The organism is Streptomyces sp. NPDC002446 (assembly GCF_053595675.1).
In genome coordinates this window covers 1-57,671 of the sequence record NZ_JBSFYC010000034.1, presented here as the reverse complement: position 1 = coordinate 57,671, position 57,671 = coordinate 1, and the positions used below count along the sequence as shown (strand labels likewise).

Genomic DNA, 57,671 nt, shown 5'->3' with positions numbered 1-57,671 from the left:
CCGCAGGCCGGCCGGGGACTCGTCGGCGATCTCGGCCGGCGAGACCACCAGCGTGGCGTCGTACTCCAGGCCCTTGGCCTCCAGGGAGCCCAGCGCCACCACCCGGTCGCCCAGCGGGGCCAGCCAGCGGCGGGCCTGTTCGCGGCGGTTCATCGCCACCACGACGCCGACCGTGCCGTCCACCTCGCCCAGCAGCCGCTCGGCCTCCGCCACCGTGGCGCGGGCCAGCGCCCCGTCGGCGTCGGCGCGGCCCCGCCCGCCCCCGTCCGCGGCGACCGCGAAGCGGGGGGTCAGGCCCGTGGAGCGGACCGCCTTCGGCGACTGCATACCGGGCATCGCCAGCGCCAGTACCCTGCCGGCCAGTTCGGCGATCTCCGCGGGGTTGCGGTAGTTCACGGTGAGCGTGAAGCGGCGGCGCGGGCGGGTGCCGAGCGCCTCGCCGCGCGCGAGGGCGGCCTCGTCCGGGTCGGACCACGACGACTGCGCCGGGTCGCCGACGACGGTCCAGGTGGCGTGCCGGCCCCGGCGGCCGACCATCCGCCACTGCATCGGCGTCAGGTCCTGCGCCTCGTCGACGATGACATGGGCGTAGTCGGTGCGCTCCTCCTCCAGCCGTTCGCGGCGGCCGCGGCCGCCGCCGTTGCGGTCCGCGTACGTCGTCAGCTCCTCCAGGCCGGTCAGGTGGTCCAGCGGGTCGGCCTCGCGCGGGCGGGGCGGGCGCATCGGCGCGCCCAGGACCAGCTGCAGCTCGTCCAGCAGCGCGACGTCGTGCACCGACAGCGGGCCCTGGCCCTTCTCGCCCAACCTCCGCAGGGAGCGGGCCAGTTGGCGCACCTCGCGGGGGTTGAGGAGCCGGCGGGCCCAGCGGCCCAGCAGCCGCTCGTCGGCCATCGCCGCCAGTACTCCGCGCGGGGTCAGCTCGGGCCACCAGGCGTCCAGGAACTCCTGGAAGTCCGGCTCGGTGGTGATGTCCTCGTCGAAGCCCGCACGGGCCTCGGCGGCCAGTTCGGGGTCCGTGTAGCGGCGTCCTGCGCCCGACTTGGCCCACAGGGCGTCCAGGATCAGCCGGCGGGCGCGCGGGCGCAGCAGATTGACCGGGGCGGTGCCGCCGAGGGCCGACTGCCGGATGCTGCGCAGCTCGTCGGCCTCCAGCTCGATACGGGTGCCGAAGGCGACGACCCGCAGCCGGGTGGTGTCCCGTGCCGGCTCCGCGGTCGCCGGCGGCGGCAGCTCCAGCGCCCCGCGGGCCGCCTTGCGCAGCAGCTTCTGCATCCGCGAGGAGCCCTTGACGCGGGCGACGGCCGGCGGGTCGTACGCGGTCGCCTCGGCGCCGTCCACGAGCGAGCCGAGCGCGCGGATGGCGACCTGGCCCTCCTCGCCGAGGGACGGCAGCACGCCTTCGGTGTAGGCGACGAGCAGCGGGGTCGGGGAGACGATCAGGATGCCGCCCGCGTAGCGGCGGCGGTCCTGGTAGAGGAGGTAGGCGGCGCGGTGCAGGGCGACGGCGGTCTTGCCGGTGCCGGGCCCGCCCTCGACCTCGGTGACGGAGGCGGCGGGGGCGCGGATGACCATGTCCTGCTCGGCCTGGATGGAGGCGACGATGTCCCGCATGGTGTGGCTGCGGGCCCGGCCGAGCGCCGCCATCAGCGCGCCGTCGCCGATCGCGGGCAGCTCCTCGCCGTCCAGCGTCGCTGTGACCTCGGGGCGCATCAGGTCGTCCTCGACGCCGAGGACCCGGCGGCCCTTGGAGCGGATCACCCGTCGCCGGACGACCCGGCCGGGGGCGACCGGGGTGGCGCGGTAGAAGGGCGCGGCGGCCGGCGCCCGCCAGTCGATGACCAGCGGGGAGTAGTCCGCGTCGAGCACTCCGAGGCGGCCGATGTGCAGCGTCTCGGCGATCGCGGCGCGGTTGTCCTCGATGGCGCCGTCGGCGGGCTCGACGGAGGTGTAGGCGCCGTCCGGGCCCTTCTTGCCGTCCTTGCCGAGGAGCAGGTCGATCCGGCCGAAGAGGAAGTCCTCGTACTCGGAGTTGAGGCGGTGGAGATGGACGCCTGCCTGGAAGACCTGGGCGTCGCGCTCGGCGAACGCGCCGGGCGTGCCGACCTGGCCGCGCTTGGCGGCGTCGTCCATCAGGAACTCTGCCTCGTGGATCTTCTCCTCAAGGCGCCGGTAGACGCGGTCCAGGTGCGTCTGCTCGGCTTCGATCTCGCGGTCGCGAACGGAATCCGATGCGTGATCCGGTGCGTGCGTGGCGTTGTGCGCGGCCACCCAGGCCCCCTTCTGCTGTGCGTAGGGCAGCCGTCAACCGTACGCGAACCGGGGACCGTGCGCACCTGCCTAAAGGAACAAATTCGGGCAGTTTCGGTCGGATGTTGATTCAGACCTTCACTTCGGGCGTCTCAGGCCTTCACGGTGGCCAGCCGCTTGCCCTCCAGCGTGTTGATCTCGAAGTGGTCGATGTCGCCGCGGTTGAGGGCCGCGCCGCCCGCCGCGTAGAGGGGCTCGCGGTTCCACTTCGCGGTGCTGCCCGGGATGCCGTAGCCGCCCTCGGGGACCGCCCAGGTGGTGACGGTCTGCCGCCGGCCGTCCTTGCCGACCGCGACCAGGTCGCAGCTGAGCGGCCCCTTGACGTTGGCGAGTTCGAGGACGATCTGGGTGCCCCAGGTGCGGGGCGCCATGGACACGCCCGCCGAGACCTTGGTGACCGGGTCGACGGAGCGGACCTGCTCGCCCTCGGCGTACTGGGCCCGGACGGCACTGGCCAGCGGCGGCGCCGGCTTCTCGGGGTCGCCGCCCTTGAGGGAGAGCGCGGCGAGCGGTCCGCCGACGATCAGCACGACGGACGCGGCGACCAGGAACAGCCGGCGCCGGACACGGCCGCGGCGGGTCGCCGTGACCTCGTCGAGCAGCCCGTCCAGGAGCCCCGGGCCGGGCACCGCGGTGATCGTCTCCGGTGTGGGCGCGGACTCCTTGAACTCGGCCAGCACCGGCGGCAGGCCCATCAGCTCCTCCAGTTCGGCGGCGCACCGGTCACAGCCGGCCAGATGCACCTCGAACCGTTCCGCGTCGGCGGCGTCCAGGACGCCCAGCGCGTAGGCGCCGACGTCGGTGTGCCGGTCCGGCTGCGTGGGCGGGATCACTCCGTCACTCCTCGTTCCTCGAGCGAGAGCCTCAGGGAGCGCAGCGCGTAGAAGACCCGGGACCGCACGGTCCCGGCCGGTACGCGCAGCACCTGTGCTGCCTCGTTGACCGTACGCTCCTTGAAGTACGTCTCGACGAGGGCCTCTCGGTGGGCCTGGCTCAGATCGCTCAGCGCCTCGGAGATCGTCATCAGGCGCAGCGCCCGGTCGATCACATCGGCGGCGGGCATCGTCTCCAGCGGTGTCGCGTCGACCTCTTGGGGCCGGGCCTTGCGGCTGCGGTGCCCGTCGATCACGATCCGCCGGGCGACGGTCACGAGCCAGGGCCGGATCGAGCCGGTGGCACGCTGCAGCTGGTCGGCGTTGCGCCAGGCGCGCACCAGCGTCTCCTGCACCACGTCCTCCGCGCGGTGCCGGTCGCCCGCCACCAGTCGCAGGACGAAGGCGAGGAGCGGGCCCGCGTGCTCGTCATAGAGAGCTCGCATGAGCTCCTCGTCAGGTGTCGTCCTGTCTGCCACGACGGCATCCTTGCGCACTCCAACTCCCGGGTCGATAGCGCGAATCCCTCAAGGTCGCCGGGGACCTGGCCATGAATCGGACTTGCGGTGAGGAGTACGGACGGGACGGGCGGGGCGTTCAGCGGCCGGGCGGAAAATTTTCCGCGGCGGGGGCGGTGGGGGCGGGAGCGGCGGCGACGGGGGGAGCCGGCGCGGCGGTGGCGGGCGGGGCGGCGGGGGTGGGCGGCGCGGCGGTGGGTGCGGCGGCGGCCTGGGCCGGGGCGGCGGCCTCGGGCCCGTCGCGGCGCACCATCGTGCGCCGCCGGTGCCGCGCCACCCGCTCCCGGTTGCCGCACACCTCGCTGGAGCACCAGCGGCGGCGCCGGCCGCGGGAGGTGTCCAGGTAGACCAGTGAGCAGCTCTCGCCCGCGCACTGGCGCAGCTGCCCCCGCGCCACCGCGTCGGTCAGCAGCCCGATCGCGTCGCGGGCCACCGCGGCCAGCAGTCCGGCGCAGTCGGGCGGGCCGGAGAGCCCGCGGACCAGCGCGCCGTCGGCGGTGCGCACCGCGCGCGGGGCGGGCGGCCGCCCGGACGCGGCCGCGGAGTTGAGCCGCGCCAGGTCGCCGTCCGCCGCCCGGCCCCTCAGCTCGTCGTGCACCACCCGGCGCAGCAGCTCGCGCAGCGCCCGGAAGCGGGCGACCCAGCGGCCGTCGACGCCGTCCAGCGCGGTGCCGGGCGGCACCAGCCCCGAGCCGACCAGCCAGGCCGCCAACTGCTCGGGGCCGGTGAGGCGTTCGGCCGGCGCCTCGCCGGCGGTGGCCACCAGGTCCAGGCAGATCCGCCCGCAGTCGAACCGCAGATCGCAAGGCGCCGCCATGTGCCTGTCACTCCTTAGGGCCTGTCCAGTGGCCGACGCCCAGGGTCGGACAGACCCTGGGAACCCGACGTGTGTGCTCCCAGAGTGCCCGGCGCACTCCCCGGCCGGAACCCTCCGGGAGCGGGCGCCGCACACCCGCCCACCGCGGCACCGCACCGGCGGACCGTAGGGAGACACGGGAGTAGACACAGGAAGTAGACATAGGGAGTAGACCCTGAGCGTATACACCTGATGTATAGTCCGCGGCACGGCGGTCCGCGGGCCACCCGCCGCATCGGCCCGCCACCGCCGCATCGCCCTTTAGCCCCTCCAGGACGAAGGTCTCCATGTCGCGCAAGTCCCTGCTCACGAACCGCGCCGGCCTGACCCACAAGATCGGCTACGCGGTCCGCCACCCGGCCCGCATCACCCCGTACGTCAAGCGCACCGCCCGCGACACCTGGCTGCGCCTCAAGCACCCCGACCACGTGGCGTACTACCGGGCGGTGATGGCCTCCGACACCGGGCGCAACCCGGAGGCCGCGGTGGGCAGCCGCAGCCATGAACGGTGGCTGGCGCTGGGCGAGATGCAGTTCGACTACCTGGCCGAGCACGGGCTCAAGCCGGACCACCGGATGCTGGACATCGGCTGCGGCAATCTGCGGGCCGGCTGGCGCTTCATCGCCTATCTGGACACCGGCAACTACTACGGCATCGACATCTCGCCGGACATCCTGATCTCCGCCAAGCGGACCCTGACGGCCTACGAACTCCAGGACAAGCTGCCGCACCTGACGATCACCCAGGACCTGAAGCTGGACTTCCTGCCGGCCGCGCACTTCGACGTCGTCCACGCGCACAGCGTCTTCTCGCACTCGCCGATCGAGGTGATCGACGAATGCCTCGCCCACGTCGGCCGGATCCTGGCCCCGGGCGGCTTCTTCGACTTCACCTTCGACCGCACCGAGACCACCGAGCACCACGTACTGCGCGAGGACTTCTACTACCGCACCGAGACCCTGCTGCGACTGGCCCGCACACACGGGCTGGAGGCGCGCTTCATGGACGACTGGGAGACCCGGCCACACGGCCAGTCCAAGATCCGGGTGAGCAATCCGGGGCAGGGGGGCTGAGCCCCAAGGCCTACGCCCCGCCGTACTTGTCCGTGTCCGCGTGTGGGTCGAGCGACAGCCGGTAGCCGCGCTTGACGACCGTCTGGATGAGCTTGGGTGCGCCCAGCGCCACCCGCAGCCGGGCCATCGCGGTCTCCACGGCATGCTCGTCGCGGCCCGCGCCCGGCAGCACGCGCAGCAGCTCGGCGCGCGGTACGACCCAGCCGGGGCGGCGGGCCAGGGCGCGCAGCAGGGCCATCCCGGCCGGCGGCACCGGCCGCAGGTCGCCGTCCACGACGACGGCCCGCCCGCGGATCTCCAGCCGGCGCCCGGCCACCGGCAGCGGCCGTACCCGGCCGGGCAGTTCCCGGCACAGCAGCTGCACCAGCGGCCCGAGCCGGAACCGCTCGGGCTGGAGCGTGGGGACGTCGGCCGCCTGCAGCGGCAGCGCGGTCACCGGCCCCACGCACACCGGCAGCACCTCCTGCCGCAGCGCCGTCAGCACGTCCTCCTCGATGCCGCGCTCGGCGGCGCGGCGCAGCAGCGAGGCGGCGGCCGGTGCGCTGGTGAAGGTCACCGCGTCCAGGGCGCCGGAGACCACCGCGTCCAGCAGCCGGTCGACCGGACCGATGTCCTCCGGCGGCATCCAGCGGTACACGGGCACGCCGACGACCTCCGCGCCGCCCTCCCGCAGCGCCTCGACGAACCCCGGCAGCGGCTCCCCGTGCAGCTGCAGGGCCACCCGGCGCCCGGCCACGCCCTCCGCCAGCAGCCGGTCCAGCACCTCGGCCATCGACTCGGAGGCCGGTGACCACTTCTCGGTCAGCCCGGCGGCCCGGATCGCACCGCGCACCTTGGGTCCGCGCGCCAGCAGCTCCACCCCGGCCAGCCGCCCCAGCAGTTCCTCGCCCAGGCCCCAGCCCTCCGCGGCCTCGATCCAGCCGCGGAAGCCGATGGCGGTGGTCGCCACGACGATGTCCGGCGCGTTGCCGATCAGGTCCCGGGTCGTGGCGAGCAGCTCGGTGTCGTCCGGCAGCGGGACGATGCGCAGCGCCGGTGCGTGCAGCACCTGCGCCCCGCGCCGCTCCAGCAGCACGCCCAGCTCCTCGGCGCGCCGGGCCGCGGTCACCCCGACCGTGAACCCGTCCAGTGGCCGTACGGCCGTGCCCGTCTGCGGCTCGGTCCGCTCCCGTTCCGTGTGTGTGCGCTGCTGATCGTGCATGGCCCGCTCCGCCCAGAGTGGTTGTGCTTCGTGCCGCGCCCCGGCCGCCGCGGCTCGGGCGGCACGGAGTGCCAAGGCGCCAAGGCTGCCAACGGCACGTGACAGGCCCGGTCCTCCAGTATTTCCCCGCGGTTACGGCGCGGCGCGCGGCGCCCCCCTCGGACGCCGCGCGCCGGGGCCCGGCCCGGCGGGCTGGATACGGCCGCCGGGCCGGCCCGGCCGCCTCACACCTCCGCGTAGACCGGGCGACGCTCGCCCTCCGCGACCGCCGCGGCGGCCCCCTCCGGCGCCGTACGCCGCGCGCGGGCCACCGGGCGCAGATACACCGCCCAGGTCACCGCGCCGCACACCACGTAGCAGAACAGAAACGAGACGAACGCCGGCGTGCCCGAGCCGGTGGCCGCGAACGACTGCCGGAAGGCGAGGTTGATGCCCAGTCCGCCCAGCGCGCCCACCGCGCCGATCAGCCCCATCGCCGCGCCCGACAGCCGCCGCCCGTAGGCCTCGGCCGCCTCGCCCGCCAGCCCGCGCCGCAGCGCCTGGCCCTGGAAGATCCCCGGGATCATCTTGTACGTGGAGCCGTTGCCGAGGCCCGTCAGCACGAACAGCGCGATGAACCCGACGAGGAACACCGGCAGCGACCGCACCGCCGAGGCGTAGATCACCACGCCGGTGGCCAGTCCCATCGCCGCGAAGTTGCCCAGCGTGATCCGGGCGCCGCCCAACCGGTCCGCCAGCCGCCCGCCGACCGGCCGGATCAGCGACCCCAGCAGCGGCCCGATGAACGTCAGCGACGCCGCCTGCAGGGGGGTGCGCGCGAACTGGTTCTGCAGCACCAGGCCGAAGGCGAAGCTGTAGCCGATGAACGACCCGAACGTGCCGATGTACAGCAGCGACATCACCCAGGTGTGCGGCTGCCTGGCGGCGTCCCGGGCCGCTCCGGTGTCGTTCGTCACCGGCGCGAGGTTGTCCATGTACCGCGCCGCGAGCACCGCCGCGAGCACGATCAGCGGCACATAGACGGCGAGCACGATCCGCGGCCGGCCGGCCCCGGCCGTTCCGATCACCAGCAGCCCCAGCAGCTGGATCACCGGCACACCGATGTTGCCGCCGCCGGCGTTCAGGCCCAGTGCCCACCCCTTCTTGCGCAGCGGGAAGAAGGAGTTGATGTTCGTCATGGACGAGGCGAAGTTCCCGCCGCCGACCCCCGCCAGCATCGCGACCAGCATGAACGTGGTGTACGAGGTGCCCGGGTGCATGACCGCCGCGGTCGCCGCGGTGGGCACCAGCAGCAGCGCCGCGCTGATCACCGTCCAGTTGCGGCCGCCGAACAGCGCCACCGCGAAGGTGTAGGGCACCCGCAGCACCGCGCCCACCAGCGTCGGCATCGCCACCAGGAAGAACTTCCCGGCCGGATCGATGCCGTACTCCGGCCCCATGAACAGGACCATCACCGACCACACGCTCCAGATGGAGAACCCGATGTGCTCGGAGAGCACGGAGAACACCAGGTTCCGCCGGGCGACCCGCTCCCCGGTCTCCCGCCAGAAGCCCTCGTCCTCCGGTTCCCAGCGCTCGATCCACCGCCCGCCCCGCCGGGTGCGATCGGTACGGCTCTCGTCAGGACTGTCGCTACGGGTGCCCGCGGCCTCGGCCGTCATCACGCCTCCCAGGGAGTCGGGTCGTCTGCCCCCGAAGGTAGGGACGGCGGATTTCGGTGCCGTGGCGGTAGGTGACCTCCGCGAAACCTTGCGCTCACGCGGCGCGCGGCCGGTCCGTGAGCGATCGGCGGATGCTCCGGCGTGTGCGCCGGGACGGGGCCGCGCCGCTGTGCCTCACACGCCCCCGGCATCACCCGTTCGAGGCAATGTCAGATTGACGTGGACACTGTCAGCATTTCCTGGCGAATGCGCTGCGTAATTGTCTCGGCACGGATCGTGGCCGAAAAGTATGTGGCGCCCCGATGAGAAGGGAGTGCGCGATGCAGGAAGCACAGGACGTCCAGGGCACGGCCGACGCCGAGTACGAGGCGCCCGAACTGGTCGAGGTGGGGGACTTCAGCGAGCTGACGCTCGGGTTCGCGGGGCTCCAGTTCGACGGCCTGGGCGGGTTCTTCTTCTGACGGTCCGCTGACGGGACCGGCCCCGCCGGGGTGCACCGCTCCGGCAGGGCCGCCCCTCGGCCCACCGGCAGATTCCGGCCGATTCCGGCCGCCCCGGCGCCCGGCCCCGCCGTCCCGCCCGTCCTCTCTCCGCCACCGCCACTGCCACCGCCACCGCCACCGCCACCGACTGGAGCGCTCCCCCACCGTGGATTTCCTCGTCCTGCCCGACCACCCCGCCACCGACGCGCTCAGCCGCTGCCTGCCCGAGAGCCCGTCCCGCCGCACCCTCCGCCACCCCTCGGGCCGCGTCTGGATCACCGGCCACTGGTCCGCCGACGAGGTGGTGACGGCCGAGGCCGGACCGCGCCGTGCGGTGCTCCTCGGCACCGCCTCCGCGACCCCGGACTCGCTGACCCGGCTGCTGTCAGGACCCGGCCACCTCGACGGCATCGGGCAGCGCGCCCGCCGCATCCCGGGCAGCTACACCCTGCTGGCCGCCGCCGACGGCGATCTGCGCTGCCAAGGCGACCTCGCCACCGTCCACCAGATCCACCACACCCGCATCGCCGGCGTCACCGTCGCCGGCAACCGGCCCCAGGACCTGGCCGCGCTCACCCGCGCCGCCGACCTGGCCGCCCTGCCGCCCGCCGCCCCCGGCGCCGGCTTCATCGACGAGGAATCGCTGGCGCTGCGCCTGCTGTTCCCCTTCGCGCCGCTCCCCCTCGCCCTGCGCCCGTTATGGCGCGCGGTCGCGGCCGTGCCCCCGGGCCACCACCTCACCCTGTACGCCAACGGGCGCCACAGCGTGGCCCGCTGGTGGCGGGCGCCGGAGCCGGACGCCTCTTTGGAGCACGCGGCCCAGGCCGTACGCCAGGCCCTGACCGACGCGGTCGCGGCCCGCGCCCACCGCGCCCGGCGCAACGCCATCTGCGGCACGTCCGAGGCGCGCGGCACGCTCAGCGCCGACCTCTCCGGCGGCACCGACTCCACCGGCCTGTGCTTCCTCGCCGCCCGCGAGGACATCCGGCTGATCACCACGTCCTGGGCGTGCCGCGACCCCGCCAACGACGACACGACATGGAGCGCCCGCAGCGCGGCCCAGCTGAGCGCCGCGGAACGACGGCGCAGGCAGACCACCGGCCGGCCCGCGGACCGCCGGTCCTGCCCCTGCGCCGGCGAACACCTCTCCCTGCCGCACACCGAAGCCCCCACCTGGTACACCCCGCCCACCGACCCCGTCCACGCCACCCCCGCCGACCCGGCCGCCCCGCTCGCCGTCATCCGCGAGGCGGCCCGGATCGCCCACCAGGCGCGCCTGGTCGCCGCGCGCGGCTCCCGGCTGCATCTGGTCGGCGTCGGCGGCGACGAACTGTTCAGCCACCGCCCGGTGGCCCTCAACTCCCTGGCCCGCAGCGATCTGCGCACCGCCGCCCGGCGCGCCTGGACCGCCCACCACCTGTGCCACTGGAAGGCCCGCGACACCCTGCGCACGCTCTTCGGCGGCCGCCCCTACCCGCGGTGGCTGGCCGGGAGCGCGCCCCGGGTGACGGCCGGCGGCGACGTACGGACCACCGGCGCCGACTGGGAGGTCGTGCCGGGCATGCCGCCCTGGGCACACCCCGACGCCGTCGCCACCGTCCGGCGGCTGCTGCGGGAGGCCGCGGCCGAGGCCCCCGAGCCGTTCGCACCGCTGCGCTCCCAGCACGAGACCGTCCGCGCCGCCCTCCGCGCCGGGGAGATCATCCGCGGCATCGGCGGCCTGACCGACGCATACGGCATCCGCTACGAAGCGCCGTTCCTGGACACGGCCGTCATCGAGGCGGCACTCACCCTGCAGCTCGCCGAGCGCACCCGGGCCGGCGTCCACAAACCCCTGCTGACCCGCGCGCTGCGCGGCATCGTCCCCGGCGCCCTGCTCGGCCGCGGCACCAAGGGCGAGCACAGCGCCGAGGTCTACGCCGGTCTGCGCACCCACCGCCGTCCGCTGTCCGCCCTGTGCGACGACTCCCTGCTGGCCGGGCGCGGCCTGATCCGGCCCGCCGTCCTGCGCCACCACCTGACCTCGCTCCAGCCGCACACCCACGCACTGCGCGCCCTGGACCCCACCCTCGCCACCGAGTACTGGCTGCGCGCCGTCACCCCCGGCCACACCCCCGCACCTGCCGTCCCCCTCACCGCGAAAGGATCCGGATGACCTTCGCCCTCGCCCCGTACGTCTCCAGCACCCCCACGGCCGGCGGCACGGTGCTGCTCGACACCCGCACCGGCCGCTACTGGCAGATGAACCACACCGGCACCCTGGTCCTCGACCACCTCCTGACCGGCGGCACCTGCCGCACCGCCGCCGACCAGCTGCGCGCCCGCCACCCCGACGCCGCCGACCGCGCCGAGGCCGACGCCGAGGCGCTGCTGAAGTCCCTGGTCACGGCCCGGCTGGTGACCACATGAGCATCCCCGTGCGGCTCGGCGCCCGCGCCCGGCTCACCCTCCGCGAACGCTGCGCCGCGCACTGCGCGGTGGCCGCCGCCCGCGCCCTGTCCCGTCTGCCGCCGCACCGGCTGTGCCGCCTCCTGGAGCACATCCGGCGCGGCGCCCGGCCCGCCACCGCGGCCGAGGCGCTACGGGCCCGCCGGGCCGTGGTCACGGTCAGCCTGCACTGCGCCGGCAACGGCTGCCTGCCCCGCTCCCTGGCCACCGTCCTGCTGTGCCGCGCCCGCGGCCACTGGCCCCAGTGGTGCACCGGCGTGCGCACCGAGCCCTTCCGCGCCCACGCCTGGGTCGCCGTCGACGGCCGGCCGGTCGGCGAACCCGCCGACACCGCCCTCTACCACCTCGTCCTCAGCGTCCCGGCGCGGCCCCGGCACCCCCTGCCCCCGGGCTGACGGCTCCGGCCGCCCCCATCACCCGGGCGTCCTCCGGCGGCAGCCAGCCGCCCTCAGGGACGGTCAACCACCCGCCCTGCCGGGCGAGTTCCCGGGCCGCCGCCCGCAGCGCGCCCAGCCCGGGGTGCCGCAGCCCCCGCCGCCACACCATCGACACCGGCGACAGCGGCACGGGCCCGACGAGCGGCCGCAGCACCATCCCCGGCACGTCGATGAACTCCACACTCGCCAGCACCGACCACCCCCGCTTGCGCACCACCCGTACGAACTCCTGCGACCCCTCGATCTCCGGGAACGGCTCGGCCATCGCGATACCCCGGCCCGCGAAGAGCCGCGCCGCCAGCTCCGTCCACTCCGCCGTCTGCGGATTCCCGGCGGCCGCGTAGAGCGTCTCGCCGGCCAGCTCGGCGAGGGGGACCGCGGGCCGCGCGGCCAGCGGATGCTCCGCGCGCAGCAGCACCGCCATCGGCTCCAGCCGCACCGGCTGATGGTCGAGACCGGCCCGGACGGCCGGCGGCAGGCCCGCGTACCGCCCGAAGGAGACATCGAGCCGCCCGGCCGCCAGTTCGGCCGCCGCGCCCGTCAGCCCGCTGTGGAAGCGGGCGACCAGCTCACAGCTGTCCGGGACCCGGCATCTGGCCTCCTCCAGTACGCGGTGCGCGGTGCCGACCGGAACCCCGACATCGACCAGCAGCGGCCGCTCGGGCGCCGGCCGGAACGCCGCGGCCAGCTCCTCGTGCGCCGCCAGCACCCGCCGCGCGTACGGCAGCAGCCGCTCGCCGTCGGCCGTCAGCGCCACCTGGCGAGTGGTCCGCACGAACAGGGCCGCGTCCAACTCCCGCTCCAGCCGCCGGATATCGCGGCTCAGCGCCTGCTGGGCGAGGTAGAGCCGCGCCGCGGCGCGGGTGAAGTGCAGCTCCTCGGCGACGGCGACGAACGCCCGGAGCAGACGCGGATCGATGGCGAACGGCATCCGGCCATCCTGGCAGTGCCCCGCCCGCCGCGCTCCGGCACCCCGCACCGAGGATTGACAACACAGCCGCGTCAATGGGTGCCGATCAGGTGTTGGACCGGCGGCGGGGGCTGCCGCGACCGTAGAGGCATGATCCTCTTCCTCGCCGCCCGCCCCGTCACGGCCCCGCCCGTACGCTCCGCCCCGCGCCCCGCCCCGCGCCGCGTGCGGTTCCGGTCCCCCGTCGCCCCCTACCGCCGGATCTTCGCCGTCCCGGGCACCCGCGCCTTCACCGCCGCCAACCTGACGGCCCGTCTGCCGATGGGGATGCTCAGCGTCAGCGCGGTCCTGATGATCGCCGGCGCGCGCGGCTCCTACGCCCTGGCCGGCGCGGTCACCGCGACCGGACTGGCGGCGACGGCGCTGGTCGGACCGTGGACCGCACGGCTCGTCGACCGCTACGGCCAGGCCCGGATCGCGGTCCCGGCCACCGTGATGGCCGTCCTCGGCTCGCTCTCGCTGCTCCTGTGCGTACGCCACGGCGCGCCCGACTGGACCCTCTTCGCCTCGTACACCGCCACCGCCACCACCCCCAACACCGGCGGGATGTCCCGCGCCCGCTGGGCGCACCTCTTCCGCGACGACCCGGCCGCCCGGCACCTCGCCAACTCCTTCGAACAGGCCGCGGACGAGCTGTGCTTCATGCTCGGGCCGGTGCTCGCCACCCTGCTGTGCACCACGCTCTTCCCCGAGGCCGGCACGGCGGTGGCGGCGGCACTGCTGCTGAGCGGGGTACTGCTCTTCGCGGCCCAGCGCCGCACCGAGCCGCCGGTCGCCCCGCGGCCGGCATCCGGCACCCGGGCGGTCTCCCCGCTGCGGCTGCCCGGCCTGCCGCCCCTGCTGCTCACCTTCCTGTGCACCGGCGCGATCTTCGGCTCCCTGGAGGTCGTCACCCTCGCCTACGCCGACGACCACGGCATCCGCTCCGCCGCCGGGGCCCTGCTGGCCCTCCAGGCCGCCGGGTCCTGCGTCGCCGGGCTGCTCTACGGCCTGCTGCGCCCGGCGGACAGCGGCGGAAACCGCCTGCGCGTCTGTGTCGGCGCCATGGCCGCCCTGATGCTGCTGCCGTTGCTCGCCGCCACGACCGGAAGCCCGGCAGTGCTGGCCGCCGCCCTCCTGGCGGCCGGTATGGCCACCGCACCGACCATGGTCACCGGCATGGGGCTGGTCCAGTCCCGCACCCCGGCGGCTCAGCTGAACGAGGGGATGACGCTCGCCGTGACGGCCCTGCTCGGCGGCATCGCGGCCGGCGCGGCGGCGGGCGGCTTCGCCGTGGACCACCTGGCCGGGACGGGCGCGGCGTACGCGGTGCCCGCGGCGGCGGCCGCCCTCGCACTGACCGTCACCCAGCTCACGGCCCGACGGCGCCCCAGCCGCCCGCCGACGCCCGTCAGCTGACCGGGTCCGTGTACCGCAACCGCCGCGGGAAGGTCTCCACGACCGGGCCGTACCCGCCGACCGTGAAGGCGAACGTCACCCAGGAACCGTCCACGAAGCCGACCTCGTGCGTACCGTGCCGCACATCGGTACGGTTGCGCAGCCAGTCGGTCTGCCGCCGCTCCACCCGCCATGCGTACTCCACCGCATCGGCACCGGCCTTCGGCTCGCGCCTGTTGGACGCCAGCCGCACCCGCACCACATGCAGATGCCGTTCGGTCACCAGCAGCACCGACAGATAGCGGAACGAACAGCGGGGCCGCAGCACGGCCGCCAGCTGCCCACCGAGGCTCTCCCACCCCCCGGCCATCTGCGGAGTGTCATGGCGGTCGTCCCAGCGGTCCACCACCGCATTGACGGGGTTGAGGCGGTGCAGCCCCCACTCGGCCCGGCTCATCCCGTCAGCGAGCCGGTCACCGGTGGTGCGCTGCGCCGAGAACGCCTCCTGCCGGAAGTGCCGGGGCGGCTCCGGGAGCTGCTCGCCCGCCTCGATCGGATGGCCGGCGACGATCCGCTCCCCGGGCGGCAGCACGGCCGCGGCCCGCTCCGTGACCGCGCGGGCCAGCGCATACCGGTCCGTGGGCACCAGCGCGGACTTGAGCCCGGACTTGAGCCCCGACCACAGCTCGTCGGCGAACCTCACCCGAAGGCCTCCCGCACCGACCGCTTGGCCTGCTCCGGCGACTGGTCCATCCGCTCGTCGAAGCTCTTGGGATCCGGGCGCCGGCCGTATTCGTACGCCTCTTCCGCGAGCGCCGGGGCGCCCTCCTGCGCGGCGCCCGTCACCGCACCGCCGGGATCGACGCCCAGGACGCCCTTGGCCAGCTTCTTGCCCTGCTTCCAGGCGAGGTACTGGGCGACATCGGCCGCGTCGGGCATCTCACCGCGCCGCAGGCTTCCGGCGATCTTCCACTTGGCGCCCTTCCACTCCTTGATCTTCGCGCGGTCCAGGCCGCGCAGATACCGCCGGAGCCGGGAGAGCTTCGCCAGGGCCCGCGTCTGCTTGGCGATGTCGGCGAGCTTGTCGGCCAGCTTGGCCGCGATCCTGGTGGCCTTCGCCGCCCGGTAGGCGACATTCGCCGCGCCCGCCAGCGGACCGATCGCCGCCGCGGCGCCGGCCGTCAGCACGGCGAGGATCGCCGTCGTCGCGGCGGTGACCATCAGCGCTTCCACGATCTCCACGAGGAGTTCGGTCATCGCCTGCTCGGCGATGGCGCAGGCCGCGGCCGCCATTTCCAGCAGCTCGGCGATCGTGTCCATGTCGTCGGCCTCACCGAGCAGCGCCTGCTCGAAGTCCGTCATGGTCTTGCCGAACCCCTCGGCGGCGTCGCCCTGCCACGACTGCTGGACGGCCCTGCGCTCCGCCAGGAGGTCCTCGACGACACCGCGCAGGTCCCGCGCCGCGTCCCGCCACTCCCGGGCGGTCTGCTCCAGCTGCTCGCTGTCGCCGGTGACCCAGTCGAACCAGTCGTCGGCGCCGCACTCCTTGAGGATGCCCTTGATGATCTCGTCGAGGGTGGCCGCGAGCGGATTGCTCCAGTCCAGGGTGTAGTTGATCCGGTCGAGAGCGCTCGACGCGGCCTGCCCCGCCCCCATCAGGCGCCACCACCGAAGCCGCGCGCGGTCTCCTCTTCGTTGGAGTCGTAGTTCTCCGCGGAGCCACGGACCGCTTCGGCGATGGTCCGCAGCATCTCCGCGGCGCCTTCGAGGTCGGTACCCGACTGGTCCTTCTGCTCGATGTAGTCGGCCCGCAGGTTGTTCGCCTCGGGCAGCTGCCCGAACACGCCGTCCGACAGATCCAGACCGGACGTCCGCTTGCGGATCTGGGCGATCTTGTCAGCCGCGCTCTCCGCGGCGTTGGCGTAGCGGCGCAGCGCGTCGCTCTCGACGTTGGTGCCCTGGCCCATTACTCCCCCGTTGCCATCGCTTTACCGCGCCATGACACACCCTGTGTCAAGGATCCGTCAAACCCCTCGCGGGGAGCCCGGGCCGGGAGCGCAAACGACTCAGGCCCCGCCGTCCTGTCGGACGAGCGGGGCCTGAGCCTCACATGGGATGAGTCTTGTGGAGATGGCGGGAATCGAACCCGCGTCCAACGGTGCGGAACCAGGGCTTCTCCGTGTGCAGTCCGCTGCGATTTTCTCGGCCCCGGAGATCACGCGGACAAGTCTCCGACGGGCTCAGTCACTGTTTGATTTCCTTCTACACCCCGTGACCGGGTCTAGAAGTTTAGTTCCCTAGCTGATGCCAGGATCCGGGTCGGGAACAGCCCCGGGCTGACACTTCGCAAGTCGCTACTTAGGCAGCGAGGGCGAAGGAATCGCGCTTGGTGTTGGCGATTATTGGTTGCGACATATGGTTTACGAGATCATTGCCGCTTCCTCGACACGCTTCCCCTGCTTCGACATCCGCTGTCGAAACCGATCATCCCCATGTTCTGTATTTAATTGACAAACCGCATCAATCCGCACACCCCGTCCCGCGGGATGCACCTGCATCGTACGGGAACAACGCCGCCGGGTGCCAGCGTATTCCCCGCGTCCCTCCCGCAGGTCAGGCCCGCTGCCGCCGGCGGGCCGCCGACACCGCCCGCTCCGCCTCGCGGCGGTCCTGCTGCTCACGGAGCGTCTGCCGCTTGTCGTACTCCTTCTTGCCCTTGGCCAGCGCGATCTCCACCTTTGCCCGGCCGTCCTTGAAGTAGAGGGCCAGCGGCACGATCGTGTGCCCCGACTCCTGGCTCTTGGACTCCAGCTTGTCGATCTCGGCGCGGTGCATCAGCAGCTTCCGCTTGCGCCGGGCCGCGTGGTTCGTCCAGGTGCCCTGGGCGTATTCGGGGATGTGCACGTTGTGCAGCCAGGCCTCATTGCGGTCGATCTGGATGAATCCGTCCACCAGCGACGCCCGGCCCTGACGCAGCGACTTCACCTCGGTGCCGGTCAGCACCAGGCCACACTCATAGGTGTCCAGAATGTGGTAGTCGTGCCGCGCCTTCTTGTGCTGCGCCACGAGCTTGCGCCCGGGGGCCTTGTCCTTAGTCTGCTTGCTCATAGTGCCGCCATTTTCGCACTAAGCACCGGTCCCGAGGCCACTCAATACTGTGCGGGCCCGTTTCTCGGCATGGTCCTCGACCACCAGGTCGGGGGTGATACCCGCCCCGTCGACGGCCCGGCCGGACGGGGTGCGGTAGTGGCCCACGGTCAGCTCGGCGACCGAGCCGTCCGCCAGCCGGCTGGGCATCTGCACCGAGCCCTTGCCGAAGGTCGGCGAACCCACCACGATCGCCCGGCCCCGGTCCTGGAGTGCGCCGGCCAGCAGCTCGGCGGCGCTCATCGTCCCGCCGTCGACCAGCACCACCAGCGGGAGGCGGGTGTTGCCGCCGCGCTCGGCGTACAGGGCGCGCTGGCTGCCCCGTACGTCGTACGTGGCGACCAGGCCGCCGTCCAGGAAGGCGCCGGCGGTGGCGACGGACTCGGTGACCAGCCCGCCGGTGTTGCCGCGCAGATCCAGCAGGAGTCCGCCCCGCGGGGAGGCGTCGTGGACCGCGCGGCGGACCGCCGCGCCGGTGCCCTTGGCGAACGCGGCGATCTTGACGCGGGTCGGGCCGTGCGCCCCGGCCGGCCGGTCGGTGACGACGTTCCGGGTCCGCACCCGGGTGCGGTGCAGGGTCGCGCTCCAGCGGCGGTCGCCGCGCTCCAGGTCCAGGCGTACGGGCGTGCCCGCCCCGGCGGCGGACCCGGCGGAGCCGGGCGGGGCGGCGCCGCGCAGCCGGGCGACGGTCTCGGTGACCGGCCGGCCGCGGGTGGCCCGGCCGTCGATGGCGCGCAGCCGGTCCCCCACGGCGATACCGGCCCGCGCGGCGGGGCCGCCGGACTGGACCCGGGACACCTCGGTCCGGCCATCGGCCGACTGCCGCACCCACAGACCGACACCGACGTACGAGCCGTCCAACTGCTCCTGGAAGTCCTCGAACTCGCCCGGTGTGTAGATCGCCGACCAGCGGTCCCCGCTGCGGCTGACGACCTCGGCGGCGGCCTGCGAACCGGACTTGCCGTCCTCGACGGCCTCGCTGGCGGCCCGCTCGACGGCCGCCCGGTCGGCGGTGGCCGATTCGGGGGCGTGCGCCCCGAAGGCCGCATGGTCGGGGGCCCGGCCGCCCGCGGCGCCCTCCGCCCGGTCGCCCCAGGTGCCGGTCGCCGCGCCCGTGGCGAGGACACCGGCGAGGAACAACGTCAGGGCCGCCCCGCGGCGAATGCGGCGGGGCCGGTCGTACGAACACGGGCCCGACATGCCGGTGAGTCTAGGGGACAAAGGGGCGCCGCACGGCGAGTTGACCGTACGGCGCCCTTGGCAAAGCTCACACCTTGAGGTACTTGCGCAGCGCGAAGAACGCGGCGAGCGCGGGCATCAGCAGCCCGATCAGCAGCACCAGCGGGAGGACCGCCACCACCGAGTCCCAACCGATGAAGTTGATCACCTGGATCTTCTCCGCCAGCCAGTTGTTGACGAGGATGTACTTGCCGCCGACGATCAGCACACAGGCGAGGGCCGCGCCGAGCAGCCCCGCGATGGCGGCCTCCAGGATGAACGGCATCTGGATGTAGAAGCTGGACGCTCCCACCAGCCGCATGATCCCGGTCTCCCGCCGCCGGCTGAACGCCGACACCCGCACGGTGTTGACGATCAGCAGCAGCGCGACGATCAGCATCAGCACCATGATCCCGATCGCTGCCCAGTTCATGCCGTTGAGGAGGTTGAACAGCGGCTCGACGGTGTCCCGTTGGTCCTGCACCTCCTGGACACCGGGCCGCTCGGAGAACGCCGACTTGATGACCTTGAACTTCGTCGGGTCCTTGAGCTTGACGCGGTAGGACTCCGGCAGCTGGTCGGGCGTCACCAGACCGGCGACGGGCGTGTCGCCGAACTGCTCCTTGTAGTGCTTGTAGGCCTGGTCGCTGGTCTCGTGCTGCACGTCCTGCACGATCGGCAGCCGGTCTAGCTCCGCCTTGATGTCGTCCTTCTGCTGCTGGGTGGCCGCACCCTTGGCGCAGTTGGCACCGGTCTCGGCGTCGTTCTTGTTGCAGAAGAAGATGGAGACGTTGACCTTGTCGTACCAGTAGCCCTTCATGGTGCTGACCTGGTCGCGCATCAGCAGCGAGGCGCCGAACAGGCCCAGCGAGAGGGCTACGGAGACGATGACGGCGAAGGTCATCGTGAGGTTTCGGCGGAGACCGACGCCGATCTCCGACAGGACGAACTGGGCGCGCATGGCGTCCTTTCAGTGCTGGGGGCCGTACACGCTTAGTGCTGGTAGCCGTACACGCCGCGCGACTGGTCGCGGACGAGACGGCCCTTTTCGAGTTCCATGACCCGCTTGCGCATCTGGTCGACGATCTGCTGGTCGTGGGTGGCCATGACCACCGTGGTGCCGGTCCGGTTGATCCGGTCCAGCAGCTTCATGATGCCGACCGAGGTCTGCGGGTCGAGGTTGCCGGTCGGCTCGTCCGCGATGAGCAGCATCGGGCGGTTGACGAAGGCCCGTGCGATGGCGACGCGCTGCTGCTCACCACCGGACAGCTCGCCGGGCATGCGGTCCTGCTTGCCTCCGAGGCCGACGAGTTCGAGGACCTCGGGGACCGTCTTGCGGATCTGGCCGCGCGGCTTGCCGATGACCTCCAGCGCGAAGGCGACGTTCTCCCCGACGGTCTTGTTGGGGAGCAGCCGGAAGTCCTGGAAGACCGTCCCCACCTGGCGCCGCATCTGCGGGACCTTCCAGTTGGAGAGCTTGCCGAGGTCCTTGCCGAGCACGTGCACATGGCCATGGCTGGCCCGTTCCTCGCGCAGCAGCAGCCGCAGGAAGGTGGACTTACCGGAGCCCGAGGAGCCCACCAGGAAGACGAACTCGCCGCGCTCGATCTCGAGCGAGACGTCCCTGAGCGCGGGACGGTTCTGCTTCGGGTAGGTCTTGGAGACGTTGTCGAATCGGATCACAGATGCACCACGGTCGACCTGGATAGGGGCACGGGTTGCCGAGTTGCGGCTCCCGTCGGTGTGCGTGACCATACGCGAACCTCAAGGGGCGGTGCAGTCGCCGTCAGGGGTTGGTGCGTTTATTCACGGCACCTACGGGACAAAAGGCGCACAATTCCGCGGGGCGCGCCGTTCCGTCCGGGAGCTGGCACAGTGGAAGAGGGAACCAATGCGCCTGCCGGTGCGTTGGTGCAGTGGAGAAGGAGGTCGCATGACGTACGACCGACTGGTGTGCGCCAACTGCGCGGCCCCTGTGAGCGAGGGCCGCTGCCCTGTGTGCCGGGCGAGCAGGGAACGGCTCCAGCAGCAAGCAGGCGGCATATTCGCCCAGCTCAGCCCCGCGATGCTGGTGGCTTTGATGGTCGTGCTGCTCGCGGTCGGGGTGCTGCTCCACCAGGCCGCCTGACGCGCGTACCGGCGCCGGTGACCGGTAGTGCACTCACCGCAACCGACAACGGCTCCACCCTGTCACCACGACGCGGGGCCACACGGACGCCGAGGGGCCCGGGACGCAGCTGCGTCCCGGGCCCCTTGTGGTGCCGCGTCAGCGTCAGGCCGCTGCAGCGCCGCCGTTCTTGTTGATCAGACGGGGCAGCATACGGAAGCCCACACCGCCCGCGATCATCGTGGCCGCGCCGATGAGCAGGAAGGTGGTGCCGGAGGAACCGGTCTCCGCCAGCTCTCCGCCCTTGGCCTGCTGCTTGGCCTGGCCGGGCGTGTCACCGATCTGCTCGTTGCCCTTGCCGGGCTGCTCGATCGGCTTGGAGCCCTCGTTGTCGGTGCCGGTGCCGGTGGAGTCGCCGCTGGTGTTGCCACCGGAGCTGTCGCTGCCGCCGGAACCGTCGCTGCCACCGGCGCTCACGCTGCCGCCGGAGTTGCCGCCCGAGTTACCACCGGAGTTGCCGCCGGAGTTGCCGCCCGAGTTGCCGCCGGAGTTACCACCGGAGTTGCCGCCGGAGTTGTTGCCGCCGTCGGTCGAACCGCCGTCCGTGGAACCGCCGTCGGTTGTGCCGCCGTCAACGGAACCGCCGTCGGTCGAACCGCCGTCGGTCGTGCCGCCGTCGTCCGAGCCACCGATCGTCGTGCCGCCGTCGTCCGAACCGCCGATGGTCGTGCCACCGTCGTCCGAACCACCGATCTCGCCGGTCGTGCCGCCGTCGGTCGAACCGCCGTCGGTCGTGCCGCCGTCGTCGGAACCGCCGCTGTCGCCGCCGGTGTCACCACCGGAGTCGCCGCCGCCGATGATCCCGCCGATGATGCCGCCGATGATCCCGCCGTCGCTGCCGCCGGTGTCACCCGGGCTGGCCGCGGAAGCGGCGCCGGCCGCGGTGAGCGACGCACCCGCCGCGATCACCGCACCGGCCGCAATGCGCGCTACGCGCAGCCGCGTCTTCTTCGTCATGTACTGCTACCCCCAGTAGCTGAACTCGTCAATGGAGCACCGCTGTACGGGGCGGCGAGCCGATGGGGGTACGCGAGTTCCGGCCACGAACTGCCGACTGGCCACTCATCTCCCCGTTCACACGCGCCCCAGAACATACGCATGCCGCGCTCAGCCTTCCCAGTCCAGCCACCATCGTCAAGGTCGAATAAAGGCTCGATGCCCGAATTGCTGGGAGTTGGGTGGTACATGGACATACGACTGTGACCAAACCGCCACAGCAAAAAACAACTGCCTCCCCAGGGGAGACAGTTGTTCCGCGCGTCTTTCGCCGCTGTTCCTACTTCTCCTGCTGCTTGCGCCAGCGGATTCCGGCCTCCAGGAAGCCGTCGATGTCGCCGTCGAGCACGGCCTGCGGGTTGCCGACCTCGAACTCCGTGCGCAGGTCCTTGACCATCTGGTACGGGTGCAGGACGTACGAACGCATCTGGTTGCCCCAGGAGTTTCCGCCGTCGCCCTTGAGGGCGTCCATCTTGGCCTGCTCCTCCTGGCGGCGGCGCTCCAGGAGCTTGGCCTGCAGGACGTTCATCGCGGTCGCCTTGTTCTGGATCTGCGAGCGCTCGTTCTGGCAGGAGACGACGATGCCGGTGGGCAGGTGCGTCAGCCGGACCGCGGAGTCGGTGGTGTTGACGCCCTGGCCGCCGGGGCCCGAGGAGCGGTACACATCCACCCGCAGATCCGACTCGTCGATCTCGATGTGGTCGGTCTGCTCGACGACGGGCAGCACCTCGACACCGGCGAACGACGTCTGGCGGCGGCCCTGGTTGTCGAACGGCGAGATGCGCACCAGGCGGTGCGTGCCCTGCTCGACGGAGAGCGTGCCGTAGGCGTACGGGACGTTGACGGCGAAGGTGGTCGACTTGATGCCGGCCTCTTCCGCGTACGAGGTCTCGTAGAGCTCGGTCTTGTAGCCGTGCCGCTCGGCCCAGCGCAGATACATGCGCTGCAGCTTCTCGGCGAAGTCGGCGGCGTCCACGCCACCGGCCTCGGCGCGGATGTTGACGACCGCCTCGCGGGAGTCGTACTCGCCGGACAGGAGGGTGCGCACCTCCAGCTCCTCGACGGCCTTGCGGACCTCCGCCAGCTCGGCCTCGGCCTCGGCGCGGGTCTCCTCGTCGCCCTCGGCGTCGGCGAGCTCGAAGAGCACCTCGAGGTCGTCGACCCGGCCGCGCAGCTCCTCGGCACGGCGCAGCTGGCCCTGGAGGTAGGACAGCTGGCTGGTGACCTTCTGGGCGCTCTCCGGGTCGTCCCACAGGGACGGCGCCGCCGCTTGCTCCTCAAGCACGGCGATGTCGGCCCTCATCTTGTCGAGGTCCAGGACGGCCTCGATCGACCCCATGGTCGAGGAGAGGGACTTCAGCTCTTCGGATACATCGACGACTGCCACGCACCCAGCCTAACGGCTACCACCGACAACCTGACCCGCCCCGGCGGACCGGGCCCGCACAGGGCGTGTTGCGGCCGCAGGGACACGGCCCACCCCGGGTCACCGCACCGTCACGGAGCGTCCGGTCCGGGCTGGTACACGCCCGGGGTGGCGTCGCCCGCGTCGTCGTCCCCCGAGGCCAGCCAGCCCCCCAGACCCGCCGCCACGACCACCGCCGCGGCGGCCGCGCCGAGCTTGATCCGGCGCCGGCGCACCGCCTCCGGCGAGGCACGGTGCCGGGCCGAGCCCGCCCGGCGCTCACCGGCGGCCCGGGGGGCGCGGGCGGTGCCGTGCGCGCCGCCCGCCAGCTCGTCCGGGCCCGGCACCCGCATGCTGGTGTGCGTCTCCCGGTTGGAGTCCGGGGCCGAGCCCTGGACCAGCGGGACCGCGCCGCGCGGCGGGGCGGCCTCGCCCGCCGCCGAGGGGTAGAACGATTCCTCGCGGGCGCCGCCGCCCGCGCCCTCCTGCTCGTCCTCCGGCTCCTCGCCGTCCGGCTCGTCGATGTCCAGCGGCGGGATCCCGGCCAGGCCCGGCAGCAGCTCACGCAGCCGGGCGGCGAGCTCCGGGGCCCGCAGCCGCGAAGCGGGCGCCTTCGCCAGGCACTGCAGCAGCAGCTGCCACAGCTCGTCGGGGATGCCCGGCAGCGGCGCCACACTCTCGGTGACATGGCGGCGCAGCACCGCCCCGGGGTGGCCTCCCCCGAAGGGCGTGAAGCCGGCGAGCAGCTCGTACAGGACGGTCGCCAGCGCATAGACGTCCACGGAGGCGCGCGGCGGCAGGCCCTCGATGATCTCCGGGGCGAGGTAGTCGGGGGTGCCGATGACCTTGGACGAGCGGAGCGGGACGGAGCTCCCCCCGGCCGACGTCCCCCGGCCGGCGCCGGGAGGTGCCCCCAGCGGGAGGGGCCGGCGCGGCGAGTCGACGAGCCGGGCGATGCCGAAGTCGGTCAGCAGGGCGGGGTGCGCGCCACCGGGGCCGAGCGGGCCCTGCATGTCCAGCAGGATGTTCTCGGGCTTGACGTCGCGGTGCACGATGCGGGCGGCGTGCGCGGCGGCCAGCGCGTCGGCGACGTCGGCGGCGATGGCGACGGCGGCCTCCGGGGCCAGCCGGCGCTCGCGCTCCAGACGGGTGCGCAGGTCCGTGCCCCGTACGAGGTTCATGACCAGCGCCAGGTCGTTGCCGTCGACGACCAGGTCGCGGACGCCGACGACATGCGGGTGCTCCAGGCCCAGCAGCGCCGCCCGCTCCTGCACGAAGCGGCCGACGAGCTCCTGGTCGGAGGCGAGATCCTCACGCAACAGCTTGATGGCCACGGCCCCTTCGGGACCCTCGCCCAGCCATACCGTGCCGGCACTTCCGCGCCCCAGGATCTGGTGGGCGGTGTACCGGCTGCCGATCTTCCGTGCCAAGACTGCTCCGACGTGTCGGGCCCCCGAGCGTCCTGCGGGGGCTGAGGTTGGCGTCAAAGCTACGCGGATGCCACGGGGTTCAGTGCCCCGGACGGGGGCAACGTTCACTTCTGTGAGCGAAATTGCCCGCCAGAACACCCGGAGAAGTCGACAAATCCACGAAGCCGCCCGCAGGCCCGCCGTGCGGAGCACGGGGACCACGGGCGGCCGGTGTCAGGCGCCGAGCTTGTTCACGAACTGCTCCACCTCGCGGTACCAGTGACCGATCTGGGCGAAGAAGCCCCGGGTCGTACCGATCCACTCCTGGAGCGGGGTGAGCTCCCAGATCAGCCAGGCCGCCACGAACATCAGTATCAGCGTGAACAGGCAGCCCTTGAGGCAGCCCAGGCCCGGGATCTTCATCGGGTTGGCGCTGCGCTGACGCGGCTCGCGCCGCGGCCGGGGCTCCGGCGCGGGCGGCCGCTGCGGCTCGTAACGCTGCGGCGGCGGCTCCTGACGGCGCTGCGGGGCCCGCTGGGGGGCCTGCGGCTGCTGCTGCGCGTACGGCACCGGAGCCGGCGGCTGCTGCCGGTACTGCGGCGGCTGCTGGGGCTGCTGCGGGGCGGCCGGGCGGCGCTGCGGACGGCGGCGCAGCGGGTCCTGGCCGGGGTCCAGGTACTGCACCTGGGTCTGCTCGTTGCGGTCCCGGGCGGCCCGCATCTGGGACTCCCACGGGTGGGGGCCGTCGGGCTCCTGCGGGCCCGCGGACGGCGCGCCCATCGGCATCGGCGGCATCGCGCGGGTCGGGTCGGCGTCCCGTCCGCCGGGGCCTCCCGTGGACGGCAGCACGCTGGTCGCCGCCGCCGGGTCGTACGCGCCGGCACCGGCCCCCGAGGGGAGCACCTGGGTGGGGTCGGCGTCGCCTCCGGCGGCCGGGCCGCCGTCCGCGCCGGTACCGGGGACGGTCGCCGGCGCCGGGTCCGGGGCGAGCAGCGCGGCGACGCCCAGCGCCGCCTCGGCCTGCGCGGGAGTGGCATGCACCCCGACCCCGGAGGCCACGGTGCGCAGCGCACGCGCGAGGTTCTCGGCGCTGGGCCGCTCCTCGGGACGCTTGCGCAGACAGCGCTCTATCACCGTCCACAGCGGCTCGGGGAGCGTGCTGGGGCGGCGCGGCTCCTCGCTCAGGTGCCGGTGCAGCACCTCCAGGGCCGTCGAGCCGGCGAACGGCGGACGGCCGGTGACCAGCTCGTACAGCAGGATGCCGGCACCGTAGATGTCCACCGCGGAGGTCTGCGGGCGGCCCTCGGCGGACTCCGGCGCCACATAGGCGGGCGTCCCGACGAATTCGTGGGTGCGGGTCAGCCCCGGGGAGTCGGCGAGCCGAGCGATGCCGAAGTCCGTCAGCATCGGATGCATCTCGCCGCCGTCGGACCCGGCGAGCAGGACGTTGGCGGGCTTGAGGTCGCGGTGCACCACACCGTCGGCGTGGCTGGCGGCCAGCGCGTCGGCGATCTGGGCGGTCAGCAGGGCGGCGGCCACCGGGCTGAAGGGGCCGTTGTCGCGCAGGTAGCGGTGCAGGTCGGGACCGTCGACCAGGTCCATGACCAGCGCCAGCAGATCCCCCTCGACCACCAGGTCGCGGGTGCGGACGATGTTCGGGTGGGTCAGCCGCAGCAGGACGGAGCGCTCCCGCAGGAAGCGCATCACCACGTCCGCGTCGTGCGCCAGCTCCTCCTTGAGGACCTTGATCGCGACCGTCTCACCGGGCTCTCCTGCCACGGCGGCCTCGGCGCCCGCCGTCTCCCGCTGGCGGGCACGCCAGACGGTGCCCGTGGCGCCGCGTCCCAGCGGCTCCTCGAGCAGGTACTTGCTGCCTACCGGCCGCACGTCATGCGCTCCCTGGTCGTGATGGATCACTTGCCTGGCCCGCTGGGTCCGAGCCGTCCGATCCACTGTAGTGCCGTCGCACAAGCTTCTCGGTCCGGCCGACCGGGCGGGGCTTGTGGGGAAGACGTGCGTTTCGGACAGATGGTTGCCCGGCGCCGCCGGCGCCGGTACCACCCGGTCGGGGACGGTTCCGAGCTGATCACGGCAGTCCGAATCCGCCCGGGCACCGCGCACAACCAGGCACTTTTTCGCCCTTAGAAGACCAATCAAGATCACTGATTGACGGTCGGCGGGCGTGTTGTCAGTGGCAGGTGCGAGGATGCACCCAGCACGATGCGGTGGGGGCGCACGGTCTTTGTCGCGACGTGCACTTGGGACTTGTACGTGCCGACGTGCTCGGGCTGGCGGGGGAGCGAGCGGCCCCCCTGCCGGATCCCCGGCAGAAGGGACCGTTGACGGCGATGCAGATCCGGCTGACCGTCCTCGGGCCGCGCAGCGGCCCCACCACCCGGGCCTGCGACGTGCTCGTGACGGCCCCCGCCGGCACCGCCCTGGCGGCCGTGGCCGGCTCGCTTGCGGCCTCCGTGGCGGGCTCCGGCGCCGACGTCGGCGGCGCGGGTGCCGGCAGCGGCCCCGTCGTGCTCTACGCCGGCACCGAGCGGCTCGACCCGCAGCGCGCCGCCATCGGCGAGCCCCCGCTGATCGACGGCGCGGTGCTCTCCCTCCAGGGCCCCGGCCCCGCCCCCGCCCACGGCCTGCCGCACGGCACCGCACGGCTCCGCGTCATCTCCGGCCCCGACGCCGGCGGCGTCCACCTCCTCCACGGCGGCCAGATCCGCATCGGCCGCTCCGCCGACGCCGACGTCCCCCTCGACGACCCGGACGTCTCCCGGCTGCACTGCGCCGTCACGGTCGAGCCCGACGGCTCCGTACACGTCGCCGACCTGCGCTCCACCAACGGCACCGTCATCGACGGCACCGACCTCGGCGAACACCCCGCGCCGCTGCGCCCCGGCGCCCTGCTGCGCATCGGCGAATCCGCCCTCCGCCTGCAGCCCGCCCCCAGCACCCCGGACCCCGCCCTGCAGACCACGCCCGACGGCGAGGGACAGCTGCGCATCGCCCCGGGGACCGACGGCGCGTACGCGACGGCCGGCGCGGGCGCCGCCCCCACCGCGTACGGCCGGAGCCCCGAAAACGCCGCGGCCTCCCCCGTACCGCCGCCGCGCACCGCCCCGCCGACGGGCGCCACGACGCGACGGGACACCCCCCTGCGCGGCACCCCCGCCCAGGACGCCTGGCCGCCGCCCGGCGCCCCCGACGACCACCGCCACGCCACCGCACACAGCGACGCCCCCCACCCCGAGGCGCCCCACCCCGATGCCGCCACCGCCCACGGCTTTGGACACGGCCTCGACCGCACCCCCGACGCCGGCTTCCCGGCCGACGGGTTCGGACCGGGCGTCCGCGAGGCGCCGGGCCATGGCGCCCCCGACGGCGCACAGGACCTGACGCACGGCGGCCGGCAGCCGCTGGCCCCGCCCGACGAGCCACGCGCCGGCGAGGCGCCCCGTAAGGGCGGCCGGCGCGGCGGCATCGGTTCCTGGGCGCGGCGGCTGGCCGGCGGCCGGCCCGCCGTGGAGCGGCCGGACGAGGCCCGTAGCGACTGGGGCCCGGCGGAGTACGAACCCGCCGGCACCGCCCCGGCCTCCCCCGCCGGGGCCCCCGTCGGCGCGGAGGCAGCCGCGGCCTCCCCCGGGCCCGCGGACCACGAACGCTGGCCGGACGCCGCCGCGGTCCTGCTCACCGCGCTGGGCCCGGGCCCCCGGCTCTGGGAACGCGGCCGGGACCACCCCGACGCACTGACCGTCCGGCTGGGGACGGCCAGCCGCGGCGGCGGCCGGACCGCCGTACCCGTCACCGTCGAGCTGCGCCGGGCCGGCTCCCTGGGCCTCGCCGGGCCGCGCGCCCGGCTCACCGGACTGGCCCGCTCCGCCGTCGCCCAGCTCGCCGCACTGCACTCCCCCGGCACCCTCGACATCGTGCTGATCAGTACGGACCGGGCCCGCAGCACCGACGAGCGGGTGGCCGACTGGTCCTGGCTCGGCTGGCTGCCGCACATCCGCCCCACCCACGGCCAGGACTGCCGGCTGCTGCTCGCCTACGACAGGGAGCAGGCCACGGCCCGTACGTCCGAACTGGCACGGCGGCTCGACGACAGCCCGCTGGGCCCCGGCTGGGCCAGCGCCGAACGCGCCGAGGTCGCCTCCGCCGCCGCCCGCCACCAGGGCCCGTACACCCTGGTGATCGTGGATGGCGACCCCGGCTCGTCCGCGCTGCGCGAGACCACCGCCCGCCTCGCGTCGGGCGGCCCGGCGGCCGGAATCCACCTCCTGTGCCTGGCGGAGACCCCGGCCGCCTCCCCCGCCTTCCCGCTGACCGCGACGTACGAAGCCGCCCGCGCCGCGTCACCCGCCTTCGGCGAGTGCGGAGCCGTCGCCGTGCTCAGCGGCGACGTCGCCACGGCGCTGCGCGTGGTCCAGCCCGGCTCCGGCCCGAACGGCACGGTCGCGACGGTCGACGCGGTCTCCGGCGCCTGGGCCGAGCGCTTCGCGCGGGCGCTGGCGCCGCTGCGCGAAGCCGACGCCACGGCCACCGCCGACGGCCGCACGGCGCCCCGCGCGGCCGCCCCACTGCCCGATGCGGCCCGGCTGCTGGACGAGTTGGGGCTGGCCCGCGCCACCCCGGCGTCCCTGATGGCCCGTTGGGCCGCCGCCCTGGACACCGACCGGTCCGGCGCCGCCGCAGTGCTCGGCGCCGGACCGCACGGCCCGCTCCACGCCGACCCGGCCGCCGACGGCACGCATCTCCTCCTGGAGGGCGCACCGGCCACCGGCAAGACCGAACTGCTGCGCTCGCTGGCCGCCTCACTGGCCGCCGCCGACCGCCCGGACCTGCTGTCGCTGGTGCTGGTGGACGGCGGCGGCAGCGAACGCGGCGAGGGACTGCGGGTGTGCACGGACCTGCCGCACGTCACCACGTATCTCGCCGCCTCCGACCCGGTCCGGATGCGGGAGTTCGCCCAGGCACTGTCCTCGGAGCTGAAACGCCGCACGGAAATACTGTCCGGCACCCCCTTCACCGAGTGGCGCACCAAACACCTCCCGGCCCCCCGGATCATCGCCCCCCGCCGCTCGACCGAGGGCCGTTTCACCGAGGGCCGTTTCACCGAGAACCGCTCAACCGAAAGCCGTCTCCCCGAGGCCGGCTACACAGAGGCCAGCCACCCAGGCGGCGCCTACGGCGCCCCCGCCCACCCTCATGGCCACGGAGACCATCACGCTCACGGCGACCACCACGGTCACGGAGAGCACCACGGTCACGGAGAGCACCATGCTCACGGAATGCATCATGCTCACGGAGAGCAGGAACCAATAACTCTCCGTAATCGTTGCCGAAACAAGGAGGAGGAAAGCGGCACCCCGGCGGACCCGTCAACCACCGGCACACTCCGCCTCCGCTCCCGCACCGGCCCCCCGGCCACCGCCGCCCCAGCCACTGGAACCCCAGCCACTGGAGCCCCCACCGGCGGGCCCCCCGCCGAGGACGGCGCCCCGCAGCCGGCGCCCCCGATGCCGCGGCTGTTCGTCCTCGTCGACGACTTCGACGCGCTGGTCGCCCCCGCCCTGGGCAGCCCCGGCCGCCCCGCCGCCGGTTCCGTGGTGCGGGCGCTGGAAGCCGTGGCCCGCGACGGGGCGGCGCTCGGCGTCCATCTGATAGCCGCCACCGGCCACCCGGACCGCACCGCCGAGACCGCGACCAGCGAACGGGCCGGCCTGCGCGTCGAGTTGGGCGCATCCACCGACCCCACCGACCCCGCCGACCCGGCACCGACCGGCCGCGGCCGGCTGCACCGCGCGGCGGACGGCTCCTCGACACCGTTCCAGGCAGGCCGGGTGACCGGCCGGATACCCCGTACGTCCACACTGCGGCCGACGGTCGTACCGCTCGAATGGCAGCGGATGGGCGACCCCCCGGCCCGCCGCCCCCTGCGCGAACTGGGCAACGGCCCGACGGACCTCGCCCTGCTGGCCAGCGCGCTGCAGAGGGCCGCGCAGTCCTCGGGCGCGACACCGGCACCGCCACTGGTGTGAGCCGCGGGGCGGGTGGGGTTGCGGGGGCGGGGCGGGTGCTGGGTCGCGGGGTGGGTGCGTTGCGGGTGCGGGTGCGGGCTGGGCCGCGGGGCGGGTGGGGCGGGGCGCGGGTGGGGGCGGCACGGCTGGCGTGAGTCGCCGGGCGGGCCTGGTAGGTCTCCAGTCCGTCATCCGTCATGCGGGAACGCCCAGCCATAACAGAACAGCCATAACAGGCCCCTGCCGCCAGTAACAGCCCCATTACGAAAGGCGAGTTGGCGGCGAACGCGGTATTGCGGAGCCCGTAGCCAGGGCGTAGACCTGTCGCACACCGCGTGGCACCGCGGCGCGCCACGCCCCGGCACCAGCGGCATGGGACCCTCCACCAGCACCACCGGCACGGCACCACAGCACAGCGGTACCGGAAACCACCGACACCACGGCACCACGGCACCAGCCCTACGGGACCCACCACACAGCACCACGGCACACCCGAACACCGGAACACTGGAACACCGGAACCGCAGCACCGCGCGGGCATCACCGGCACGGGCGGCACCGGCACAGCACCACCGGCACAGCACCACCGCACGGCACCAGTACGGCACCAGTACGGCAGGCGCGGCGACAGGGGGCTACGGGGATGCGCAGACGATTCGAGGGCACGGCTGGGCGTATCGGCGGCACGGCTGGGCTTAGCGGCCGCATGGCTGGGTGTAGCGGCGGTGCGGGGCGTGCGAGGCGGGATGTGGGTGCGGTCGGGCGGGGTCGGGTTGCGGTGGTGGTGGGTGCGGCGCTTGCACTGGTGTTGGGCGGGTGTGGTGGCGGTGGGGGTGCGAAGGGTGGCGGGAGTGGTGGCGGGGGCGGTGGGGGTAAGGGCGGGTCCACTGCTCCCACTGTGCGGCTGCCCAAGCTGAACGGGCAGAAGGTGCAGGTCGCCGCGGTCTGGACGGGGCCGGAGCGGGAGAACTTCGTCAAGGTGCTGGACGAGTTCGAAAGGCGCACCGGCGCCGAGGTCGACTTCGTTCCCAGCGGTGACGACATGGCCGGTTTCATCGGCTCCAAGGTCGCCGGCGGCGGCCCGCCCGATGTGGCGATGCTCCAACAGGTCGGTGTGCTCAAGGAGTTCGCGCAGAAGGGCTGGCTCAAGCCGCTCGGCCCCGGCGCCAAGGCGCAGCTCGCCAGGAACTACTCCAAGGGCTGGCAGGAGCTCGGCGCCTTCAAGGGAACCTCGTACGGGGTCTACTTCAAGGCCAGCAACAAGTCCCTGGTCTGGTACAACGCGCGGGCGTTCGACAACGCCGGCGCCAAGGAACCGAAGACCTGGCCGGACTTCGTCAAGGCGGCGGAGGTGGTGGCCGAGTCGGGCGTCGAGCCGGTCTCGGTGGGAGGTTCGGACGGCTGGACGCTGACCGACTGGTTCGAGAACGTCTACCTCTCCCAGGCGGGCCCGGAGAAGTACGACCAGCTGGCGCAGCACCGGATCAAGTGGACCGACCCGACGGTCAAGCAGGCGCTGAACACGCTCGCGCAGCTCTTCGGCCGTAAGGATCTGCTCGCGGGCGGCAACTCCGGTGCGCTGCAGACGGACTTCCCGACGTCGGTGACCCAGACGTTCAGCGGCGGTGACGCGCCCAAGGCCGCGATGGTCTCGTCGGCCGACTTCGCCGCCGCCAACATCGCCCAGACCAAGGCCCGGGTCGGCACGGACGCCAAGGTCTTCCCGTTTCCCGCGGTGGGCAGCGGGTCCCCGGTGGTGACCGGCGGCGATGTGGCGGTGGCGCTCAAGGACAGCAAGGCCTCGCAGGCGCTGCTGACGTTCCTGGCGTCGACGGACGCGGCCAAGATCTGGGCGCAGGCGGGCGGGTTCATCTCGCCCAACAAGAAGCTCGACCAGGCGGCGTACGCCAACGATGTGATGCGGGAGATCGCCAAGGCGCTGGTCGCGGCGGGCGACGGCTTCCGGTTCGACATGTCCGACCAGGCGCCCGCGTCGTTCGGCGGCAAGCCGGGGCAGGGCGAGTGGAAGGACCTGCAGGACTTTCTGAAGAACCCCAAGGACATCGCGGGTACGCAGGCACGGCTGGAGAAGGACGCCGCCAAGTCGTTCGGACGGTGAGGGCACGTCGTCGGACGGTGAGGGCACGTCGTCGGACGCTGAGAGCACGTCGTCGGACGTCGGAAGTTCAGGCGCTGGGCGCCTGCCGCCGACCGTCTCGACCGGGACCGGGGGATCGTCACGATGAGCGACGGACAGGTCAGCAAGGCGAGCAAGGCCGGTAGGGCTGGTAGGGCCGGGTACGCGGGTGCGGTCGGCGCGGGCGGCGGGGGCCGGAGGGTGCTGGGTGGGCGGCCGTGGTTGGCGGCGGTGTTTCTGCTGCCGGCGCTGGTGCTGCTCGGTGCGCTGGTGGTCTATCCCATCGTCTTCTCCGTCTACCGCAGTCTGTTCGACGCGTCCGGTGACGGGTTCGTGGGGCTCGGCAACTACGGTGCGATGTTCTCGGACGACGGGATCCGTACGGCGCTGCGGAACAACGTCGTGTGGGTCGTGGTGGCGCCGACCGTGTCGACGGCGCTGGGGCTGATCTTCGCGGTGCTGACCGAGCGGATCCGCTGGGGTACCGCCTTCAAGCTGATCGTGTTCATGCCGATGGCGATCTCGATGCTGGCGGCCGGGATCATCTTCCGGCTGGTCTACGACCAGGAGCCGGAGCGGGGGGTCGCCAATGCGGTCTGGGTGGGCGTGCACGACACGTTCGCCGAGCCGGCGCCGTTCCCCGGGGCCAAGCCGCGCCCCCGCGCCGATCTGCGGCCGTCCGGCGGTGGCGCGTTCACCACGCGGTCGGCCGTACGGGCGGGCTCGCGGGTGGATCTGCCGCTGGTCGCGGTCCGGCAGGACGATGTGCGCGGTGCCCGGCCGGCGGCCGCCGCCGCCCCGCGGCCCGGGGAGGTCACCGGAACCGTCTGGCTGGACTTCACCCGTGGGGGCGGCGGCCGGCCCGATGTGATCGACGCCGGGGAGAGGGCGCTGGCCGGTCTGCGGGTCGAGGCGGTCAGGGGCGGCCGGGTGGTGGCCTCGGCGACGACGGCGGCGGACGGTACCTATGCGCTGCCCGCGGACCGGGCGGACGGTGCGCGGCTGCGGCTGCCCGCGGCGAACTTCGCGGAGGCGTACAACGGTGTCGACTGGCTGGGCCCGGCGCTGGTCACCCCGGCCATCATCGGCTCCTATGTGTGGATGTGGGCCGGTTTCGCGATGGTGCTGATCGCCGCGGGGCTGGCGGGGGTGCCGCGTGAGCTGTTGGAGGCGGCGCGGGTGGACGGCGCGGGCGAGTGGCAGGTGTTCCGGCGGATCACGGTGCCGCTGCTGGCGCCGGTCCTGGTGGTGGTGCTGGTCACGCTGATGATCAATGTGCTGAAGATCTTCGATCTGGTCTACATCATCGCGCCGGGCTCCAGCATCAGGTCCGCCAATGTGCTCGCCCTGCAGCTCTTCCAGTCGTCGTTCGGCACGGATGTGGACGAGGGGCTGGGCAGTGCGATCGCGGTGTTCTTGCTGCTGCTGGTGATGCCGGTGATGTACGTCAATCTCCGGCGCATTCGGAAGGAGCGTCGGCGATGACGGCAGGAGCGTCGATGGGGACGGCAGGCCCGTTGCCGGTGACCGTGGACTGGAGGTGGCGGCGATGACGGCCGTGCGCGGTGACGTGCGGAACCGGCGACGCGGGGGCGCCGGCAGGGGCACCGGCCGGGGCGTGCGGCCCGGGCAGTCGCTGGCCGGGCGGCTCGTGGCGCGGACGGGTGGCGGGGCCGTGCGGGTCTTCCTGGTGCTGGTCGCCCTGTTCTGGCTGATGCCGTCGGTGGGGCTGCTGCTGTCGTCGTTGCGCAGTCCGCAGCAGATCGCCGAGTCCGGCTGGTGGCGGGTGTTCGGTGCGCCGGCTCAGATCACCTGGGACAACTACGGTCAGCTGCTGGCCAATGACAAGGTGATGGGTTCGCTGCTGACGACGGCGGCGATCACGGTGCCGGCGACGGTGCTGGTGGTGGTCATCGGGTCGCTGGCCGGGTATGCGTTCGCATGGATGGACTTCCCCGGGCGGGACGGCTGGTTCATGGTCGTCGTCGGGCTGCTGGTGGTCCCGGTGCAGGTGGCGCTGATCCCGGTGGCGAAGCTGTTCGGGGCGGTGGGGCTGTTCGAGACGACGGCCGGGGTGATCCTCTTCCATACGGCCTTCGGGCTGCCGTTCGCGGTGTTCCTGCTGCGGAACTTCTTCGCGGAGATCCCGCGCGAGCTGCTGGAGGCGGCGCGGCTGGACGGGGCGGGTGAGCTGCGGTTGTTCACCCGGGTGGTGATGCCGCTGGGCGGTCCGGCGATCGCGTCGCTGGGGATCTTCCAGTTCCTGTGGGTGTGGAACGACATGCTGGTCGCGCTGATCTTCGCGGACAGCGGCAGTCCGCCGATCACGGTGGCGCTGCAGCAGGAGGTGCGGCAGTTCGGCAACAACATCGATGTGCTGGCGCCCGGGGCGTTCCTGTCGATGGTGGTGCCGCTGATCGTCTTCTTCGCCTTCCAGCGGCAGTTCGTCTCGGGTGTGATGGCCGGTGCGGTGAAGTAGGGCGGTGGTGGCGGAGGTGGGCCCGGCGGTCGCGGAGGGCGGGTGCAGGAGCCGTGCAGGGCCGGTGCCGTTCGCGGGCGGGGTGGTCTTCCGTTGTTATCCCGCGTTCATGTCCGTCCCCCTACGATGTCGGTCACTGCCGTGAAACGCATGGTGCGCCGGCGCCTTGTCGTGGAGACTGCCTAGCGGTGCTCGCACGTTCGGCCGGGCGAGGGCGCCCGATGGCCGCGGCGACACCCACATCACATAAACGCAGATATGCCATACATGTAGATACGTACAGGTAACGGACATCTCCGGTGACGGACATCTCCGCCCCCTCCCCTCATCCCTGTCCCCCAGCGCATTTCGCCCTACGTTCCCGACCGTCTGGAGACGGACCGCACATGACTGCCCCCACCGCAGACCAGAGTGCCGAACAGCTCCCGCGCCCCACCCGGCTGTCCGAGGTCAAAGGCTGGTTCTTCACCGCCGATCAGCTGCTCTTCGACTGGTTCCTGGCGTATCAGCAGGACCGTTCCGAACCGGGTGATCTGCTCGAACTGGGCGCGTACATGGGCAAGAGCGCGATCTTCCTCGGTGCGCGGCTGCGCCCCGGCGAGCGTTTCACGGTCTGCGATCTCTTCGACTCCCCCGCCGAGGACGCCTCCAACTCCAAGGAGATGAAGAAGTCCTACGCGACCTTGACGCGCCGTGCCTTCGAGGCGAACTACCTCGCGTTCCACGACGAGTTGCCCACCATCGTGCAGGGGCTGAGCTCGATCGTCAGCGACCATGTCGAGGACGGCTCGGTGCGCTTCGCCCATATCGACGCCTCGCATCTGTACGAGCATGTGCACGGCGACATCCTCGCGGTGCGTGAACTGCTCACCGGCAAGGGCGTGGTGGTGCTGGACGACTACCGCGCCGAGCACTGTCCGGGGGTGGCCGCCGCCACCTGGCAGGCCGTGGCGAACGAGGGACTGCGCCCCATCTGCATCACCGGCACCAAGTTCTACGGCACATGGGGCGACCCGGAGCCCTTGCAGAAGGCGCTGCTGGAGTGGATCGCGGTGCGCGGCGACGTCTGGCACGAGGTGCAGTACGTCAACGACGCCCCGCTGGTCCGGCTGAGCGCCAAGGGCGCCGCGGAGCCCGCGCAGCCGGTGTCGCGGCACACGGCGGTGCCCGCCGCCCGTGCCGCGCAGCGGGCGTCGGCCGGGGCTCCGAAGGCGCGGCCGGCCCGCCCGGGGGGCCGTCCGCCGGTGCCGACGCGCAGCACGGTGCGCAAGGTGGCGCTGGATGTGCTGCCGCCGGTCGTGACCCGGGCGATCGTCAGGGCCCGTAAGCGGGCGCGTACGCGCTGACGCGGGGGTCGAGGTGTGCGGTTGCGGGCCGGGGCGGTGTGACGGCTCCGGCCCGTGCCGTGCCGGGGGCCGCCGTCCGGTTGTCTACCTGGGGACCTGTGCCAGGAGGACGAACGCGTTGGAGCGCAGCAGCATCCCGGCCGGCCGTGGCAGCGGGTGGGAGTAGGTGCGCCGTACGGCCAGGCCGGCGGATTCGGCGAAGGCGCGCAGCAGGGTGAAGTCGGTGAAGCGGACGGGGGTGGGGCGGGTCGCCCGGTGCCCGGCTTCCTGCGGGGTGATCAGGAGGACTCCGCCGCCGGGCCGTACGTAGGGGACGTAGGCCCGCAGGAGGTCTTCGACCTGTTCGTCGTCGAGGTGTTCGAGGACGTGTGCGGTCAGCAGTGCGTCGAAGGCGCCGGGCCGGGCGTGCGGGCCGGCGAGGAAGGCGTCGGCCGTGTAGGCGGTCAGTCCGCGGGTGCGGCAGTGTTCGACGGATTGCGGGTCGTGGTCGATTCCGACGCTTCCGGGGGTGCAGCCGGCGAGGGTGTCGCCGGTGCCGCAGCCGATCTCCAGTACCCGTCCGGTGCCGATGCGCCGCAGTTGGCGGCGGTAGCGGCAGCGGCCGGGCAGCAGTTGCGCCAGCGGGCCGCGGGGCCGGTCGGCGGGCAGCCGGGCGGTGGAGGCGGCCGGTGCGGTGCCCGCGGGGCCGGCCGGCCTGGCGGTGCGGGGGTCGCTGCCGGGCGGCTGGGCATCGGAGCTGTCGGTGGCGGCGGAGCTGTCGGTTCGGCCGGGCATCGGGACGCGGTCACCTTCCCTGGGGACGCGGCGCGCGGGGCGCCCTATCGCTGTGCATCGGGTCTACGGCATCTGACGGGGCCCGGCGCTACGGCGCGCCGACAGCTGCACACCGAGCGTAATCACCCGAACACGCACTGTCGATGAGGCGCCTCACCCTTTCAGCGCAGATCCGGTGACCGTGCCGCCGGTGGTGAGTTGAACGGTCCGGTCTTGTGCATCGTCCGTCCGGAAAGGCTTGGTCCGCCATGAAGCCTCGGCTCACCGTCGTCGTCCCGGTCCCTCGCGCCGAGGGGTCCGAGCGGAATGTGGAGGAGTGCCTGGAGTCGGTGGCGGCGCAGACGCTGACCGAGCTGGATGTGGTGATGGTGGAGGGCGGGCCCGCGCAGGGGGGCGGTGCGCAGGGCGCGGCCGCCGCGCTCGCCCGCCGGTTCGCCGAGCGGGACCCGCGGTTCCGGATCGTCCGCCATCCTGGCGACGGCCCGGCGCCGGGCTGTGGCGCGCTGCGCAACACCGGTGCCCGGCACGGCTATCCGCACACCGGCTATCTGGCCTTCCTGGATGCGGACGATGTGCTGCTGCCGCGCGCGTACGCGGATCTGGTCGGCCTGCTGGACAGGTCCGGGTCGGACCTGGCGACCGGCAACGTCTACCGGCTGGGTGCGGCCGGCCGCAGCCAGTCCGCGGACCATCCGGCCACCTACGGGACGGCGCTGCGCACCCACATCACCGAGGACCTGTCGCTGCTGTCGGATCACTTCGCGCGCAACAAGGTCTTCCGCCGCGCCTTCTGGGACCGGCATGAACTGGCTTTTCCGGAAGGCGAGTTGTGTCATGACGCGGCGGTGACGCTGCCCGCGCACTTCCTCGCCAGGACGGTCGACGTGCTGCATGAGCACGTGTGTTACTGGCGGCTGCCGGAGGGGCCCGCCCGGTTCCGGCGGCTCGATGCCCGGGGGGTGCGGGACCGGTTCGCGGCGGTGGCCGGGGTCCGCGGTTTCCTCGCCGACCCGGCCCGGACCCATCTGAACGCCTATCAGCGCGACTACGACCGCGCGCAGCTGACCGGCGGGCTGCTCGATCTGGTCGATGCGCTGCCGGCCGCGGCGCCGGAGACCCGCACGGCGTTCCTGGACTGTGCCCGTGACTTCCTGGCGGGTGTCGATCCCCGGCTGTTTCCCACGCTGCCCGTGGAGCTGCGGATGCGCTGGTATCTGATCCGCGCGGGGCGGGCGGCCGATCTGCTGACGCTGCTGGCGCACGAGGCGCGCAACCCGGCGGGGTTCACGGTGGCCGGGCCGCCGCTGCGCAAGCGGGCTGTGTTGCCGCTGAGTCCCGCGCCGGAGCTGCCGCCGGGTGTGGTGCGGCTGGAGCGGGCCGACTTCCCCGTACGGGCCAAGGTCACCGAGGCGGTGTGGCGGGGCGGTGTGCTGCTGCTGCGCGGCTATGCCTATATCCGCAATCTGGACGCGGCGACGCGGCACGGCTATCTGCGTACGGCCGTGCTGTCGTGCGGGCGGCGCAGGATCCTGCTGCCGCTGCGGCCCGTGGCGATGCCGGAGGCGACCGCCGAGTCCGGTCAGGAGCTGCACTGTTACGACTGGTCGGGCTTCGAGGTGCGGCTGGATCCGGCCCGGTTGCGCAGGGGCGGGCGCTGGGAGGAGGGCGAGTGGACGGTCGGGGTGCTGCTCGCCTCGTCGGGTGTGGTGCGGGCGGCGGCGCTGTCCCCCGGGGAGACGGGTTCGGGTGCCGAGCCGGGTGCGCGTGAGGTGGCGGACGAGGGTGCGGCGGGGCGGGTGCGGGTCACGCCGCGGTATGCGCAGGGGCGGCTGCGGCTGTCGGTTGCGCGCCGCGTCCGGCGGCTGGAGGGGCATCATGCGGCGGCGGCCGGTGCGCTGGATCTGGAGGTGTGGGCGCCGCGGCCGGCGCCGACGGCGCTGCGGCTGACGCATCAGGGGTCGGGGACGGTGGTGTCGTTCCCGGTGGAGGCGGGGTGGGCGGCGGCCGGTCCCGGGGAGCGGGCGGCCGCGGCGGGCGGTGCCGGGGACGACGGGTCCGGGGGCGGCGCCGGGGCGGGGCGGCTGACGATCCGGGTCCGTCTGGAGGCGCTGGACGCCGCCCGGCCCGTCCGGGACGGTGCGCCGTCGGCGATTCCCGCGGCGCACACCGAGAGCTGGGTACCGGAGCTGGTGCTGCCCGGCGGCGGCACCGACCCGGTCGCCTGCGAGGTGGGGCTTGCGCCGGTGGCGTATCCGCTGTCGCACGGCCGGGAGGTGGTGGTGGCGGCCACCGCGGGCGGGAACCTGGTGCTGCACGACCGGACGCCGCAGCCGTACGCGGACCGGGCGCTGTGGCGCGCCGACGGCACCCTGCTGCTGGCGGGCGCCCTGCCGGACGCGGCGCCGCACGCCACCGAGCTGGTCCTCAAGCACGCCGCGCACGCGGCCGAGCTGGCGTTCCCCACGGTCCACGACGAGGGCCGGTTCCATGGCACGCTGCCGCTGGGCGCGCTGGACTCGCTGGCCGGCGCGGTGCCGCTGCGGGAGGGCCGCTGGACGCTGCATCTGCGGGAACGCGGCGCGGCCGGCTCGCCGTTGGACGCGCCGGTGCGGATCGCGCCGGCCGTCCTTGCGGGGCTGCCGGCGTCCTGTACGGTCCGCGGCAAGCCGCTGGTCCTGGACCGGCAGCGGCACGACGAGGCGCTGGTGAGTGCGGGCCCGGCGCTGCCGGCCACCGACCGCGGCCCCTACCGCCGCCGGATGCTGCGCGAGCAGCACTATGCGCTGCACCGCTCCCGCCCGCTGCGCGACACGGTGCTCTACAGCAGCTTCGGGGGCCGCGCGTACGGGGATTCGCCGCGCGCGGTGCACGAGGAGCTGGTGCGGCGGGGCATGGACGTGGAGCATCTGTGGGCGGTGCGCGATGCGCAGACCGCGGTGCCGGACACGGTGCGCGCGGTAGTGGTGGGCAGCGCGGAGTGGCACGGTGCGCTGGCGCACAGCCGCTGGGTGGTGACCAACACCCATCTGCCGCGCTGGTTCACCCGGCGCGGCGGGCAGCGCACCATCCAGACGTGGCACGGCACGCCGCTCAAGCGGATCGGCGCCGATCTGGCGGGCACGCTGTGCGCGGGGCTGGCGCATCTGGCGCCGCGGCCGCGGGTCAGCCGGCAGTGGAGCGTGCTGCTGTCGCCGAACGCGCACAGCACGCCGGTGCTGCGCTCGGCGCTGGGCTTCTCGGGGCGGCTGCTGGAGTCGGGGCTGCCGCGGACCGATGCGCTGTTCGCGCCGGACCGTGAGCTGAGGGCGGCGGCGGTGCGGGAGCGGCTGGGTGTGGAGCCGGGCAAGACGGTGGTGCTGTACGCGCCGACGCCGCGGGACGACATGGCGTACGACGCGGGCCATCACCGGCTGCATCTGCCGCTGGATCTGGAGCTGGCGCGGCGGGAGCTGGCGGCGGACCATGTGCTGCTGGTGCGCAGCCATCCGCTGGTCGCCGACCGGCTGCCGGCGCACCATGCGCCGTTCGCGCGGGACGTCTCGGCGTACCCCGATGCGATGGAGCTGCTGCTGGCCGCGGACGTGCTGGTGACCGACTACTCGTCGCTGGCCGCCGACTTCGCCAACACGGGCCGTCCGATGCTGTTCTTCACGCCCGATCTGCCGCACTACCGCGATGCGCTGCGTGGTTTCACGCTGGACTTCGAGGCGCGGGTGCCGGGTCCGCTGCTGGCGTCGACGGGTGAACTCGTCGATGCGCTGGGGGACTTGGCGGGGATCGCGGCGGCGGGTGCGGAGGCGTACGCGGATTTCCGGGAGGCGTTCTGTCACCGGGACGACGGCGGGGCGGCCGGGCGGGTCGCGGACCTGATGGAGCGGTGAGCGGAGGGGGTGGTGACGGGGCCGGTGCGCAAGGTGACAGCACGCGGATCGGCATCGCACGCCACTCGCGTCGTTACAGCATGTGCGGGGTCCTTCACGGGTGCCCGCGCACCCGGCCCCCGACGTCCGTCCGGTCATGGGATGGCAATGCGGCGGAAAACCGAGGCGACGGGTGCAACCGCATGGCGGGTTTCGCCCTCTGACCCATCGGAAATGGGTTGGACCCCGCTCGCGCCAAGAGATGCTGTCGACACGAAATGTAGATTTAGTGACTGTGAAAGAAGCCCTTGAGTCACTGCCAGGGCCCACCATCACGCCTTCCGCGCAGGTCAGCATCGTCGTCATCGCTTTCAACGACGCGGTGCACGTCGGTGACGCGGTGCGCTCCGCGCTCGCGCAGCAGACCTCGGGGGAGACGGTCACCGAGGTGATCGCGGTGAACGACGCCTCCACCGACGGCACCGGCGCCGCCCTGGACGCCCTCGCCCGCACCGAGCCGCGGCTGCGTGTCCTCCACCGCAGTGAGAACAGCGGCGGCTGCGGCACTCCCCGCAACGACGGTCTGCGCGCCGCCACCGGCCGGTTCGTCATGTTCCTGGACAGCGACGACGTGCTGCCGCCGGGCGCGGCGCAGGCTCTGCTGGCGGCCGCGCTGGAGCATGACGCGCCGGTCGCGGCGGGCGCCTGTGTACGCCGTGAGCTGCCCGCCCGGCGCGATGTCCCCTGGCTGCCGGCGCTCTACCGCGAGGCCGCGGTGTACGAGTCCGCCGAGGCCGCAGCCCAGCTGGTCCGCGACACCCTGTGCGTCAACAAGCTCTATGACCGGGCGTTCCTGGCGGAGCACGGCATCGTCTTCCCCGAGGGCCGTTTCACCTACGAGGACTTCGTGTTCACCGCCCGGGTGCTGGCCGCCGCGCCGCGCGTCGTGACGATTCCCGACAGTGTCTACGTCTGGCATGTGCGCCGCTCGGCGGCGAAGCAGTCGATCTCGCTGGACCGCAAGGACGTCGCCAACTGGCAGGCGCGGATCGAGGCGCACCGCGCCAGTGTGCGGATCTTCCAGGACGCCGGGCACAAGGCGCTGGCGCACGCGGCCGCCGTCAAGTTCCTCGATCACGATCTGCGGATGTACGTCCGCGAGCTGCACACCCGCGGCGCCGACTACCGCGCCGAGTGGTGGCGGCTGACCCGCGAGTATCTGGCGGGGTTCGACGAGTCGGAGCTGCGTGCGGCGCGCGCGCCCGCGCGGTGGCTGGCCCGGGTGGTGCTGGCCTCGTCGGAGCCGCGCGATCTGGAGCGGCTCACGCAGCTGGCGGCCCGCCCCGGCCGGCTGCTGCCGCCGTACGCCGAGGCCGGCGGGCGGGCGGTGTGGTCGGCGGATCTGCCCGGTGTCGAGCTGGAGGCGATCGGCACCAAGCCGCTGCACCGGCTGCCGGTGACGGTGGACGCGGAGCCGGCCGTCGCCGGCCGCAGTGTGCTGCGGCTGCGCGTCCATGATCTGTACGGCCGGCTGGCCGCGGCCGGGCCGGAGAGCATCGATGTGGAGCTGCGGCGGCGGCGCGACGACCGCCGCGGCCCGGTGCACACCGCCGCGCTCGCTCCGGCGCCGTCCGGCGGTGCGGAGGCGTGCTGGACCGCGGAGGTGGTCTTGGACATAGGGGCGCTGGTGGACGGCGGCAGCCGGAGCGCCGACCCTGAGCCGTGGGATCTGATGGCCGAGGTCAGCTGCGCGGACGGGGCCGGTTTCCGGGCCGCGCTGCGGGCGACGGGGCCGGGGCTGCGCCGCCGTGTGCTGCCCAGCCGGCGGCACGCGGTGCTGCTGGTGCAGCCGTATGCGACGACCGGCGGGGCGCTCTCGCTGCGGGTCGCGTCGGGGCTGCGCAGCGTGTGGCGGATCGCGGCCCGCCGGCTGCGCCGCTGACCCCGCTCCCGCTCGACTGTCCGACCTCCAGCCTAGGATTGCGCTATGTCTTACTTGATCACGGGTGGTGCCGGTTACATCGGCGCCCATGTCGTACGGGCCCTGCGGCAGGCGGGTGAGCAGGTCGTGGTGTTGGACGATCTGACGACGGGGGTGGCCGCCCGGATCCCCGAGGGTGTTCCGCTGGTCGTCGGCTCGATACTGGACCGCGCGCTGCTCGACGACACGATCGCCCGGCACGGCGTCACCGACATCGTGCATCTGGCCGCCAAGAAGCAGGTCGGCGAGTCCGTCGAGATGCCGCTGCTGTACTACCGGGAGAACGTGCACGGTCTGCAGACGCTGCTGGAGGCGATGGCCTCGGGCGGTGTGGGCCGCTTCGTCTTCTCCTCGTCGGCCGCCGTCTACGGCATGCCGGACGTCGATCTGGTCACCGAGGACACGCCCTGCGTGCCGATCAACCCGTACGGCGAGACCAAGCTCGTCGGGGAGTGGATGGCCCGTGCGGCGGGGCGGGCGCACGGCATCAGCACGGCGTGTCTGCGCTACTTCAACGTCGCCGGCGCGGCCGCCCCCGAGCTCGCCGACACGGGTGTCTTCAACATCGTCCCGATGGTCTTCGAGAAGCTCGACGAGGGTGCCGCGCCGCGCATCTTCGGCGACGACTACGACACCCCCGACGGCACCTGCATCCGCGACTACATCCACGTCACCGACCTCGCCGACGCCCATGTGGCCGCGGCCCGCAAGCTCGCCGAGCGGGGCCCGGTGCGCGATCTGACGCTGAACATCGGCCGCGGTGAGGGCGTCTCCGTGCGGGAGATGATCGATCTGATCGCCGAGCTCACGGGCCATGAGGGGGTCACCGCCGAGGTCACCCCGCGCCGCGCCGGCGATCCGGCGCGGGTGGTCGCGGCGGCCGACCGGATCGCCGCCGAGCTGGGCTGGAAGGCCCACCACGACGTCCGCGACATGATCACGTCGGCCTGGGCCGGGTGGCGGTACCACCACCCGCGGGGCTGATCAGCTGCTCGTGGAGGGTTTGCGGGCCGTGAGGTAGGCCTGCGGGGTGCTCTCCCCCGCCGCCCGGTCCGGCTCGCGCTGCAGCCGGGCGTCGACGGTCAGGCCGGCGCCGGTCACCAGCTCGGCGATCCGGTCGGGCCGGCGGCGGCGGAAGTCGAGGGACACCGGGCGGCCGAAGGGCTGTGCCAGGTGCAGGGGCTCGTCGCCCACCTGGAAGGCGAGCAGCAGCTGCCCGCCCGGGGCCAGTACCCGGTGGAGTTCGGCGAAGACCTCCGGGAGCCGGTCCTGCGGGGTGTGGATGATCGAGTACCAGGCGACGACGCCGCCGAGGGAGCCGTCCGGCAGGTCCAGGGCGAGCATCGAGCCCACGTCGAAGCGCACGCCGGGGTGTTCGCGCCGGGCCAGCGCCACCATCTGCGGCGACAGGTCGATGCCGGTCACCGTGAGCCCAAGGGCGTCCAGGTGTGCCGTCACCCAGCCGGGGCCGCATCCGAGGTCGGCGACCGGCCCGGCGCCGCCGGCCCGTACGGTGTCGGCGAAGGCGGCGAGGACGGCCCGGTCCCAGTGTCTGGTGTCCATGGCGCCGCGGAAGTGGTCGGCGTAGTCCTCGGCGATGGCGTCGTAGAACGTCCGGGTCTCGTGGAGGAAGTCGGGTTCGGCGGTCATGGCCGGGCACCCTACTCCGCGGGCGCGGGGGCCGGCGGTGGGGGTGCCTCGGCCGGGGTGGGTCAGGTGGTCAACGGGTGCGAGGTCCGGCCCGACGCCTCGTCGATCTCATCGTGTGCCTTGGTCAGCAGCTTCATCGCCAGTTCGTTGAGCGCTCTGGCTCCCGCGACCTCCTCGCCGACCCTCGGCTGGTTCGAGTCGGCGGGGTGGCGGCTGGCGTACCCGTGGGCGCGTACCTCGCTCCCGTCGGGGAGCCGTACGAGGGCGGCGGCGCGGGTGCGGTGGGTGTCCTCTTCGAACTCCAGCTCAACGTGCCATCCGACAGCGGTCTGCAACATCGCGATCACCTCCAAACCGCTGCTACCAGAGTGCGCCCGTCGGACCGCCGGCGCACGGTGTGCCCAGGCGGAGGTGGAGGTGGCCGTGCGGGTGGGAGCGGAAGAGGGTGGCGGCCGCGGCGGGGGTGCCGTGCGGGGGCTCGGGGGTTTCCGGCACCAGCCAGGCCTCGCGGCGCAGTGCGGGGCCGGCCGGGCCGTCTGCGCCGTGCGCGGTGAGGGCGATCTTCAGGCCCCAGGTGCCGTCGGGCAGCGGTTGGCCGTCCGCCGCGGTGGCCGGGTCGACGGCGGCGCGCCAGCGTTCGCCGTCGTAGTGGGCCGGCAGCCGGTACGCGCCGCCGCTGCCGTGCAGCAGGATCTCGGCGGTGCCGGCGTCGAGATGGGGCAGGGCGGCGGTGCCGTGCAGCTGCAGTGCGCCGTCGGCCCAGTGGCAGCCGGTCAGCCGCTGCCGCAGCACGATGCGGTCGGTGAGGTCGTAGCAGGCGTCGGGGAGGGCGCGGGCGGCGTCGCGGAAGTAGGGGTAGGCGGCGTGGACGCGCCCGTCGGGGTCGATGTGACCCGGCCCGGGCCGGGTGTGGGTGTCGGCGCGGACGACGGCGGTCAGTTCGTCGTCGAGCGAGGCGCGCAGGCAGTGGGCGCGCAGGCGGAGGCCGGGCGGGAGGGCGGTCTGGACGCGGTCGGTGAGGTAGCGGGCGACGAGGGGGCGGGCGGCGGCGGCCATGGCCCGGCGGCCGGCGGCGGTGCGGGCGAGGTAGGGGGCGGCGAAGGGCATGAGGATCTCGCCGTGGAAGTGACGGACCATCAGGGTGTCGCGGTGCGGGCCGGGCGGGACCTCGGCGGCGACGCCGGCGAGGACGGTGGAGATGTAGTCGAGGTACTCGCACCAGTCGGTGTCCTGGCGGCTGGCGTTGCTGTCGTCGGGCCGGCCGTGCAGGTAGTAGCAGTCGTAGTCGGCGAGGACGGAGACGGTGGTGGCGCGGAGCAGGGCGGTGATCGAGAAGGGGAGGTCCTCGGCCAGCAGGCGGCCTTCGACGAAGCGCAGCCGGTGCTGCTCGACGAAGGAGCGGCGGAACAGTTTGTAGGCGGCCAGGGTCCAGTAGACGGGGGAGTCGAAGGGGGTGACGGCGGCGGCGGTGGTGCGCAGGTCGACGGGGGCGGCGCGGCCGTCGGCGCCGACGATGCGGCCGTAGACGATGTCCGAGCCGTGGGTCTGGGCCATGCGGGTGAGCCGGGCCAGCGCCTCGGGGCCGAGGTGGTCGTCGGAGTCGAGGAAGAAGAGGTACTCGCCGGTGGCGTGGGCCAGGCCGACGTTGCGGGGCCGGCCGGCGCCGCCCGAGGCTTCCTGGTGGAGGACGGTGAGGTTGGGGTGGCGGCGGGCGTGTTCGGCGAGCCGCTGGGCGCTGCCGTCGGTGGAGCCGTCATCGACCGCGATCACCTGGATGCGGCGCTGGTCGAGGGTCTGGGCGAAGACGGAGCCGAGGCTGCGGTCGAGGTAGCGCCGGGTGTTGTGCACCGGAACGACCACGGAGACGGTGGGCGGCGGGCCGCCGGGGCCGGCGGCGGAGGTGTCCAAGACCGGCATCGCACCCTCCGTGATTGTGCGGGCAATCCCTCGAAAGCCCCGCGTCCCAACAGGGCGAAACGGACTATTAAGACATATAACGTTGAGTGAATGTTCGCCGAGTGTGGAGGAGTGCCGGTGACTCCGACGCCCGCCACCCCCCGAGAGGCCCTCCGGCCCCGGGAGGCTGCCCGGCCCCTTCCCGGAGGTGAACGCCCGGCAGCCGCGCACGGGGCCCTGCGGGCACTGGCCGCGCCCGCGCTCGCGGCGGCGGTCTCCACCGCGGCGTACTGCCTGGCACTGGCCCTCTGCGGCAGCTATCCGTTCGGCCCGCGCTCGCGTGCCGTCAACGACCTGGGCAACCAGTTCGTGCCGTTCCACGCCCGGCTGTGGGACCTCCTGCACGGCACCACCAGCGGCGATCTGTTCTTCAACTGGAGCAGCGGTTACGGCGTCCCGTTCCTCGCGGACTTCTTCAGCTACCTGATGAACCCGTTCTCCTGGCTGGTCGGCCTCTTCCCCCGCGAGCAGGCCGACCTCCCGGTCTTCCTGGTCACCCTGCTCAGCATCGCCCTGGCCGCCGCCCTGATGACCGTCTTCCTGGGGCGCCTGCACCCGGGCTCCGGGACGCTGCGGGCGCTGCTGTCGGTGGGCTACGGGCTGTGCGGCTGGGTGCTGAACGACGGTTTCGCCGATCCGATGTGGATGTGGGGCCTGGCCGCCCTGCCGATGACCTCGATCGCGGCGGACTGGTGCCTGCGCCGGACCCGCTGGGTGTCCGGCACCCTGCTGGTCGCGCTCGCCTGGTCGGGCAACTTCTACACGGCGGCGATGGCGACGCTGGCGACGGCGCTGGTCCTCGGGGTGCGGCTGCTGACGGCACAGCGGATGCCGGCGCGCGACCGGCTGCGGGCCCTGGGGCGGGCCGTCGCCATGGCGGTGTGCGGCATCCTGCTCGCGGCGCCGGTGCTGACCGTCACGTTCCGGGCCAGCCGGGCCGCCCAGCCGGCGCCCGGGGTCGTCCACCGCGGCCGGCCGGCGCCGCTCGACCAGCTGGCGCAGCTGCTGCCCGGCGGCCACGGCGGGGTGCCGGTGCCCAATGTCTTCATCGGGGTGGCGGGGCTGCTGCTGGTCGCCGCCTTCCCGTTCGTACGCGGGGTGCCGGCGCGGGTGCGGATCGGCTGGTACGCGCTGGCGGCCGGGGTGGGCGCCTCGTTCGTGTGGAAGCCGGCGATCCTGCTGTGGCACGGCTTCGCGCTGCCCAACGGCAGTCCCTACCGGGCCGCCTTCGTGCTCAGCGGGATCCTGGTGATGATCTCCTGGCTGACGCTGGCGCACCGCCCGCGCCGGCGCGAACTGGCCGCGGGCGGGGCGCTGGTCGCGCTGCTGGCGTGGCTCAGCCGCGACCAGGGGGCGGTCGGCACCGCGACGTGGATCCTGGTGGCCGGCGGCGGCGCCGCGGCCCTTGCGGGGCTGTGCGCGCTGACGGATGCGCACCGCGCCCGTACGCGCGCCGCCGGCACCGCCGCGCTGACCGGCATCGTCCTGCTCACCTCGGCGTACACGGCCTTCTCGGTGACCGCGGTACGGGACAAGATCGCCTGGTTCCGGCCCAAGACCACGCTGACCCGGGCGTCGCTGGCGGCCCGGGACGTGCTGGCCGCGCGCGCCGACTGGCCGCGCTCGCGCACCGACCCCGGCCCGCACGAGTTCGCCAACAACGATCCGCTGCTGATCGGCGGCGAGGGCGGCTCGTACTACAGCAGCTACGTGCCCGCGGCCACCGCCCGCGCCCTGCGGGGCCTGGGCGCCGGCTGGTACATGAGGGGGCGTCACACCCTCAGCTTCGAGGACCCGGTGGGGCAGGCGATCATGGGCGTGGGCAGCTATCTGTCGCCGCGGCCGCAGCGCCGCGCCCCCTACACCCCGCGCCGCGCCCGCCCCGCCGCCCCGCTGCTGACCGTGCGCGGCGCTCTGCCGCGGCCGCCTTCCGGCGGGGAGAGCGTGTTCGCCCGCCAGGAGCGGGTGCTGGGCGCCGCGGTGTACGAGGTGCCGGACCTGACGCCGGCCGCGGGCTCTGCGGCGGTGCCCGTGCGCGGCGGCTGGCTGCTGCCGGGCCGGACGCACCGGACGGCACGGGGCGCGGGCGGCGCGGGGGCCGCCTTCACGGCGCACTGCACCCCGGGCCGCACCGTCGTCTGGTCCGCGCCGTGGTTCTCCGGCCGGGTCAGCGGGCCGGGCGGGCACACCACGGGGATCGGGAGCAAGGACACCACCGCCAACCCGGTACGGAAGCTGGGCCGGGTGCCGGCCGGCGGCACGGTCGTGGTGCGCTTCACCGGCCGGGGCCGCCAGCTGGTGCCCGCGCACCCCGTGGGGTGTCTGTCGCCCTCCCGGCTCGCCGCGGCGGTACGGGCGCTGCGCGGGCCGAGCGAACTGACCGCCGCCGGGCACCGTCTGACGGCCCGGCTGCCGCGGGGCAGCCGGGGGCACGCGGTGCTGGCGGTGCCGGCCGTCGCGGGGTGGGGCTGTTCGGTGGACGGCGGGCCGTACGGGGCGCCGTCCTCGTTCGGCGGGCTGCTGGCCGTCCCGCTGGGCTCCGGCGCCGGGCGGCTGTCGTGCGCGTACGAGCCGCCGGGCCTGAAGCCGGGGCTGGCGGCGAGCGGCGCGGCCGGGCTGGCGGTCGCCGCGGCCGCGCTCGGGGGGCGTCTACGGAGCCGACCGCGGCTTCACTCCACCGAGGAGACCCGCCGATGAAGCTGTCCGTCGTCGTCCCCTGCTACAACGAAGAGGCCGTGGTGGCACGCTTCGACGCGGCGCTGCGCGCGGTCCTCGACCGCCTCGCCGTCACCTACGAGCTGTGCTACGTCGACGACGGCAGCTCGGACGGCACCCTGGCCCGGATCCGCGGCCTTGCGCAGCAGCACCGCGGCACCACCCGCTACCTCTCCTTCAGCCGCAACTTCGGCAAGGAGCCCGCCATACTGGCCGGTCTGCGGGCGGCCACCGGCGACGCGGTGATCATCATGGACGCCGATCTGCAGCATCCGCCCGCGCTCATCGAGAAGATGCTGGACCTCTACCAGCTCGGCCACGACCAGGTCGTCGCCAAGCGCAGCCGGGACGGCGACCGGCGGCTGCGGACCGCGCTCAGCCGGCTCTACTACCGTGCCGTCAACAACTGGGTCGACGTCGAACTCACCGACGGCGTGGGCGACTTCCGGCTGCTGTCGCGCACGGCCGTGGACGCGCTGCTCTCGCTGCCGGAGTACAACCGCTTCTCCAAAGGGCTGTTCTCCTGGATCGGCTTCGACACCATCACCTTCGACTACCGCAACGCCGCCCGCGAGGCCGGCGAGACGAAGTGGCGCCTGGGCTCGCTGGTCAACTACGGCCTCGACGGGATGCTCTCGTTCAACTGCCGTCCGCTGCGGGCGGCCATCTACGCGGGGCTGGGCCTGGCCTCGCTCGCCGCGCTCTACGCCCTGTGGATCATCGGTGCGGCCGCCGTCGGCGGGGTCACCGCCCCGGGCTATGTGACGCTGGTGGCGATCATCGCGGGTCTGGGCGGGCTGCAGATGGTGATGCTGGGGCTGATCGGCGAGTACATCGGGCGGATCTACTACGAGACCAAGCGGCGGCCGCACTTCCTGGTCAAGGAGAGCGGCAGCCCCGTCAGGGAGGGCAGCGGCCCGGCCGAGGAGAGCGGCGGCCCGGCCGGCCGGAGCGGCGGCCCCGCCGCGGCCGCCGGCTCGCAGACCGGCTGATGCCCTGGCCGCGGACCGGCCCCTGGGGCCAGATGGCGCGCTTCATCGCCGTGGGAGCGCTCAACACCCTCACGTTCTACGCCTGCTATCTGCCGCTGCACCGCCTGCTGCCGTACTTCGCCGCCTACACCGCCGCCTTCGCGCTGAGCATGGTCTGCTCCTTCCTGCTGAACACCTACTTCACCTACCGCACCCGCCCGAGCTGGAAGAAGTTCCTGCTGTTCCCGCTGACGCAGCTGACCAACTACGCGGTGCAGAGCGCGGGACTGGTGACGCTGGTGAGCTGGCTGGGGATGAGCACCGCGGTGGCGCCCCTGGCGGCGGCCGGATGCGCCATCCCGTTCACCTATCTGCTCTCCCGGCGCATCCTGCTGCGCCCGGCGGCTCAGGCCGACGGCCAGGGCGCCTCCTGAGGGCGCCAGGCGCCAAACAGCGCGCTCTGCCCGACGGAGGCCTGACGGGTCGTATAGAGCCTGCCGTCGTTGCCGAGGGCGACCACCACCGCGCGTCCGGCGGCGTCCTGGGCGACTCCGGCCGCCGCCGAGTGCGGCACCCGGCCGCGCTGCCAGGGCCCCGGCGCGTCCTGTGCCATCGCCATCCGCAGCTCGCCGTCGTCGTCGCGGGCCGCGAGCACCATCCGGTCGCCGCTGCCGACCCGCGCCGCGGCCACCCGCCCGTAGCCGCCGACCGGCGCGCACCGCGCCGAGACCCGCCAGCCGCCGATCAGCCGGTGCCGTTCGGCGATCAGCACCTGGGCGGTGGCCGAGCGGCGGTAGACGGCCCGGACCGCGCCGTCGGCCAGCGGTACGACGCTGACCGGGCCGGCCGGCTGCGGCAGCCCGGTGGCCGCGGCGGGCCGGGGCGTGAGACCGGCCTTCTTGGACACCCAGTGGTGGACGGTCCCGGCGCTCGGGGCCACCAGATGGATCAGGCCGTCGGAGTCCACACAGGCGTCCAGCCCGTCGACGATCTGCGGGGACGCCTGCAGCGCGCCGACCGGCCCCTCCAGCCGCTCCCAGGCCGACCAGGGCGCGCCGGGCGGGGCCTTGCGGTGGGCGACGCCGCCGTCCCAGGTCCGTACGAAGACATGGACCGTGCCGTCCGGGGTGGCCACCGCCGCCGGGAAGCCGATCTCCAGCGACCGGACGGGGTCCGGGTCGGGGGAGCCCAGCGGCTCCCAGCGCGCGAAGGCGGGCCCGCCGTCCGGTGCGGTGCCGTGCTGACGTGCGGTCACCACCTCACGGCGGTGGTCGGTGCGGCGGCCCGGCAGTACGGTGCGGGAGGCGAACAGCTGCAGTGCGCCGTCGGTGCGGCGCACCACATGGATCTGCCCCTGCAGCAGCTGCCCGCCGACCGGTGCCGGCGCGCCGAAGCGGCCGCTGCCCGGCCGGGTCTCGGCCCAGCGGTACGCCGCGCCGCCCAGGACCGCGAAGGCGGCGAGCCGGCCGTCGTGGGCCGGGCGGATCCAGGCGTTGGAGCCGGGGGCGCGCAGCCGGGTGGAGCGGGTCCAGCTGCGGGAGGTGCCGGTGAGCGCCGAGCCGCCCACCTTGCGGTCGCCGCAGCCCGCCGGGTCGCTGCAGCGGCGCCGGTCGGCCCAGCCGTACAGGGACAGCAGCTGGGCCTTGCGGCGGACGGTCCCGTAGTCGACGTCGCCCGGCAGTACACCGGCCTCGTAGCCGAGGTAGTTCTCCACGATGGCCGGGTGGTGCGGCGCGCGGCTGCGGTAGGCGGCCAGCGCGGCCTGGGCGAAGTAGGCGGAGGCGGTGTGGTCCTGGTGGTCGTAGTAGCGCAGCCCGGCCAGCCGGGGGTCGCGGTCCAAGGTGGCCGGCGGGCGCTTGGGGGAGTGCGCCGCGTTCGGGTCCAGGGTCCGTACGACGGTGGGCCGGACCCGGTCGAGGACCGCGAGCAGGGTCTGGGTGACCTGGTCGCGGGTGTAGTGGAACTGCCGCGCCACGGGGGTGCCGGCGGGGCGCAGCGTGGGGAGGGTGGGCGCGGCCCCCAGCCACAGGCCGCGCAGGCTGGTGGTGCGGGCCCGCCACACGGCGCGGGCCTCCACCAGCTCCAGGAAGATCAGCTGGTGGTGCGGGGCGGCGCGCAGGGTGTGGAGCTCCACCTGGAAGCCGGGGAGCAGACTGATCGCGGCGATGTCCCAGGGGGCGGCCGGGTCGCCGGTGGCCATCGCGGCGTGGGCGGCGCGCAGCCCGTTGGCGCGGGCCCGGGCGAAGGCGGGACGGTTGCCGGGGGCGCTGCCGTCGGCGGGGGCGTGCCTGCTGGTGTTGCGTCCGTCCGCCTCGCCGCCGGTGAGGCAGACGGTCACCGAGCGCGCCCCGCAGCGCAGGGACTGCTCCAGGTCGGGGTTCATGAAGTACAGGCCGTCGTCGGCGTGCGCGATGACCTGGACGAAGCGCTGGTCGGCCGGGGCCACCACGGGCCGTCCGGCGCCCCCTGGCCCGCCCGCCGGATGGTCCGTCAGTCGCCAGGAGCGGACGCTCAGGCCCGCGGTCGCGGCGAGCGCCCCGCCGCCGGCTACCTGGAGCAGCCGGCGGCGGGAAACGCGGGGCGGGGGCGCGGGTGACACTCCCTCAGTATTCGGCCGGCGCGGCGATTCCGCGCGCCCGAAAGTTCACCACTTGACCAGTTCCGTGATGAGCGCCACAGAACTTTCAGGTTACGAACAACAACCTTTTTGAGTTAACGCGAGTCAGAAGGCTGACAATGCAAGAGACCCCTTTGGGGCTTTTTTGCGTTCTGTACTCAGCTCGCTACGAGGAGTAAGCACCGCATGTCCGAGACAGACCTCGACGCCGTACCCCGCTTCAGCATCATCGTCCCCGTGTTCAGAGTGCAGGGCTTCCTGCGCGAGTGCATGGACTCGGTGCTGACGCAGGACTACACGGACTTCGAGCTGATCGCCGTCGACGACTGCTCGCCCGACCGCAGCGGCGCCATTCTGGACGAGTACGCCGCCCGCGACGACCGTGTCCAGGTCCTGCACCTTCCGGAGAACGTCGGCCTGGGCCTGGCCCGCAACGCCGGCCTGGAGAAGGTCCGCGGCGAGTACATCCTGTTCCTGGACAGTGATGACACCCTCGTGCCCGGCGCGCTCAGCGCCCTCGCCCAGCGGCTGGACGCCACCGGCAGCCCGGAGATCCTGATCTTCGACTACGCGCGGACCTACTGGGACGGCTCCGCCCGGCGCAACGCGCTCGCCGAGCTGCTCGACGAGTCCGGCGCGCCCTCCTTCTCGCTCGCCGAGCGCCCCGAGATCCTCGATCTGCTGCAGATCGTCTGGAACAAGGCCTACCGCCGCGACTTCGTCGAGAAGCACGGCTTCGAGTTCCCGGTGGGCTACTACGAGGACGCCCCCTGGACGTTCTGCACGCTGATCACCACCGAGCGGATCGCCGTCCTGGACCGGGTCTGCCTGCACTACCGCCAGCGCCGCCAGGGCGGCAACATCCTGCGCACCACCAGCCGCAAGCACTTCGACGTCTTCGACCAGTACGAGCGGGTCTTCGCCTACCTCGACGCGCACCCCGAGCTGTCGCGCTGGCGCCCGCACATGTTCCGCAAGATGATCGACCACTATCTGACGATCCTGGACAAGCCCGGCCGGCTGCCGCAGAACGCCACCGCCGAGTTCTTCCACCGCGCCGCCCGCGACTACCGCAAGCGGGTCCCGGCCGGCTTCGTCCGCCCCACCGGCATCGCCGGCAGCAAGTACACGCTGCTCGCCAAGGACGCCTACCCCGCGCTGGCCGGCCTCAAGGTCGCCGGCAAGGTGCAGCGCACGGTGCGCAAGCACGCCAACAAGAAGGTCCGGCAGGCCAAGAAGAAGGCCATGGACCTGCGCTACCAGGCCCTGCTGCGGCAGCCCCTCGACGAGAACCTCGCGGTCTACTCCGCCTACTGGAACCGCCTGCCGTCCTGCAACCCCCTCGCGATCTACGAGAAGGCCAAGGAGCTCGCCCCCGGCGTCCACGGCGTCTGGGTCGTCAAGCAGCAACTGGTCGACTCCGGCGCGATCCCGGAGGGCATCGACCACGTCGTGCTGAACTCGCCGCGCTACTGGGAGGTCATGGCCCGCGCCAAGTACCTCGTCAACAACGTCAACTTCGCGGACGGCGTGGTCAAGCGCGAGGGCCAGATCCACCTCCAGACCCACCACGGCACCCCGCTGAAGTCGATGGGCGTCGACCAGAAGCGCTACCCGGCCGCCGCCAAGGGCATGAGCTTCCGCAAGCTGCTGGCCCGCGCCGACCGCTGGGACTACTCGGTCTCCTCCAACCAGCACACCACCGAGCAGTGGGAGCGCGTCTACCCCTGCAACTTCGAGTCGGTGGACGCCGGTTACCCCCGTAACGACGTCTACTACCGCGCCACCGCCCAGGACGTCCTGGACATCCGCGAGCGCCTGGGCATCGCCCCCGGCAAGACGGCCGTCCTCTACGCGCCGACCATGCGCGACTACCAGGTCGGCTATGTGCCGCGGCTCGACCTGGAGAAGATCTCCGGCGAACTGGGAGAGGACTTCGTCCTGCTGGTGCGCACCCACTACTTCTACGGGGAGAACGCCGCCCTCCAGGAGCTGCAGGAGCGCGGCGCGCTGATCGACGTCTCCGGCCACCCGGTCGTCGAGGAGCTGTGCCTGGCCGCCGACGCGCTGATCACCGACTACTCGTCGATCATGTTCGACTACGCCAACCTCGACCGGCCGATCATCAACTACACCGACGACTGGGACACCTACGTCCGCTCCCGCGGCGTCACCTTCGACCTGCTCTCCGGCGAGCCGGGCGACACCCCCGGCGTGATCGCCACCACCGAGGACGAGCTGATCGAGGCGTTCCGCAGCGGCCGCTGGGACGACGAGCGGGCCACCGAACTGCGCGCCGCGTTCCGCGCCCGGTTCTGCCAGTGGGACGACGGCAACGCCGCCGAGCGCGTGGTGCGCCGGGTCTTCCTCGACCAGGAGCCGGCCCCCGAGCCGCGCCCGCAGCAGGAGCGCACCATAGCCCCGTCCCCCCGCGCCGCGGCCGCAGCCGCCGGCCTGATCAAACTGCCGGCGCCGCGGTCGGCAGCGGACGGCACAGCGGCTACGGGCGCTACGGGCGCTTCCGGCGCGTCGGGCGCGTCGGATGTGGAGATGGCGGGCTGAGGCCCTTCCCTTCTCTCTCCCCCCGCACAGATGTCACCGTCCCCGACTGGATTCCGGTCGGGGGCGGTGGCGTATGGGCAGGGGGGGCGATGGTGGTGACGTGGGGGCAGGATGCGCCGGTGGCGGCCGCGTTGTCAGGCTTCCCGGCGGACCTTGATCACCCTGTCCGCCCCGCCGGGAATACCTCCCCACCCCGCCCCGTCGGGAATACCTCCCCATCCCACCCCGTTGTGGCCCCGCAGGGGGCCCTCGCACCCCCTACGGGATCTGTTCGCCCCCGCCCTAGGGGACCCGGGCCGCGCCCCTCACTCCGCCCCGAGCGCCGCCACCACCGACCCCGACAGCGCGTCGAGGTAGCCCTTGGGCAGCTCGTCGCGGACGACCAGCAGCCGCCAGTACAGCGGCCCGGTCAGCAGGTCCAGCGCCAGCCGGGCGTCCACGTCCTGCGGCAGCTCGCCGCGCTCCACCGCCCGTGCCACCACCGCGGCCGCGACGCCCTCCTGGCTGTCGTGCAGCGCGGTCTTCAGCGCCTGCGCCAGCTCCGGGCTGCGGGCCGCCTCCGCCAGCAGGTCCGGGATGATCTGCGAGGCCATCGGGTGCCGCAGCGCCCGGGACGCGACCTCCAGCAGCATCCGTACATCGCCGCGCAGCGACCCGGTGTCGGGCGCCGGCAGCCCGGCGGCGGCCACGGCCGAGACCACGTCCAGTACGAGGTGCAGCTTGGAGCGCCACCGCCGGTAGACGGCGGTCTTGCCGACGCCCGCCCGCCGCGCGATGCCCTCGATCGACATCCGGGCGAAGCCCACCGCGGCCAGCTCCTCGAAGACCGCGGCGCGGATCGCCTCGGTCTTGTCCTCACGCAGTACGGCGGCGCCCGCCGGGGCCCGGCGCGCCGCGGGGCCGCTCCCGCTGCCTTCTTTTGCCATGCCTTGAGCTTAGCGTCACGACGCTACGGTTGCGTTTCGACGCGAGCTCCCTTTACTGTCGGCATCGTCGCGACGATACGGAACCGTTCCATCGTCGGATCTCCGTTCTCCGGCCCCCGTACCTGCGGCCCCCGTACGCAAGCGAAAGCGGCCCCCATGCCCCAGACCCTCACTCGCCCGGCCCCGGCGCCCACCCGGGTGCCGGCCCCCGGCGCGGCCCCCGACCCCGAGCTGCGCGCACTGGCCGAACGCCACGGCCTCACGGTGAGCGGCGCCCGCCCCCCGCTGCCCGAGTACACCCGGCAGCTGTGGCACCGGCGGCACTTCATCGCGTCGTTCGCCACCGCCAAGCTGACGGCGCAGTACACCACCGCCAAGCTCGGGCAGCTCTGGCAGGTGATGACCCCGCTGCTCAACGCCGGTGTCTACTACTTGATCTTCGGCTTGCTGCTCGGCACGAGGAATCACATCCCCGACTACGTCCCGTTCCTGGTGACCGGCGTCTTCGTCTTCACCTTCACGCAGAACTCGGTACTGGCCGGCACCCGCGCGATCTCCGGCAACCTCGGCCTGGTGCGGGCGCTGCACTTCCCGCGCGCCTGCCTGCCGATCTCGATCTGCCTGATGCAGCTGCAGCAGCTGGTGTTCTCCATGGGCGTGCTGATCCTCATCCTGCTGGGCTGCGGGCAGCCGCCGACCTGGTCGTGGCTGCTGGTACTCCCCGCGCTGGCGCTGCAGTTCACGTTCAACACCGGCCTGGCGATGGCCATGGCCCGCATGGGCGCCCGGACCCCGGACCTGGCGCAGCTGATGCCGTTCATCATGCGGACGTGGATGTACGCGTCCGGCGTGATGTTCAGCATCAGCGTGGTCCTCAAGGGCAAGGACCTCCCGAAGATCGTGGAGCTCCTGCTCACCGCCAACCCGGCCGCGGTCTACATCGACCTGATGCGCTTCGCCCTGATCGACAGCTTCACCTCGAAGCAACTGCCGCCGCACATCTGGGCGTTCGCGGGCGGCTGGGCGCTGCTGGCCGGTGTCATCGGCTTTGTGTACTTCTGGAAGGCTGAGGAGCGGTACGGACGTGGCTGAGCAGAACAACGGCGTCCAGCCGGTGCAGGCGGCCGGGGCCC

The 57,671-nt window shown here is 73.4% G+C and carries 44 protein-coding genes and 1 other RNA gene (1 of these 45 running past the window's edge); 20 read left to right on the top strand and 25 right to left on the bottom strand.

The genetic code is table 11. From position 1 onward, the window contains the following. The 4 genes from ACWD6P_RS20510 to ACWD6P_RS20495 all read right to left on the bottom strand — a co-directional run. A protein-coding gene (locus ACWD6P_RS20510) for a HelD family protein (RefSeq protein ID WP_451445547.1) crosses the window boundary here: on the bottom strand, positions 1 to 2,268 show its 5' portion. It extends 105 nt beyond the left edge of the window; the window shows 2,268 of its 2,373 coding nt (coding positions 1–2,268); the start codon lies at positions 2,266 to 2,268; its stop codon lies beyond the left edge, outside the window. Between the two features lie 131 nt (positions 2,269 to 2,399). After that, a complete protein-coding gene (locus tag ACWD6P_RS20505; protein ID WP_451445546.1) occupies positions 2,400 to 3,140 on the bottom strand; it encodes an anti-sigma factor family protein in 741 nt (246 codons plus the stop codon). Then, positions 3,137 to 3,676 carry a sigma-70 family RNA polymerase sigma factor gene (locus ACWD6P_RS20500; RefSeq protein WP_451445545.1) on the bottom strand — a complete coding sequence of 180 codons (540 nt, stop codon included), beginning with the start codon at positions 3,674 to 3,676 and terminating at the stop codon, positions 3,137 to 3,139. Before ACWD6P_RS20500 ends, ACWD6P_RS20505 begins: the two co-directional genes overlap by 4 nt. 100 nt (positions 3,677 to 3,776) lie before the next feature. Then, positions 3,777 to 4,514: a CGNR zinc finger domain-containing protein gene (locus ACWD6P_RS20495; RefSeq protein ID WP_451445544.1), complete on the bottom strand. Its 738-nt coding sequence runs from the start codon at positions 4,512 to 4,514 to the stop codon at positions 3,777 to 3,779. Positions 4,515 to 4,840: 326 nt separating this feature from the next. Here ACWD6P_RS20495 and ACWD6P_RS20490 point away from each other — a divergent pair, with 326 nt between their 5' ends. Continuing rightward, entirely contained in the window at positions 4,841 to 5,626 is a 786-nt protein-coding gene (locus tag ACWD6P_RS20490) for a class I SAM-dependent methyltransferase (protein WP_451445543.1), read from the top strand. 10 nt (positions 5,627 to 5,636) lie between these two features. Here the strand turns inward: ACWD6P_RS20490 and ACWD6P_RS20485 are convergent, their stop codons facing one another. Together ACWD6P_RS20485 and ACWD6P_RS20480 are read right to left on the bottom strand one after the other, a co-directional pair. Then, entirely contained in the window at positions 5,637 to 6,827 is a 1,191-nt protein-coding gene (locus ACWD6P_RS20485) for a uroporphyrinogen-III synthase (RefSeq protein ID WP_451445542.1), read from the bottom strand. Between the two features lie 224 nt (positions 6,828 to 7,051). After that, positions 7,052 to 8,488: a nitrate/nitrite transporter gene (locus ACWD6P_RS20480; protein ID WP_451445541.1), complete on the bottom strand. Its 1,437-nt coding sequence runs from the start codon at positions 8,486 to 8,488 to the stop codon at positions 7,052 to 7,054. A gap of 320 nt (positions 8,489 to 8,808) precedes the next feature. On the opposite strand from ACWD6P_RS20480, the gene ACWD6P_RS20475 reads away from it, so the two are divergent. The 4 genes from ACWD6P_RS20475 to ACWD6P_RS20460 all read left to right on the top strand — a co-directional run bounded on the left by ACWD6P_RS20475 (position 8,809) and on the right by ACWD6P_RS20460 (position 11,813). Next, complete coding sequence (locus ACWD6P_RS20475; protein ID WP_451445540.1) at positions 8,809 to 8,949, top strand: lasso RiPP family leader peptide-containing protein; 141 nt, start codon at positions 8,809 to 8,811, stop codon at positions 8,947 to 8,949. A gap of 187 nt (positions 8,950 to 9,136) precedes the next feature. Next, positions 9,137 to 11,125, top strand: coding sequence for an asparagine synthase-related protein (locus ACWD6P_RS20470; protein WP_451445539.1), 1,989 nt, complete (start codon positions 9,137 to 9,139; stop codon positions 11,123 to 11,125). Next, entirely contained in the window at positions 11,122 to 11,379 is a 258-nt protein-coding gene (locus tag ACWD6P_RS20465; protein ID WP_451445538.1) for a lasso peptide biosynthesis PqqD family chaperone, read from the top strand. The genes ACWD6P_RS20470 and ACWD6P_RS20465 overlap by 4 nt, the downstream gene beginning before the upstream one ends. Then, positions 11,376 to 11,813, top strand: coding sequence for a lasso peptide biosynthesis B2 protein (locus ACWD6P_RS20460; RefSeq protein WP_451445537.1), 438 nt, complete (start codon positions 11,376 to 11,378; stop codon positions 11,811 to 11,813). The genes ACWD6P_RS20465 and ACWD6P_RS20460 overlap by 4 nt, the downstream gene beginning before the upstream one ends. Here the strand turns inward: ACWD6P_RS20460 and ACWD6P_RS20455 are convergent. Next, positions 11,770 to 12,786 (bottom strand): LysR family transcriptional regulator, encoded by a 1,017-nt coding sequence (locus tag ACWD6P_RS20455; RefSeq protein WP_451445536.1) that lies wholly within the window; start codon positions 12,784 to 12,786, stop codon positions 11,770 to 11,772. The two genes, ACWD6P_RS20460 and ACWD6P_RS20455, sit on opposite strands and share 44 nt — an antisense overlap. A 129-nt stretch (positions 12,787 to 12,915) precedes the next feature. Between ACWD6P_RS20455 and ACWD6P_RS20450 the strand changes: the two genes are divergently transcribed. Beyond that, positions 12,916 to 14,223, top strand: coding sequence for an MFS transporter (locus tag ACWD6P_RS20450; RefSeq protein WP_451445535.1), 1,308 nt, complete (start codon positions 12,916 to 12,918; stop codon positions 14,221 to 14,223). On the opposite strand, the gene ACWD6P_RS20445 is transcribed toward ACWD6P_RS20450, so the two are convergent. The 8 genes from ACWD6P_RS20445 to ftsE all read right to left on the bottom strand — a co-directional run bounded on the left by ACWD6P_RS20445 (position 14,216) and on the right by ftsE (position 20,250). Beyond that, a complete protein-coding gene (locus ACWD6P_RS20445; protein WP_451445534.1) occupies positions 14,216 to 14,905 on the bottom strand; it encodes a hypothetical protein in 690 nt (229 codons plus the stop codon). The two genes, ACWD6P_RS20450 and ACWD6P_RS20445, sit on opposite strands and share 8 nt — an antisense overlap. Then, positions 14,902 to 15,858, bottom strand: coding sequence for a WXG100 family type VII secretion target (locus ACWD6P_RS20440; protein ID WP_451445533.1), 957 nt, complete (start codon positions 15,856 to 15,858; stop codon positions 14,902 to 14,904). Before ACWD6P_RS20440 ends, ACWD6P_RS20445 begins: the two co-directional genes overlap by 4 nt. Beyond that, positions 15,858 to 16,169: a hypothetical protein gene (locus ACWD6P_RS20435; RefSeq protein WP_451445532.1), complete on the bottom strand. Its 312-nt coding sequence runs from the start codon at positions 16,167 to 16,169 to the stop codon at positions 15,858 to 15,860. Before ACWD6P_RS20435 ends, ACWD6P_RS20440 begins: the two co-directional genes overlap by 1 nt. A 155-nt stretch (positions 16,170 to 16,324) precedes the next feature. After that, positions 16,325 to 16,694, bottom strand: a transfer-messenger RNA (tmRNA) gene (gene ssrA / locus ACWD6P_RS20430). Positions 16,695 to 16,815: 121 nt separating this feature from the next. Continuing rightward, positions 16,816 to 17,310, bottom strand: coding sequence for an SsrA-binding protein SmpB (gene smpB / locus ACWD6P_RS20425; RefSeq protein WP_451445531.1), 495 nt, complete (start codon positions 17,308 to 17,310; stop codon positions 16,816 to 16,818). Between the two features lie 18 nt (positions 17,311 to 17,328). Next, positions 17,329 to 18,549 (bottom strand): S41 family peptidase, encoded by a 1,221-nt coding sequence (locus ACWD6P_RS20420; RefSeq protein WP_451445530.1) that lies wholly within the window; start codon positions 18,547 to 18,549, stop codon positions 17,329 to 17,331. A gap of 67 nt (positions 18,550 to 18,616) precedes the next feature. Then, positions 18,617 to 19,528 carry a permease-like cell division protein FtsX gene (ftsX, locus tag ACWD6P_RS20415; protein WP_451445529.1) on the bottom strand — a complete coding sequence of 304 codons (912 nt, stop codon included), beginning with the start codon at positions 19,526 to 19,528 and terminating at the stop codon, positions 18,617 to 18,619. Between the two features lie 32 nt (positions 19,529 to 19,560). Beyond that, positions 19,561 to 20,250: a cell division ATP-binding protein FtsE gene (ftsE, locus tag ACWD6P_RS20410; RefSeq protein ID WP_451445528.1), complete on the bottom strand. Its 690-nt coding sequence runs from the start codon at positions 20,248 to 20,250 to the stop codon at positions 19,561 to 19,563. 250 nt (positions 20,251 to 20,500) lie between these two features. Here ftsE and ACWD6P_RS20405 point away from each other — a divergent pair, with 250 nt between their 5' ends. Then, positions 20,501 to 20,695 (top strand): hypothetical protein, encoded by a 195-nt coding sequence (locus ACWD6P_RS20405; RefSeq protein WP_451445527.1) that lies wholly within the window; start codon positions 20,501 to 20,503, stop codon positions 20,693 to 20,695. Positions 20,696 to 20,839: 144 nt separating this feature from the next. Here the strand turns inward: ACWD6P_RS20405 and ACWD6P_RS20400 are convergent, their stop codons facing one another. The 4 genes from ACWD6P_RS20400 to ACWD6P_RS20385 all read right to left on the bottom strand — a co-directional run bounded on the left by ACWD6P_RS20400 (position 20,840) and on the right by ACWD6P_RS20385 (position 26,431). Then, complete coding sequence (locus tag ACWD6P_RS20400; RefSeq protein ID WP_451445526.1) at positions 20,840 to 21,691, bottom strand: hypothetical protein; 852 nt, start codon at positions 21,689 to 21,691, stop codon at positions 20,840 to 20,842. Positions 21,692 to 22,010: 319 nt separating this feature from the next. Continuing rightward, on the bottom strand, positions 22,011 to 23,117 hold the full coding sequence (gene prfB, locus ACWD6P_RS20395; RefSeq protein ID WP_451445525.1) for a peptide chain release factor 2: 1,107 nt from the start codon (positions 23,115 to 23,117) through the stop codon (positions 22,011 to 22,013). 110 nt (positions 23,118 to 23,227) lie between these two features. Then, the gene (locus ACWD6P_RS20390; RefSeq protein ID WP_451445524.1) at positions 23,228 to 24,565 is read right to left on the bottom strand and encodes a serine/threonine-protein kinase; all 1,338 of its coding nucleotides are present in this window, start codon (positions 24,563 to 24,565) and stop codon (positions 23,228 to 23,230) included. 213 nt (positions 24,566 to 24,778) lie between these two features. Further along, the gene (locus tag ACWD6P_RS20385; protein ID WP_451445523.1) at positions 24,779 to 26,431 is read right to left on the bottom strand and encodes a serine/threonine-protein kinase; all 1,653 of its coding nucleotides are present in this window, start codon (positions 26,429 to 26,431) and stop codon (positions 24,779 to 24,781) included. Between the two features lie 461 nt (positions 26,432 to 26,892). Between ACWD6P_RS20385 and ACWD6P_RS20380 the strand changes: the two genes are divergently transcribed. From ACWD6P_RS20380 to ACWD6P_RS20360, 5 genes are all read left to right on the top strand, one after another. After that, positions 26,893 to 30,585: an FHA domain-containing protein gene (locus ACWD6P_RS20380; RefSeq protein WP_451445566.1), complete on the top strand. Its 3,693-nt coding sequence runs from the start codon at positions 26,893 to 26,895 to the stop codon at positions 30,583 to 30,585. Positions 30,586 to 31,462: 877 nt separating this feature from the next. Further along, entirely contained in the window at positions 31,463 to 32,683 is a 1,221-nt protein-coding gene (locus ACWD6P_RS20375) for an ABC transporter substrate-binding protein (protein WP_451445522.1), read from the top strand. 123 nt (positions 32,684 to 32,806) lie between these two features. Next, positions 32,807 to 34,186, top strand: coding sequence for a carbohydrate ABC transporter permease (locus ACWD6P_RS20370; RefSeq protein WP_451445521.1), 1,380 nt, complete (start codon positions 32,807 to 32,809; stop codon positions 34,184 to 34,186). A 64-nt stretch (positions 34,187 to 34,250) separates the two neighbouring features. Continuing rightward, entirely contained in the window at positions 34,251 to 35,180 is a 930-nt protein-coding gene (locus ACWD6P_RS20365) for a carbohydrate ABC transporter permease (protein WP_451445520.1), read from the top strand. A gap of 386 nt (positions 35,181 to 35,566) precedes the next feature. Then, positions 35,567 to 36,526: a class I SAM-dependent methyltransferase gene (locus ACWD6P_RS20360; protein WP_451445519.1), complete on the top strand. Its 960-nt coding sequence runs from the start codon at positions 35,567 to 35,569 to the stop codon at positions 36,524 to 36,526. Positions 36,527 to 36,610: 84 nt separating this feature from the next. On the opposite strand, the gene ACWD6P_RS20355 is transcribed toward ACWD6P_RS20360, so the two are convergent. Further along, entirely contained in the window at positions 36,611 to 37,300 is a 690-nt protein-coding gene (locus ACWD6P_RS20355) for a class I SAM-dependent methyltransferase (RefSeq protein ID WP_451445518.1), read from the bottom strand. Between the two features lie 248 nt (positions 37,301 to 37,548). Between ACWD6P_RS20355 and ACWD6P_RS20350 the strand changes: the two genes are divergently transcribed. The 3 genes from ACWD6P_RS20350 (at position 37,549) to galE (ending at position 44,125) form a co-directional block, all read left to right on the top strand. Next, positions 37,549 to 41,181 carry a bifunctional glycosyltransferase/CDP-glycerol:glycerophosphate glycerophosphotransferase gene (locus tag ACWD6P_RS20350; RefSeq protein ID WP_451445517.1) on the top strand — a complete coding sequence of 1,211 codons (3,633 nt, stop codon included), beginning with the start codon at positions 37,549 to 37,551 and terminating at the stop codon, positions 41,179 to 41,181. Between the two features lie 274 nt (positions 41,182 to 41,455). Further along, positions 41,456 to 43,102 (top strand): glycosyltransferase family 2 protein, encoded by a 1,647-nt coding sequence (locus tag ACWD6P_RS20345; RefSeq protein WP_451445516.1) that lies wholly within the window; start codon positions 41,456 to 41,458, stop codon positions 43,100 to 43,102. A gap of 45 nt (positions 43,103 to 43,147) precedes the next feature. Further along, positions 43,148 to 44,125, top strand: a complete 978-nt coding sequence (gene galE / locus ACWD6P_RS20340) for a UDP-glucose 4-epimerase GalE (RefSeq protein WP_451445515.1) — start codon at positions 43,148 to 43,150, stop codon at positions 44,123 to 44,125. Here galE and ACWD6P_RS20335 read toward each other — a convergent pair whose 3' ends face one another. From ACWD6P_RS20335 to ACWD6P_RS20325, 3 genes are all read right to left on the bottom strand, one after another. Further along, positions 44,126 to 44,791 carry a class I SAM-dependent DNA methyltransferase gene (locus ACWD6P_RS20335; RefSeq protein WP_451445514.1) on the bottom strand — a complete coding sequence of 222 codons (666 nt, stop codon included), beginning with the start codon at positions 44,789 to 44,791 and terminating at the stop codon, positions 44,126 to 44,128. A gap of 62 nt (positions 44,792 to 44,853) precedes the next feature. Continuing rightward, positions 44,854 to 45,129, bottom strand: coding sequence for a DUF1876 domain-containing protein (locus ACWD6P_RS20330; protein ID WP_451445513.1), 276 nt, complete (start codon positions 45,127 to 45,129; stop codon positions 44,854 to 44,856). Between the two features lie 22 nt (positions 45,130 to 45,151). Then, entirely contained in the window at positions 45,152 to 46,708 is a 1,557-nt protein-coding gene (locus ACWD6P_RS20325) for a glycosyltransferase family 2 protein (RefSeq protein ID WP_451445512.1), read from the bottom strand. Positions 46,709 to 46,825: 117 nt separating this feature from the next. On the opposite strand from ACWD6P_RS20325, the gene ACWD6P_RS20320 reads away from it, so the two are divergent. From ACWD6P_RS20320 to ACWD6P_RS20310, 3 genes are read left to right on the top strand one after another with little or no spacing between them, the layout of a single operon-like run. Beyond that, positions 46,826 to 49,444, top strand: a complete 2,619-nt coding sequence (locus ACWD6P_RS20320; RefSeq protein WP_451445511.1) for a YfhO family protein — start codon at positions 46,826 to 46,828, stop codon at positions 49,442 to 49,444. Then, entirely contained in the window at positions 49,441 to 50,454 is a 1,014-nt protein-coding gene (locus ACWD6P_RS20315; protein ID WP_451445510.1) for a glycosyltransferase family 2 protein, read from the top strand. Before ACWD6P_RS20320 ends, ACWD6P_RS20315 begins: the two co-directional genes overlap by 4 nt. Further along, entirely contained in the window at positions 50,454 to 50,867 is a 414-nt protein-coding gene (locus ACWD6P_RS20310; protein WP_451445509.1) for a GtrA family protein, read from the top strand. Before ACWD6P_RS20315 ends, ACWD6P_RS20310 begins: the two co-directional genes overlap by 1 nt. Here ACWD6P_RS20310 and ACWD6P_RS20305 read toward each other — a convergent pair. After that, a complete protein-coding gene (locus ACWD6P_RS20305) occupies positions 50,840 to 53,032 on the bottom strand; it encodes a PIG-L family deacetylase (RefSeq protein WP_451445508.1) in 2,193 nt (730 codons plus the stop codon). The genes ACWD6P_RS20310 and ACWD6P_RS20305 overlap by 28 nt on opposite strands. Before the next feature lie 204 nt (positions 53,033 to 53,236). Between ACWD6P_RS20305 and ACWD6P_RS20300 the strand changes: the two genes are divergently transcribed. After that, a complete protein-coding gene (locus ACWD6P_RS20300) occupies positions 53,237 to 55,612 on the top strand; it encodes a bifunctional glycosyltransferase/CDP-glycerol:glycerophosphate glycerophosphotransferase (RefSeq protein WP_451445507.1) in 2,376 nt (791 codons plus the stop codon). Between the two features lie 305 nt (positions 55,613 to 55,917). Here ACWD6P_RS20300 and ACWD6P_RS20295 read toward each other — a convergent pair whose 3' ends face one another. Further along, a complete protein-coding gene (locus ACWD6P_RS20295; protein WP_451445506.1) occupies positions 55,918 to 56,538 on the bottom strand; it encodes a TetR/AcrR family transcriptional regulator in 621 nt (206 codons plus the stop codon). A 156-nt stretch (positions 56,539 to 56,694) separates the two neighbouring features. On the opposite strand from ACWD6P_RS20295, the gene ACWD6P_RS20290 reads away from it, so the two are divergent. Further along, positions 56,695 to 57,630 carry an ABC transporter permease gene (locus tag ACWD6P_RS20290; RefSeq protein WP_451445505.1) on the top strand — a complete coding sequence of 312 codons (936 nt, stop codon included), beginning with the start codon at positions 56,695 to 56,697 and terminating at the stop codon, positions 57,628 to 57,630. Positions 57,631 to 57,671 lie beyond the last annotated feature (41 nt).

Excerpts from the sequence above, each read along its gene's own strand:
- ACWD6P_RS20480 (WP_451445541.1), bottom strand. The coding sequence starts at position 8,488 with ATGACGGCCGAGGCCGCGGGCACCCGTAGCGACAGTCCTGACGAGAGC.
- ACWD6P_RS20440 (WP_451445533.1), bottom strand. The coding sequence starts at position 15,858 with ATGGGGGCGGGGCAGGCCGCGTCGAGCGCTCTCGACCGGATCAACTAC.
- ACWD6P_RS20455 (WP_451445536.1), bottom strand. The coding sequence starts at position 12,786 with ATGCCGTTCGCCATCGATCCGCGTCTGCTCCGGGCGTTCGTCGCCGTC.
- ACWD6P_RS20450 (WP_451445535.1), top strand. The coding sequence starts at position 12,916 with ATGATCCTCTTCCTCGCCGCCCGCCCCGTCACGGCCCCGCCCGTACGC.
- ACWD6P_RS20405 (WP_451445527.1), top strand. The coding sequence starts at position 20,501 with ATGACGTACGACCGACTGGTGTGCGCCAACTGCGCGGCCCCTGTGAGC.
- ACWD6P_RS20315 (WP_451445510.1), top strand. The coding sequence starts at position 49,441 with ATGAAGCTGTCCGTCGTCGTCCCCTGCTACAACGAAGAGGCCGTGGTG.
- ACWD6P_RS20325 (WP_451445512.1), bottom strand. The coding sequence starts at position 46,708 with ATGCCGGTCTTGGACACCTCCGCCGCCGGCCCCGGCGGCCCGCCGCCC.
- ACWD6P_RS20360 (WP_451445519.1), top strand. The coding sequence starts at position 35,567 with ATGACTGCCCCCACCGCAGACCAGAGTGCCGAACAGCTCCCGCGCCCC.
- ftsX (WP_451445529.1), bottom strand. The coding sequence starts at position 19,528 with ATGCGCGCCCAGTTCGTCCTGTCGGAGATCGGCGTCGGTCTCCGCCGA.
- ACWD6P_RS20460 (WP_451445537.1), top strand. The coding sequence starts at position 11,376 with ATGAGCATCCCCGTGCGGCTCGGCGCCCGCGCCCGGCTCACCCTCCGC.
- ACWD6P_RS20400 (WP_451445526.1), bottom strand. The coding sequence starts at position 21,691 with ATGACGAAGAAGACGCGGCTGCGCGTAGCGCGCATTGCGGCCGGTGCG.
- ACWD6P_RS20435 (WP_451445532.1), bottom strand. The coding sequence starts at position 16,169 with ATGGGCCAGGGCACCAACGTCGAGAGCGACGCGCTGCGCCGCTACGCC.
- ACWD6P_RS20295 (WP_451445506.1), bottom strand. The coding sequence starts at position 56,538 with ATGGCAAAAGAAGGCAGCGGGAGCGGCCCCGCGGCGCGCCGGGCCCCG.
- ACWD6P_RS20300 (WP_451445507.1), top strand. The coding sequence starts at position 53,237 with ATGTCCGAGACAGACCTCGACGCCGTACCCCGCTTCAGCATCATCGTC.
- ACWD6P_RS20485 (WP_451445542.1), bottom strand. The coding sequence starts at position 6,827 with ATGCACGATCAGCAGCGCACACACACGGAACGGGAGCGGACCGAGCCG.
- galE (WP_451445515.1), top strand. The coding sequence starts at position 43,148 with ATGTCTTACTTGATCACGGGTGGTGCCGGTTACATCGGCGCCCATGTC.
- ACWD6P_RS20370 (WP_451445521.1), top strand. The coding sequence starts at position 32,807 with ATGAGCGACGGACAGGTCAGCAAGGCGAGCAAGGCCGGTAGGGCTGGT.
- ACWD6P_RS20330 (WP_451445513.1), bottom strand. The coding sequence starts at position 45,129 with ATGTTGCAGACCGCTGTCGGATGGCACGTTGAGCTGGAGTTCGAAGAG.
- ACWD6P_RS20420 (WP_451445530.1), bottom strand. The coding sequence starts at position 18,549 with ATGTCGGGCCCGTGTTCGTACGACCGGCCCCGCCGCATTCGCCGCGGG.
- ACWD6P_RS20495 (WP_451445544.1), bottom strand. The coding sequence starts at position 4,514 with ATGGCGGCGCCTTGCGATCTGCGGTTCGACTGCGGGCGGATCTGCCTG.
- smpB (WP_451445531.1), bottom strand. The coding sequence starts at position 17,310 with ATGAGCAAGCAGACTAAGGACAAGGCCCCCGGGCGCAAGCTCGTGGCG.
- ACWD6P_RS20355 (WP_451445518.1), bottom strand. The coding sequence starts at position 37,300 with ATGCCCGGCCGAACCGACAGCTCCGCCGCCACCGACAGCTCCGATGCC.
- ACWD6P_RS20335 (WP_451445514.1), bottom strand. The coding sequence starts at position 44,791 with ATGACCGCCGAACCCGACTTCCTCCACGAGACCCGGACGTTCTACGAC.
- ACWD6P_RS20310 (WP_451445509.1), top strand. The coding sequence starts at position 50,454 with ATGCCCTGGCCGCGGACCGGCCCCTGGGGCCAGATGGCGCGCTTCATC.
- ACWD6P_RS20350 (WP_451445517.1), top strand. The coding sequence starts at position 37,549 with ATGAAGCCTCGGCTCACCGTCGTCGTCCCGGTCCCTCGCGCCGAGGGG.
- ACWD6P_RS20490 (WP_451445543.1), top strand. The coding sequence starts at position 4,841 with ATGTCGCGCAAGTCCCTGCTCACGAACCGCGCCGGCCTGACCCACAAG.
- ACWD6P_RS20465 (WP_451445538.1), top strand. The coding sequence starts at position 11,122 with ATGACCTTCGCCCTCGCCCCGTACGTCTCCAGCACCCCCACGGCCGGC.
- ACWD6P_RS20290 (WP_451445505.1), top strand. The coding sequence starts at position 56,695 with ATGCCCCAGACCCTCACTCGCCCGGCCCCGGCGCCCACCCGGGTGCCG.
- ACWD6P_RS20365 (WP_451445520.1), top strand. The coding sequence starts at position 34,251 with ATGACGGCCGTGCGCGGTGACGTGCGGAACCGGCGACGCGGGGGCGCC.
- ACWD6P_RS20475 (WP_451445540.1), top strand. The coding sequence starts at position 8,809 with ATGCAGGAAGCACAGGACGTCCAGGGCACGGCCGACGCCGAGTACGAG.
- ACWD6P_RS20380 (WP_451445566.1), top strand. The coding sequence starts at position 26,893 with ATGCAGATCCGGCTGACCGTCCTCGGGCCGCGCAGCGGCCCCACCACC.